The sequence below is a fragment of the Streptomyces sp. NPDC028907 genome, from assembly GCF_055564995.1.
This window is the reverse complement of the sequence record NZ_JBVHVE010000011.1, coordinates 114,070-169,336: the sequence shown is the minus strand read 5'-3', so window position 1 is coordinate 169,336 and position 55,267 is coordinate 114,070. Positions and strand designations below refer to the sequence as shown.

50 protein-coding genes and 2 pseudogenes (2 of these 52 running past the window's edge) are annotated in these 55,267 nt (G+C 71.5%); 24 read left to right on the top strand and 28 right to left on the bottom strand.

Going from position 1 to position 55,267, the window contains the following annotated elements; all coding sequences use genetic code 11:
- A protein-coding gene (locus ACZ4UU_RS30805; protein WP_471906653.1) for a SpoIIE family protein phosphatase crosses the window boundary here: on the top strand, positions 1-1,513 show its 3' portion. It extends 566 nt beyond the left edge of the window; only the last 1,513 of its 2,079 coding nucleotides appear in the window; its start codon lies beyond the left edge, outside the window; it ends in the stop codon at positions 1,511-1,513.
- Between the two features lie 148 nt (positions 1,514-1,661).
- Positions 1,662-2,423 (top strand): hypothetical protein, encoded by a 762-nt coding sequence (locus ACZ4UU_RS30800; protein ID WP_471906652.1) that lies wholly within the window; start codon positions 1,662-1,664, stop codon positions 2,421-2,423.
- Here ACZ4UU_RS30800 and ACZ4UU_RS30795 read toward each other — a convergent pair.
- Positions 2,420-3,253 carry a putative protein N(5)-glutamine methyltransferase gene (locus ACZ4UU_RS30795; protein WP_471906651.1) on the bottom strand — a complete coding sequence of 278 codons (834 nt, stop codon included), beginning with the start codon at positions 3,251-3,253 and terminating at the stop codon, positions 2,420-2,422. The two genes, ACZ4UU_RS30800 and ACZ4UU_RS30795, sit on opposite strands and share 4 nt — an antisense overlap.
- Before the next feature lie 281 nt (positions 3,254-3,534).
- On the opposite strand from ACZ4UU_RS30795, the gene ACZ4UU_RS30790 reads away from it, so the two are divergent.
- From ACZ4UU_RS30790 to ACZ4UU_RS30780, 3 genes are all read left to right on the top strand, one after another.
- Positions 3,535-4,140 carry a sulfite oxidase-like oxidoreductase gene (locus ACZ4UU_RS30790; protein WP_471906650.1) on the top strand — a complete coding sequence of 202 codons (606 nt, stop codon included), beginning with the start codon at positions 3,535-3,537 and terminating at the stop codon, positions 4,138-4,140.
- A 52-nt stretch (positions 4,141-4,192) separates the two neighbouring features.
- Complete coding sequence (locus ACZ4UU_RS30785; protein ID WP_471906819.1) at positions 4,193-4,948, top strand: ferredoxin reductase; 756 nt, start codon at positions 4,193-4,195, stop codon at positions 4,946-4,948.
- Between the two features lie 78 nt (positions 4,949-5,026).
- Positions 5,027-5,611: an Rv1733c family protein gene (locus ACZ4UU_RS30780; protein ID WP_471906649.1), complete on the top strand. Its 585-nt coding sequence runs from the start codon at positions 5,027-5,029 to the stop codon at positions 5,609-5,611.
- Positions 5,612-5,747: 136 nt separating this feature from the next.
- Here the strand turns inward: ACZ4UU_RS30780 and ACZ4UU_RS30775 are convergent, their stop codons facing one another.
- Positions 5,748-5,972, bottom strand: a complete 225-nt coding sequence (locus ACZ4UU_RS30775) for a hypothetical protein (protein WP_471906648.1) — start codon at positions 5,970-5,972, stop codon at positions 5,748-5,750.
- A gap of 126 nt (positions 5,973-6,098) precedes the next feature.
- Between ACZ4UU_RS30775 and ACZ4UU_RS30770 the strand changes: the two genes are divergently transcribed.
- From ACZ4UU_RS30770 to ACZ4UU_RS30760, 3 genes are all read left to right on the top strand, one after another.
- The gene (locus ACZ4UU_RS30770; RefSeq protein WP_471906647.1) at positions 6,099-7,067 is read left to right on the top strand and encodes an acetylxylan esterase; all 969 of its coding nucleotides are present in this window, start codon (positions 6,099-6,101) and stop codon (positions 7,065-7,067) included.
- Positions 7,068-7,179: 112 nt separating this feature from the next.
- Positions 7,180-8,346 (top strand): serine hydrolase domain-containing protein, encoded by a 1,167-nt coding sequence (locus ACZ4UU_RS30765; RefSeq protein WP_471906646.1) that lies wholly within the window; start codon positions 7,180-7,182, stop codon positions 8,344-8,346.
- A 131-nt stretch (positions 8,347-8,477) separates the two neighbouring features.
- Positions 8,478-9,221: a GntR family transcriptional regulator gene (locus ACZ4UU_RS30760; protein WP_471906645.1), complete on the top strand. Its 744-nt coding sequence runs from the start codon at positions 8,478-8,480 to the stop codon at positions 9,219-9,221.
- Here ACZ4UU_RS30760 and ACZ4UU_RS30755 read toward each other — a convergent pair.
- The 3 genes from ACZ4UU_RS30755 to ACZ4UU_RS30745 all read right to left on the bottom strand — a co-directional run bounded on the left by ACZ4UU_RS30755 (position 9,191) and on the right by ACZ4UU_RS30745 (position 10,992).
- Positions 9,191-9,448: a hypothetical protein gene (locus ACZ4UU_RS30755; protein ID WP_471906818.1), complete on the bottom strand. Its 258-nt coding sequence runs from the start codon at positions 9,446-9,448 to the stop codon at positions 9,191-9,193. The genes ACZ4UU_RS30760 and ACZ4UU_RS30755 overlap by 31 nt on opposite strands.
- A gap of 255 nt (positions 9,449-9,703) precedes the next feature.
- A complete protein-coding gene (locus ACZ4UU_RS30750) occupies positions 9,704-10,429 on the bottom strand; it encodes a class I SAM-dependent methyltransferase (RefSeq protein ID WP_471906644.1) in 726 nt (241 codons plus the stop codon).
- Positions 10,430-10,434: 5 nt separating this feature from the next.
- A complete protein-coding gene (locus ACZ4UU_RS30745; protein ID WP_471906643.1) occupies positions 10,435-10,992 on the bottom strand; it encodes a PadR family transcriptional regulator in 558 nt (185 codons plus the stop codon).
- 70 nt (positions 10,993-11,062) lie between these two features.
- On the opposite strand from ACZ4UU_RS30745, the gene ACZ4UU_RS30740 reads away from it, so the two are divergent.
- The 4 genes and pseudogenes from ACZ4UU_RS30740 to ACZ4UU_RS30725 form a co-directional block, all read left to right on the top strand.
- A complete protein-coding gene (locus tag ACZ4UU_RS30740) occupies positions 11,063-11,461 on the top strand; it encodes a nuclear transport factor 2 family protein (RefSeq protein ID WP_471906642.1) in 399 nt (132 codons plus the stop codon).
- Between the two features lie 88 nt (positions 11,462-11,549).
- Positions 11,550-12,377 carry a class I SAM-dependent methyltransferase gene (locus ACZ4UU_RS30735; RefSeq protein ID WP_471906641.1) on the top strand — a complete coding sequence of 276 codons (828 nt, stop codon included), beginning with the start codon at positions 11,550-11,552 and terminating at the stop codon, positions 12,375-12,377.
- Positions 12,378-12,621: 244 nt separating this feature from the next.
- Complete coding sequence (rho, locus tag ACZ4UU_RS30730) at positions 12,622-13,758, top strand: transcription termination factor Rho (RefSeq protein ID WP_471906640.1); 1,137 nt, start codon at positions 12,622-12,624, stop codon at positions 13,756-13,758.
- 93 nt (positions 13,759-13,851) lie between these two features.
- Positions 13,852-14,691: pseudogene (locus tag ACZ4UU_RS30725) on the top strand (D-alanyl-D-alanine carboxypeptidase family protein); the annotation flags it as partial.
- Positions 14,692-14,771: 80 nt separating this feature from the next.
- Here the strand turns inward: ACZ4UU_RS30725 and ACZ4UU_RS30720 are convergent.
- From ACZ4UU_RS30720 to ACZ4UU_RS30665, 12 genes are all read right to left on the bottom strand, one after another.
- Positions 14,772-16,124: a glycosyltransferase 87 family protein gene (locus tag ACZ4UU_RS30720; protein WP_471906639.1), complete on the bottom strand. Its 1,353-nt coding sequence runs from the start codon at positions 16,122-16,124 to the stop codon at positions 14,772-14,774.
- Positions 16,121-17,515 (bottom strand): polyprenol phosphomannose-dependent alpha 1,6 mannosyltransferase MptB, encoded by a 1,395-nt coding sequence (gene mptB, locus ACZ4UU_RS30715; RefSeq protein ID WP_471906638.1) that lies wholly within the window; start codon positions 17,513-17,515, stop codon positions 16,121-16,123. The genes ACZ4UU_RS30720 and mptB overlap by 4 nt, the downstream gene beginning before the upstream one ends.
- A 224-nt stretch (positions 17,516-17,739) precedes the next feature.
- Positions 17,740-18,681: a glutaminase gene (locus ACZ4UU_RS30710; protein WP_471906637.1), complete on the bottom strand. Its 942-nt coding sequence runs from the start codon at positions 18,679-18,681 to the stop codon at positions 17,740-17,742.
- Positions 18,682-18,737: 56 nt separating this feature from the next.
- The gene (gene aspA / locus ACZ4UU_RS30705) at positions 18,738-20,147 is read right to left on the bottom strand and encodes an aspartate ammonia-lyase (protein WP_471906636.1); all 1,410 of its coding nucleotides are present in this window, start codon (positions 20,145-20,147) and stop codon (positions 18,738-18,740) included.
- A gap of 117 nt (positions 20,148-20,264) precedes the next feature.
- Positions 20,265-21,281, bottom strand: a complete 1,017-nt coding sequence (locus ACZ4UU_RS30700; RefSeq protein WP_471906817.1) for an asparaginase — start codon at positions 21,279-21,281, stop codon at positions 20,265-20,267.
- Positions 21,282-21,331: 50 nt separating this feature from the next.
- On the bottom strand, positions 21,332-22,771 hold the full coding sequence (locus ACZ4UU_RS30695; protein ID WP_471906635.1) for an amino acid permease: 1,440 nt from the start codon (positions 22,769-22,771) through the stop codon (positions 21,332-21,334).
- On the bottom strand, positions 22,768-23,445 hold the full coding sequence (locus tag ACZ4UU_RS30690; protein ID WP_471906816.1) for a FadR/GntR family transcriptional regulator: 678 nt from the start codon (positions 23,443-23,445) through the stop codon (positions 22,768-22,770). Before ACZ4UU_RS30690 ends, ACZ4UU_RS30695 begins: the two co-directional genes overlap by 4 nt.
- Before the next feature lie 190 nt (positions 23,446-23,635).
- Positions 23,636-24,475 carry an undecaprenyl-diphosphate phosphatase gene (locus ACZ4UU_RS30685; RefSeq protein ID WP_471906634.1) on the bottom strand — a complete coding sequence of 280 codons (840 nt, stop codon included), beginning with the start codon at positions 24,473-24,475 and terminating at the stop codon, positions 23,636-23,638.
- An 88-nt stretch (positions 24,476-24,563) separates the two neighbouring features.
- Positions 24,564-24,938: a fluoride efflux transporter CrcB gene (gene crcB, locus ACZ4UU_RS30680; RefSeq protein ID WP_471906633.1), complete on the bottom strand. Its 375-nt coding sequence runs from the start codon at positions 24,936-24,938 to the stop codon at positions 24,564-24,566.
- Complete coding sequence (locus tag ACZ4UU_RS30675) at positions 24,935-25,339, bottom strand: DUF190 domain-containing protein (protein ID WP_471906632.1); 405 nt, start codon at positions 25,337-25,339, stop codon at positions 24,935-24,937. The genes crcB (ACZ4UU_RS30680) and ACZ4UU_RS30675 overlap by 4 nt, the downstream gene beginning before the upstream one ends.
- Complete coding sequence (gene crcB / locus ACZ4UU_RS30670) at positions 25,336-25,797, bottom strand: fluoride efflux transporter CrcB (RefSeq protein ID WP_471906631.1); 462 nt, start codon at positions 25,795-25,797, stop codon at positions 25,336-25,338. The genes ACZ4UU_RS30675 and crcB (ACZ4UU_RS30670) overlap by 4 nt, the downstream gene beginning before the upstream one ends.
- A gap of 77 nt (positions 25,798-25,874) precedes the next feature.
- The gene (locus tag ACZ4UU_RS30665; protein WP_471906630.1) at positions 25,875-26,837 is read right to left on the bottom strand and encodes an SMP-30/gluconolactonase/LRE family protein; all 963 of its coding nucleotides are present in this window, start codon (positions 26,835-26,837) and stop codon (positions 25,875-25,877) included.
- A gap of 313 nt (positions 26,838-27,150) precedes the next feature.
- Here ACZ4UU_RS30665 and ACZ4UU_RS30660 point away from each other — a divergent pair, with 313 nt between their 5' ends.
- Positions 27,151-27,891 (top strand): ribonuclease BN, encoded by a 741-nt coding sequence (locus tag ACZ4UU_RS30660; RefSeq protein WP_471906815.1) that lies wholly within the window; start codon positions 27,151-27,153, stop codon positions 27,889-27,891.
- Between the two features lie 75 nt (positions 27,892-27,966).
- Here the strand turns inward: ACZ4UU_RS30660 and ACZ4UU_RS30655 are convergent, their stop codons facing one another.
- The 3 genes from ACZ4UU_RS30655 to ACZ4UU_RS30645 all read right to left on the bottom strand — a co-directional run bounded on the left by ACZ4UU_RS30655 (position 27,967) and on the right by ACZ4UU_RS30645 (position 32,153).
- The gene (locus tag ACZ4UU_RS30655; protein WP_471906629.1) at positions 27,967-28,254 is read right to left on the bottom strand and encodes an ArsR family transcriptional regulator; all 288 of its coding nucleotides are present in this window, start codon (positions 28,252-28,254) and stop codon (positions 27,967-27,969) included.
- A gap of 196 nt (positions 28,255-28,450) precedes the next feature.
- On the bottom strand, positions 28,451-30,019 hold the full coding sequence (locus ACZ4UU_RS30650) for a glycoside hydrolase family 53 protein (protein ID WP_471906628.1): 1,569 nt from the start codon (positions 30,017-30,019) through the stop codon (positions 28,451-28,453).
- A 112-nt stretch (positions 30,020-30,131) separates the two neighbouring features.
- Positions 30,132-32,153, bottom strand: a complete 2,022-nt coding sequence (locus ACZ4UU_RS30645; protein ID WP_471906627.1) for a beta-galactosidase — start codon at positions 32,151-32,153, stop codon at positions 30,132-30,134.
- Positions 32,154-32,338: 185 nt separating this feature from the next.
- Here ACZ4UU_RS30645 and ACZ4UU_RS30640 point away from each other — a divergent pair, with 185 nt between their 5' ends.
- The 6 genes from ACZ4UU_RS30640 (at position 32,339) to ACZ4UU_RS30615 (ending at position 37,497) form a co-directional block, all read left to right on the top strand.
- Positions 32,339-33,667, top strand: a complete 1,329-nt coding sequence (locus ACZ4UU_RS30640; protein ID WP_471906626.1) for an ABC transporter substrate-binding protein — start codon at positions 32,339-32,341, stop codon at positions 33,665-33,667.
- Positions 33,664-34,587, top strand: coding sequence for a carbohydrate ABC transporter permease (locus ACZ4UU_RS30635; protein WP_471906625.1), 924 nt, complete (start codon positions 33,664-33,666; stop codon positions 34,585-34,587). Before ACZ4UU_RS30640 ends, ACZ4UU_RS30635 begins: the two co-directional genes overlap by 4 nt.
- Positions 34,584-35,492, top strand: a complete 909-nt coding sequence (locus tag ACZ4UU_RS30630) for a carbohydrate ABC transporter permease (protein WP_471906624.1) — start codon at positions 34,584-34,586, stop codon at positions 35,490-35,492. The genes ACZ4UU_RS30635 and ACZ4UU_RS30630 overlap by 4 nt, the downstream gene beginning before the upstream one ends.
- Positions 35,489-36,520 carry a LacI family DNA-binding transcriptional regulator gene (locus ACZ4UU_RS30625; RefSeq protein ID WP_471906623.1) on the top strand — a complete coding sequence of 344 codons (1,032 nt, stop codon included), beginning with the start codon at positions 35,489-35,491 and terminating at the stop codon, positions 36,518-36,520. Before ACZ4UU_RS30630 ends, ACZ4UU_RS30625 begins: the two co-directional genes overlap by 4 nt.
- Positions 36,521-36,680: 160 nt before the next feature.
- Positions 36,681-37,031, top strand: a complete 351-nt coding sequence (locus tag ACZ4UU_RS30620; protein WP_471906622.1) for a VOC family protein — start codon at positions 36,681-36,683, stop codon at positions 37,029-37,031.
- A 76-nt stretch (positions 37,032-37,107) separates the two neighbouring features.
- Positions 37,108-37,497 carry a MarR family winged helix-turn-helix transcriptional regulator gene (locus ACZ4UU_RS30615; RefSeq protein WP_471906621.1) on the top strand — a complete coding sequence of 130 codons (390 nt, stop codon included), beginning with the start codon at positions 37,108-37,110 and terminating at the stop codon, positions 37,495-37,497.
- A gap of 146 nt (positions 37,498-37,643) precedes the next feature.
- On the opposite strand, the gene ACZ4UU_RS30610 is transcribed toward ACZ4UU_RS30615, so the two are convergent.
- Positions 37,644-38,045, bottom strand: coding sequence for an SseB family protein (locus tag ACZ4UU_RS30610; protein WP_471906620.1), 402 nt, complete (start codon positions 38,043-38,045; stop codon positions 37,644-37,646).
- Between the two features lie 114 nt (positions 38,046-38,159).
- Positions 38,160-39,401: an acyl-CoA dehydrogenase family protein gene (locus ACZ4UU_RS30605; RefSeq protein WP_471906619.1), complete on the bottom strand. Its 1,242-nt coding sequence runs from the start codon at positions 39,399-39,401 to the stop codon at positions 38,160-38,162.
- 184 nt (positions 39,402-39,585) lie between these two features.
- Here ACZ4UU_RS30605 and ACZ4UU_RS30600 point away from each other — a divergent pair, with 184 nt between their 5' ends.
- From ACZ4UU_RS30600 to ACZ4UU_RS30590, 3 genes are all read left to right on the top strand, one after another.
- Positions 39,586-40,923, top strand: a complete 1,338-nt coding sequence (locus ACZ4UU_RS30600; protein ID WP_471906618.1) for a phosphoribosyltransferase family protein — start codon at positions 39,586-39,588, stop codon at positions 40,921-40,923.
- 114 nt (positions 40,924-41,037) lie between these two features.
- Positions 41,038-41,940 carry a peptidoglycan-binding domain-containing protein gene (locus tag ACZ4UU_RS30595; protein ID WP_471906617.1) on the top strand — a complete coding sequence of 301 codons (903 nt, stop codon included), beginning with the start codon at positions 41,038-41,040 and terminating at the stop codon, positions 41,938-41,940.
- A 106-nt stretch (positions 41,941-42,046) separates the two neighbouring features.
- On the top strand, positions 42,047-42,451 hold the full coding sequence (locus tag ACZ4UU_RS30590; protein WP_471906616.1) for a peptidase inhibitor family I36 protein: 405 nt from the start codon (positions 42,047-42,049) through the stop codon (positions 42,449-42,451).
- Positions 42,452-42,473: 22 nt separating this feature from the next.
- Here ACZ4UU_RS30590 and ACZ4UU_RS30585 read toward each other — a convergent pair whose 3' ends face one another.
- The 3 genes from ACZ4UU_RS30585 to ACZ4UU_RS30575 are packed head-to-tail and all read right to left on the bottom strand — an operon-like array spanning position 42,474 to position 45,264.
- The gene (locus ACZ4UU_RS30585) at positions 42,474-43,016 is read right to left on the bottom strand and encodes a cysteine hydrolase family protein (protein WP_471906615.1); all 543 of its coding nucleotides are present in this window, start codon (positions 43,014-43,016) and stop codon (positions 42,474-42,476) included.
- Complete coding sequence (locus ACZ4UU_RS30580) at positions 43,013-44,521, bottom strand: purine-cytosine permease family protein (protein ID WP_471906614.1); 1,509 nt, start codon at positions 44,519-44,521, stop codon at positions 43,013-43,015. The genes ACZ4UU_RS30585 and ACZ4UU_RS30580 overlap by 4 nt, the downstream gene beginning before the upstream one ends.
- 47 nt (positions 44,522-44,568) lie before the next feature.
- Positions 44,569-45,264, bottom strand: coding sequence for a type 1 glutamine amidotransferase domain-containing protein (locus ACZ4UU_RS30575; RefSeq protein WP_471906613.1), 696 nt, complete (start codon positions 45,262-45,264; stop codon positions 44,569-44,571).
- A 78-nt stretch (positions 45,265-45,342) separates the two neighbouring features.
- On the opposite strand from ACZ4UU_RS30575, the gene ACZ4UU_RS30570 reads away from it, so the two are divergent.
- Together ACZ4UU_RS30570 and ACZ4UU_RS30565 are read left to right on the top strand one after the other, a co-directional pair.
- Complete coding sequence (locus tag ACZ4UU_RS30570; RefSeq protein WP_471906612.1) at positions 45,343-46,320, top strand: LysR family transcriptional regulator; 978 nt, start codon at positions 45,343-45,345, stop codon at positions 46,318-46,320.
- Between the two features lie 60 nt (positions 46,321-46,380).
- A pseudogene (locus ACZ4UU_RS30565) lies at positions 46,381-46,638 on the top strand (lipase family protein); the annotation flags it as partial.
- Positions 46,639-46,896: 258 nt separating this feature from the next.
- On the opposite strand, the gene ACZ4UU_RS30560 reads toward ACZ4UU_RS30565, so the two are convergent.
- The 3 genes from ACZ4UU_RS30560 to ACZ4UU_RS30550 all read right to left on the bottom strand — a co-directional run.
- Positions 46,897-47,763 carry a hypothetical protein gene (locus ACZ4UU_RS30560; RefSeq protein ID WP_471906611.1) on the bottom strand — a complete coding sequence of 289 codons (867 nt, stop codon included), beginning with the start codon at positions 47,761-47,763 and terminating at the stop codon, positions 46,897-46,899.
- A gap of 65 nt (positions 47,764-47,828) precedes the next feature.
- Positions 47,829-50,513, bottom strand: coding sequence for a right-handed parallel beta-helix repeat-containing protein (locus ACZ4UU_RS30555; RefSeq protein WP_471906610.1), 2,685 nt, complete (start codon positions 50,511-50,513; stop codon positions 47,829-47,831).
- Positions 50,510-55,267, bottom strand: the 3' portion of a protein-coding gene (locus ACZ4UU_RS30550; protein ID WP_471906609.1) for a scabin-related ADP-ribosyltransferase. 5,100 nt of this gene lie beyond the right edge of the window; 4,758 of the gene's 9,858 nt are visible here — the last part of the coding sequence; its start codon lies beyond the right edge, outside the window; it ends in the stop codon at positions 50,510-50,512. Before ACZ4UU_RS30550 ends, ACZ4UU_RS30555 begins: the two co-directional genes overlap by 4 nt.

The following is a 55,267-nucleotide window of genomic DNA, read 5'->3' as shown; positions in this document are numbered from 1 at the left end:
GCTGCCGGACGTCGACGTCGACGTCGTCGAAGCGGCCCTGCGCGAGGTGCTGCGGACCGGTGAGCCGCTCATCAACCAGCGCATCACGGGCCGCACGCCGGCCGATCCGGACCGGGAGCACTTCTGGTCCATCTCGCTCTACCGGCTGGAGGACACGGCCGGCACGGTCCTCGGCGTCGCCGGCATGGCCGTCGACATCACCGAGCAGCATCAGGCCGCCGTGGAGGCCGAGACGGCCCGCCGGCGCCTGGCGCTCATCGCCGACGCCTCCGCCCGGATCGGCACCACCCTGGAGTTGGACCGCACGGCGCGCGAGCTGGCCGACGTGGCCGTGCCGGAGCTCGCCGACGTGGCGGCCGTGGATCTGCTGGAAGCCGTGGTGGACGGCAGACGCAGCAGCCTCGGACCCGCGGAATCGGCGGTGATCCGCGCCCTGGCCGTCCGTGCGGCACACGACACGGAGGCCCTCGACGCCGCCGACCAACCGGGACAGGTCGCCCGTTACGGCCCGGACCGCCTGGTCACCGAGTGCGTGCGCACCGCCGGTCCGGTGATGGTGACGCACGTCGAGGAGAAGGACCTGCCGCGCATCGCCCGCTCCCCCGAGGCCGCCGTCCAGCTGGGCCGCGCGGGCGTGCACTCCTACCTGGCCGTGCCGCTGATCGCGCGCGGCGAGGTGCTCGGCGCCCTCGACCTCAAACGCACCCGCAATCCGCTGCCGTTCAGTGAGGACGACCTGCTGCTCGCCCGTGAACTGGCGGCCCGCGCGGCCGTGCAGATCGACAATGCCCGCTGGTACCAGAACGCCCGCGACACCGCCCTCACCCTCCAGCGCAGCCTGCTGCCCAGCCATCCGGCGGTGACCGGCGGCCTGGAGGTCGCCTCCCGCTACCAGCCCGCGGGCGCCAGCGCAGAGGTCGGCGGCGACTGGTTCGACGTGATCCCGTTGGAGGACGGCAAGACCGCGCTGGTCGTCGGCGATGTGATGGGCAGCGGCATCGACGCCGCCACGACCATGGGCCGGCTGCGCACGGCGACGCACACGCTGGCCTCCCTCGACCTCGAACCGGCCCGGCTCCTGGAGCACCTCGACAAGATCACCCAGGGCCTCGACCACTCCATCGCCACCTGCGTCTACGCCATCCACGACCCTCGGCTGCGCCAGTGCCGGCTCGCCAACGCCGGACACCTGCCGCCCGTCCGCCTGCGCCCGGGCCATTCCCCGGAGCTGCTCGAACTGCCCACCGGGGTACCGCTGGGCGTCGGCGGAGTCCCGTTCTCCACGACGGCGATCGACCTCGAACCCGGTGACCGCCTCGTCTTCTACACCGACGGACTCGTCGAGACCCGCCAGCACCCGCTCGACGAACGCCTGGCCGCGCTGCTCGAACTCCTCGACGGCCCCGACCGCCCGCTGGAGGAGGTCTGCGACCTTCTGCTGCGCACTTTGCACCGGCCCGAGAACGCCGACGACGTGGCGCTGCTCATCGCCCGTGTGCTGACGCCCGGTTGACCGGCCCCGGCCGGTGGCTGGGTGGCGCGTGAGAACGCGGCGCCGGTTCTCACAGGAACTGATTACTCGTTCCTTATCGTCCGCAACCCACAATCACAGCAAGGCATGGCATGGGGATGCCGGGTGCTGTGACCGATGGGAGCGAGCGGTGACACACGATCCGGATCAGGCACGAGACGCCGACGGTGAGCCGGCCGGCACGGAGTTCGAGGTCCTCACGGGACCGGGCGGCCCGGCGCGGGAAGGGCCAAGGAGCGGGGGCGTACGCCAGCTGTGGCAGCGGCAGTCCGTCCGGGCCCGGGTGGTGACCGCGGCGGCCACGGTCGCCGTACTCGCCCTCGGCGGTACCGTCGCCTACGCCGCGACCTCGTCGGGCCCGGGCGAGGGGGCCTCGCCCTCGGCCGACGGGTCGGCGTCGGCATCCTCGTCGCCGGACCGGCCCGACGGACGGCACGGGCCCGGCATGCGGCTCGGCCTCGGCGGCGGCGTGCACGGGGAGACGACCGTGAAGGACCCGGACAGCGGCGAGTGGATCGTACGGATCTGGCAGCGCGGCACCGTCCAGAAGGTGGACGGCGACCAGGTCACCGTCAGGAGCGAGGACGGCGCCGAGTGGACGTGGACCGTCGGCTCGGAGGCCACCGTCCGTCATGACGGGAAGAAGGAATCCGGCGCCGGCGACCTCAAGAAGGGTGAGACCGCCTTCCTCGTGGGCACGCGGTCCGACGACGACACCAGGACAGCCTCCCGCGTGCTGTCGGGCACATGGAAGGAGCTGAAGGAGGACCGGAAGGAGCACCGGGGTCCCGGCGGCGACTGGCGGGACGAGTTCCGTGGACCGCGCCACTGGGAGGCACCGGACTCCCGCCCCTCGGAGAGCCCTTCGCTCAGCGGTGCGGCGGCCTCCTAGCCTCCGGCCGGGTCGAGGCCGACCACGACGTTCGCGTACAGCTCCTCGGAGACGATCAGGCGCGCCGACAGGCCGCTGCGGGTGAAGGCCTCCAGGGCCGTCGGCGCCTGGCGTTCGCTCGTCTCGACCAGGAGACAGCCGCCGGGCGCCAGCCAGCGGGGGGCCTCGGCGGCGACCCGGCGCAGGACGTCGAGGCCGTCCGGACCGCCGTCGAGGGCGACGCGCGGCTCGTGGTCACGGGCCTCCGCCGGCAGGAGCCCGACTTCGTCGCTGGGTACGTACGGCACGTTCGCCGCGAGGATGCCGACGCGGCCGCGCAGGCTGCCGGGCAGTGCCTCGAACAGGTCGCCCGTGTGCACCTGGCCGCCGAAGGGCGCCACGTTACGGCGGGCGCAGCGCACCGCGGCCGTGTCGATGTCGGCGGAGTGCAGTTCGACGCGACCGAGTGCGGCGGCCAGTGCGGCACCGACCGCGCCCGAGCCGCAGCACAGGTCCACGACCACCGAGGCGCCCGGGGCAAGGGCGAGGGCCTGCTCGACCAGGAACTCGGTACGGCGGCGGGGCACGAAGACGCCGGGCTCCACGGCGATGCGCAGCCCGCGGAACTCGGCCCAGCCGAGCACGAGTTCGAGGGGCAGTCCGGTGACGCGCCGGTCCACCATCGCGGCGAGTTCGTCCGGGGTGTCGGCGGCGGCCAGGATCAACCGGGCCTCGTCCTCGGCGAAGACACAGCCGGCGGCACGCAGCGCGGACACGACGGCGTCGGGCGTGAGTGGCGACGGGGAGGAGGAAGAGGCAGGGGAGGAAGACGGGGAGGAGAGAGGTGGCATGGAAACCGAGAGCCTTTCGGAAGCCGAAGGGTGCTCTCGCGGTCGCCTACCGGCGGTGGTCCGCGCCGACTCGAGGTGAGAGCACCCGACCTGACACAGCGGTAATGGGTCCCACCTCCTTGGACTCCAACACGATCGGGACGGCCCCGACCGGACGGCAACCCTACCCCAACCGGCCCGACTCGGGGCGGGTCGGTGGAGCGCGTACGGTTGAATGAGCAAACACCGATCACGCTCGACCCGCGGGCCGTCGACCATGGCGGCCTGGAGGCACCCCTCGTATGAACGTCACCCGAGGCTTCACCGGACGCCCACGCGTCCAGAACGCCGCGCTTCCGCCCGGTCAGTACGACGCGGGCGACGACTGGCCCGTGCTGTCAGCCGAGGTCACCCCCGAGCTGATGCCCGCCGAGTGGACCTTCCGCGTCGACGGCCTGGTGGAGGAGCCGCGCACCTGGAGCTGGGAGCAGGCCCACGAGCTGCCGGCGTCGGTGTACGAGGGCGACATCCACTGCGTGACGAGCTGGTCGAAGTTCGGGGTGCGGTTCGGGGGCGTCTCGCTGGACAGCTTCCTCGATGTGGTCCGGCCCCATGTGTCCGCCACACATGCCGTCGCCTACTCGCACACCGGGTACACCACCAACCTGCCGCTCGCCGACCTGACCGGCGGACGGGCCTGGATCGCCTGGGAGTACGACGGCGAGCCGCTCGCCGCGGAGCACGGCGGCCCGGCCCGGCTGCTGGTGCCGCACCTGTACTTCTGGAAGAGCGCCAAATGGATCGCGGGGCTGCGCGTCCTCGACCGCGACGAGCCGGGGTTCTGGGAGCAGAACGGCTACCACGCCCGGGGCAACCCCTGGGAGGAGCAGCGGTACTCCGGTGACTGACGTGACTGTGGCCGGCGTGACTGTGACTGACGTGACCGTGACCGAGGCGGCTGTGACCGAGACCTTCGCTCCCCCGACCCGTTTCGCCGTGCCCGGGCGGATCGCCGTCAGCAACCGCGCCGCCGCGCTGTGGCAGACCGCGACGATCACCGAGATCCGCCGCGAGACCCCGCACGCCGCCACCTTCCGGCTCGCGGTGCCGGCCTGGGCGGGCCATCTGCCGGGCCAGCACCTGATGCTGCGGCTGACCGCGCGGGACGGCTATGTGGCCCAGCGCCACTACTCGATCGCGTCCGCGCCGGACGACTCCGGGCACATCGAACTGACCTTGGACCATGTCGAGGGCGGTGAGGTGTCCGGCTGGTTCCACTCGGTGGCCGAGCCCGGTGACACGGTCGAGGTGCGCGGCCCGCTCAGCGGCTTCTTCGCCTGGCCCGGCGACCGGCCCGCGCTGCTCGTCGGCGCCGGCTCCGGTGTCGTACCGCTGATGTCGATGGTGCGCCACCACAGGGCCCGGGGCCTGGACGTGCCGCTGCGGCTGTTGGTGTCGGCGCGCAGCCCCGAGGAGCTGATCTACTCGCGGGAGTACGGCGCGGAGACGACGCCCGTGTTCACACGGAGTGCGCCGAAGGGTGTGGCTGTGGGACGTGTGGCCGCCGCACATGTGGCGCCACTCCTGGCCGAGGAGCCTCCCGGTGGGTGGGAGGCCTATGTGTGTGGCTCCAACGGCTTCGCCGAGCACGCGTCCCGGCTGCTGGTCGCGGCCGGTCAGCCCGTGGACCGTATCCGGATCGAGCGCTTCGGCTGACCGGCGGTCCGCAGCGAGGCCGCATGTCTGTCCGGGATCGTCAGGAACGATGTCCTGTGTACGGGGTACCTGGACGCCATGCGATACCTGGTGCGTGACCGACACCGGCGGCGCAGTTCGCTGCGGCGCCGGTCGGATGTCGTCGAGGCGTGGATGTTGGGGGTTGTGGCCGTCCTGATCCTCGTGATGGCGCCCCTGGTAGGGGTGTTCACGGCCTGGTGGGCCCATGACAGCGCCCGGGCGACGGCCCGGGAACAGCGCGCCGATCGCCGGCCGGTCCGGGCCGAGGTCGTCGGAAGGCACGCCGACACGCTCCCCATGGCACACGGCGGACGGCAGCCGTCCGCGCGGACGACGGTCCGCTGGGCGGAGCCGGACGGCACAGCGCGCACGGCCACGGCGCGCGTCCCGGCGGGCACGCGGAACGGCGAGACGATCGACGTGTGGCTGGACTCCCGCGGCCGGAGCGTGGCCCCGCCTCCGGACGGTGGGGCGGTCCTGCAGCACGCCGTCACCGTCGGGGTCTGCGCCACGGGCGGCACGGTCGGCGTGATCCTGCTCGGACACCTGGCCGTACGCCACACTGCGATGCGCCGCCGCCTGGCCGAATGGGAGCAGGAGTGGGCCGCGACGGAGCCGGAGTGGACGGGCCGTCGGGCATGACCTGGCACGGCCTGGCATGACCCGGGCCCATGGGTCGAGGTGGTGCAGCCGCCCATCAGCAGTTTCGGCCATGCCGACGTACGCCGACACGTGGGCGGCCTCCTCGTCGAGGCCCGCCCAGAGCGGGTAGAGGTGGTCAGCCAGTCGAACAGCGAGCCGTGTGGTGGTGCGTGTTGATCAGGCCCGGTGTGACGAGTCGTCCGGCCGCCGAGACCGTCGTGCGGGCCTCGGGCTCGCTCCCGGCCGTGCCGACGGCGGTGACCCGATCACCGGTGACGGCCAGCCAACCGCCCGGAATCTCCCTCCCTCCGTCCACGACGAGGAGTCCGGCGTCCCTGACCAGCAGATCCGTAGCCTTCACCGGGGAATCGACGACAGACGTGATGGCGTCATCGTAGGCGCTGGGCACAGGAAAGATCTGGCGAGTCGTCCGACCTCCCACGTACGGTGTGATCATTGGCAGTCCTCTTCGCAAAGGCGGTCCTTGATGGCCCTGTTCGACCTTCCGCTCGACGAACTGCGCGAGTACCGCAGCGAGTCCGTCGAGCCCGAGGACTTCGACTCGTTCTGGGGCAAGACCCTTGACGAGGCGCGCGGACACGACCTGGACGCCCGGTTCGAGCCGGTCGACACGGGGCTGTCCACGGTGCAGGTGTACGACGTGACGTTCGCCGGCTTCGCCGGTCACCCGGTGAAGGGCTGGCTGCGGCTGCCCACCGGGGCCACGGAGCCACTGCCGCTGGTGGTGGAGTTCATCGGATACGGCGGGGGACGCGGCCTGCCGCACGAGAACCTCCTGTGGGCCTCCTCGGGCCGGGCGCACTTCATGATGGACACGCGCGGTCAGGGCAGCGCCTGGGGCGCCGGTGGCGGGACACCGGACCCGGTGGGGTCCGCGCCCGCGTATCCCGGTTTCATGACGCGGGGCATCGACGCTCCCGAGAACTACTACTACCGCCGGGTGTTCACGGACGCGGTCCGTGCCGTCGAGGCCGCCCGCTCGCATCCGCTGACCGACGCCTCGCGCACGGTCGCGATCGGTGCGAGCCAGGGCGGCGGCATTACGATCGCCGTGGGCGGCCTGGTACCGGACCTGACGGCGATCGCGCCCGACGTGCCCTTCCTGTGCGACTACCCGCGCGCGGCGACTCTCACGGACCGTCACCCGTACCGCGAGATCGGCCTTTACCTCAAGACACACCGGGGCCGCACCTCGGACGCCCTGCACACCCTGTCCTACTTCGACGGCGTCCACTTCGCGTCCCGCGGCCGGGCGCCCGCCTTGTTCTCGGCGGCCCTGGAGGACCAGACCTGCCCGCCCTCCACCGTCTTCGCTGCCTTCAATGCCTGGGCCCACGACGAGAAGGCCATCGAGGTGTACGACTTCAACGACCACGAGGGCGGTGGCCCGTTCCACGAGGCGGCCAAGCTGGACTGGCTGCGCGCGCACGCCTGAGCCAGGTCGGCGTGTTCGGCTCCTTCCACCCAGTCCGACCAGTCGGTACGTTCAGGAATCCGGGCCGCGGCCTCGCGGCCCGGATTCCCGGCGGAGGACAAGGGGTGGGGCCATGACGGAGCACGAGCCGGCGGTGCACGGGCATTGCGATCCGCGGTTCGCGGCGGTGCGGACGGCGTTCGAGGCGAACTTCCGGGAGCGCGGGGAGCTGGGCGCGGCCGTCGCGGTCACGGTCGGCGGCGCGACAGTGGTGGACCTGTGGGGCGGGTGGGCGGACGCGGCGCGCAGCCGCCCGTGGCAGCGGGACACGCTGGTCAACGTGTGGTCGACGACCAAGGGCCCGACGGCCCTGTGCGCGCACGTCCTCGCCGACCGGGGGCTGCTCGACCTGGACGCCCCCGTGGCCGGGTACTGGCCGGAGTTCGCCGCGGCGGGCAAGGAGCAGATCCCGGTACGGCATCTGCTGTCGCACCGCGCCGGTCTGTCCGGTCTGCGGGAGCCGCACTCGTTCCAGCAGCTCTGCGACTGGGAGTTGACGACCCAGCGGCTCGCGGCGATGGAGCCGTGGTGGGCGCCGGGGACGCGGTCCGGGTATCACGCGTTCACGTACGGGTTCCTGGTCGGGGAGGTCGTGCGGCGGGTGTCGGGGCTGCTGCCCGGTGCCTTCCTGGAGCGGGAGGTGACCGGGCCGCTCGGGATCGACTTCGCGATCGGGTTGCCGCCCAAGGAGTCCGGGCGGGCCGCCGAGCTGGTGCAGCCGCCGGTCGCGTCGAGCAGTGAACAGAAGGCGATCTTCAGCCAGTTGGCGCCCGCCGCCCTGGCCGCGCTGGCCAACCCCGCGGTGGGGGCGGTACAGGCCAACTCCCCCGAGTGGCGGGCCGCCGAGATCCCCGCCGCGAACGGGCACGGCACCGCACGGGCCATCGCCGCGCTGTACGGGATCTTCGCGGGCCGCGGGACGTACGACGGCCACCGTGTCCTGTCACCCGAGGCCGCCGAGCGGGTCCGCGAGGGCCAGGGCAGCTGTCGCGATCTGGTGCTCGGGGCCGGGTTCGAGAACGAGACCGAGGCCGGGCTGGGCCTGTGGCTGAGCGGGGAGAACGGTTCGTACGGACCCAACCCGCGGGCTTTCGGACACGACGGCTTCGGCGGTTCGTGCGGGTTGGCCGATCCGGAGGCCGGGGTGTCGCTGGGCTACGCGATGAACCGGATGGGGCCTCATATCGCCGACGACCCGAGGAAGACGGCGCTGATCGACGCCGTGTACGGGGCTCTGTGAGCGCCGGTTCACGCGGGCCGTTTCGGCCGAAGTGACAGGCCGCCCTTCCCTTCTGGTTTAGACCAATGCTTGGATCTGGTGGCGCAACGAACCCGCACGGCTACCACACGTCACCAAACAGGAGGCGCGGCATGGTCCGCACCACCCCGCACGACCGCCCGCTCACCGAAGCGCAGCCGCTGTACTGGAGGATCGCCACCCAACTGCTCGGCGAGCTGCGCGACGGCACCATCCCGCCCGGTGAACGGCTCCCGGCGGAGCGCCGGCTGGCACTCCACTTCGGGGTCAGCCGGGAGACCGTACGGCAGGCCCTCGAGGTGCTGCGCCACAGCGGTCTGGTCAGCACCGACCGACGGGGCAGCCATGCCACCCTGTCCGGTCCGCCGGTCGAGATCCCCTCGACGCTCACCTTCCCGGTCGGCGCCCGGTCCACGGCCCCGGGCGCGGTGGACCGGGCGACGGTCGCCTGGGAGACTCCCCCGCCGGAGCATGCCGAGGCCCTGGGGCTGGCCCCGTACCGGCCGACCCTGGTGCACCGCTACGAGTCCGCGGGCGCCGACGGCCACGGCCGCCGTACGGCCGTCACGTCGTTCTCCGCGGTGGCGCTCGCCGAGGTGGCAGAGCTGGCCCGCTGTCGCGACCGCGCCGACGGCACCGGGGCGGCCGAGCTGCGCCGCGCCTACGACTGGATGCGCCGGGCGGGCCTCACGCTGCATCACCGCGACGCCATCACCCGGCTCCCGGGCGCACCTTCGGTACGGGTGACCCGGCGCGTGCACGATCAGTACGCCCGCCCCCTGGAGGTCACGGACCTCGTCATGGACGCCCAACAGGACGCTTTGGTCTACGAGTTCACGCTGCCGGCGGCGGGCTGAGAGCGCACGACCCTTGCCTGCCGGGCCAGTGCCGGCAACCGGCCGTCCGCCGACCAGACCGCGCTGTCGTCGACGGCCCAGCCGCCGCCCGCCTGCTCGGTACGGATCCGGACGAGGGCCCAGCCCTCGTGGACGCCGTCGTCGAAGGCGTCGGTGAAGTGGACGGTGAGTTGTGCGGTGGGTACCGGGCACGGGGTGCGCCAGCGGGCGTAGAGGGCGGACGGCAGGATGTCGGTGACGGGTGACGGCCGCCGGGGCGGCGAGGACGCGGCCCGTCCAGGAAGCGGATCCAGGCGGTCAGCTCGACCTTGTCACCTCCGGAGAGCGATCCGCGAGCCGGACAGTGCCGAGCCGTGGATGACCGGTACGCCGTTCTGGTGGCCGGTGAAGACGCCGCTCGCCGTGCGGCGGCCGACGACGGGAGCCGCGCCGGAGATGTGGAGCGGGTTGTCGTCGACCGGCGCGAGGTGGTGCCGACCCGCCTAGTCAGGACGGCGCGCCACCACCATCCGCACCCGTGGGCTCCCGTCCGCTCTCCGCCCGAACTCCGGCAGGGCCCCGAGTTCCACCCGGAAGCCGGCCCGTTCCAGCTCGGCACGGACGTCACCGAGCCGGAAGGCCCGGTAGTACATGACGAAGGGCGGGCGCCAAACCGCGTTGCGCACCCGCATCACCGCGTCGAAACCGAGCAGCATCCAGTACGCGGGGGACGTGGGCCGGGGCGGGGCCACGATCGGGAAGGCGAAGGTTCCACCGGGCCGCAGCACGGAGTGGACCTGGGCGAACAGGCCCGGCAGCTCACGGGGAAGGAAGTGGCCGAACGCCCCGAAGCTCACCACGAGGTCGAAGGCGGAGGTGAACGGCAGGGCGCGGGCGTCCGCGCGCACCCAGGCGACGCGGGCTCCCCCGGCCACCGCCTGACGCCGGGCGACATCGAGCATGCCGGCGCTGAAGTCGACCCCGGTGACGCTGCGCCGGCACACCTCGGTCAGCACCTCCACACCGGCGCCCGTCCCGCAGCACAGGTCGAGGCCGTCGTCGTACGGGCCGGTCCGGTCGAGTGCCGTCGCGACCGCGGTGAGTACCGACTCCGGTGTACGGAAGGGGGTGTGGTCGAACTTCGGGGCGAGCAGGTCGTATCCGCGCTCGACGGACGACAGGGCCTGCACGGCGAGTTCGCGCGGGGAGGGACCTTCGGGGCTGAACATCCGGGTCACCCCGCGGCGACGCGTTGCTTCAGGACGGCGAGCACCCGTTCGCACCAGCGCAGGTTCTCCTCCTCGAAGGAAATGCCGCGCAACAGCGTCAGATACGGTCCGACGCGGTCGGAGTCCCGCAGGAACTCGTCCTCGGTGCGTCCGTCGAGGAGTCGGTCACGTACTCGGGCGTAGCGGTCGAGTTTGCCGCGCGCCCACGTCATGCGCTCCTCGATCAGGGCCTGGGTGGTTTCGGGGTCCTCCATGGCCTGGAGCTTGATCAGCAGTTCGTCACGGACGGCCGTGGGCCGCCGGGGCGGCTCGGCGGCGAAGGTGCGCAGATCCTCCCGGCCGGTCTCGGTGAGGGTGAACATCCGCTTGTCGGGCCGGCGTTCCTGCCGCACGACCCGGGCCTCGACGAGGCCGTCCTGCGCGAGTCGTTCCAGCTCCCGGTAGAGCTGCTGCGGGGTCGCGGGCCAGAAGTTCGCGAACGACGCGTCGAAGACCTTCGAGAGCTCGTAGCCCGAGGCCTCGCCCTCCAGGAGGGCGGCGAGGACGGCGTACTTGAGGGACATGTGGACACGGTAACAGCAGGTGATTATTCTCATCGGCACCTACTCAATTAATTGACTACGAGGTGATCCGATGCACGCGTTCCGCGAGGCGGTCGAGGCAGGCGACTTCGACGCCGTGGAGGCCCTGCTGGCCGAGGACGTCGTCTTCACCAGCCCGGTCGTGTTCAAGCCGTACCCCGGCAAGGCCATCACGGCGGCCATCCTGCGCGGCGTGGTGCGAGTCTTCGAGGACTTCCGCTATGTGCGGGAGATCAACGACCCGGGTGGCCGCGACCACGCGCTGGTCTTCACCGCGCGCGTGGGCGACCGGGAGATCACCGGCTGCGACTTCCTCCGGGTGAACGAGGACGGGCTGATCGACGACTTCATGGTCATGGTCCGCCCGCTGTCCGGCGCGCAGGCGCTGGCCGAGGCGATGGGGGCGCAGTTCGAGCAGATCGCGAAGGAGGCGGAGGCGCGCTCGGCGTGACGGTCCCGTCCGGCCCCACCGATCGGGAATCCGCCCGTGTCCGGAAGTCCTGCCGCCGCGCGTGACCCGTTCACGGTTGGATGTCCTCATGAGCACCGACGAGCACGCGCGGATGATGTCGGCCAACCAGGCGAACTGGGACGCCCGCACGCCCGTCCATCTCGCGAGCCGCTTCTACGGCCTCGACCAGGACCTCGATCCCACGCGCTGGTTCGCCACCTTCGAATGGGACGACCTCGGTGAGCTTGTCGGTCGCGACGTGCTCCATCTCCAGTGCCACCTCGGCACCGAGACGATCGCCTTCGCGCGGCGCGGGGCGCGGGCCGTCGGCCTGGACTTCTCCGGGGCGTCGGTGGCCGCCGCGAACGGGATCGCCGAGAAGGCGGGGCTCGACGTCACCTATGTACAGGCCAATGTGTACGACGCCGTGCCGGCCCTGGAGGGGCGGCAGTTCGACGTGGTGTACACCGGCAAGGGCGCGCTGTGCTATCTGCCGGACCTCGACCGCTGGGCCGGGGTCGTGGCCCAACTCCTGCGGCCCGGGGGCCGGTTGTACATCGTCGAGTTCCATCCGCTGCTCAACTCCCTCGGCCCGAAACCCGGTGCGGGCGAGGGCCCTGAGCTGCTGCTGCGCCACGACTACCTGGGCGGCGACGGCGCCGTGCACCGGGACGCGACGCACACCTACACCGACGGTCCCGCCGTCGAGGGCGCCACGGACAGCTATGAGTGGATGCACGGAATAAGCGAGGTCGTCAACGCGTTGGTGGATGCGGGACTGACCATCCGGCGCCTCACGGAGAGCGACGAGCTGCCCTGGCCGCGCTGGCCGCAGATGGTGCGGACGCCGTCCGGCTGGTGGCGGCTTCCCGAGCCGCGCATCCCCTTGCTGTACGGTTTGCTCGCCACACGCTGAACCAGCGTGGTACCGTCCCCTTAGCACTTGTGTACGCCCGTCGTAGGCGCCGGTGCTGTTCCTCCTTCAGTTCGCCGGTGGGTGAACCGGCTTCACTTCATCATCTCGTGACCAGCGGCCCTGCCGTATCCGAGGTGCTGTTTCCCGCCGCACGAAGGCGCTCCGTCCGCCTTCCCGATGTCCGCGGCAACATCCCTCCCTTTCGCATGTCCCATGCCTTCCGTCCTTGAAAGGACCACCCCTCATGACCACGACACTCGAACACCCCCCGGTCCAGCAGCAGCCCCCGTCCCGAGCCGTCACCGGTGTCCTCGACATCGACGCGAACGGGAAGGGCCATCTGCGCGCCGAGAACCTGCTTCCGTCGCCCTCCGACCTGCCCGTCTCCCCCGCCCTGATCCGCCGTTACGGCCTGCGCAAAGGGGACCTCGTCGACGGTGTACACGGCGCCCAGCGCGCACTCGGCGAAGTGACCCTCGTCAACGGCCGCACCCCCGGCAAGAACCGCCGCGGCTTCGGCGAGCTGACGCCGCTTCACCCGCGTGAGCGGATCCGTCTCGAACACCCGGCGTCCGGCCTGACCGGGCGGGTCGCCGATCTGATCGCGCCCGTGGGCAAGGGCCAGCGGGGCCTGATCGTGGCCCCGCCCAAGACCGGCAAGACCGTGCTGCTCCAGCAGATCGCGGCGGCCGTCGCCGGCAACCACCCGGAGTGCCGGCTGATGGTGGTGCTGCTCGACGAACGCCCCGAGGAAGTCACCGACATGCGGCGCTCGGTGCGCGGCGAGGTGTACGCCTCGACCTTCGACCGGGCGCCCAAGCAGCACATCGCGCTCGCCGAGCTCGTCATCGAACGGGCCAAGCGGCTCGTGGAGGCGGGCGAGGACGTCGTCATCCTGCTCGACTCCCTGACCCGGCTGTGCCGGGCGCACAACAACGCGGCCGCTTCCAGTGGCCGCACCTTGAGCGGCGGCGTAGACGCTGCCGCGCTGCACGGACCGAAGCGGTTCTTCGGCGCCGCACGCCTGGCCGAGGAGGGCGGTTCGCTCACCATCCTCGCGACCGCCCTGGTGGAGACCGGTTCCCGGGCCGACGACTTCTACTTCGAGGAGCTCAAGAGCACCGGCAACATGGAGCTGCGGCTCAGCCGGGACCTCGCCTCCCGCCGTGTCTTCCCCGCCGTCGACATCAACCCCTCCGGCACCCGCCGCGAGGAACTCCTCCTGCCCACGGCCGAGTTGGCCGCCGTACGCGGTCTGCGCCGGGCGCTGCAGACCCGGGACGGCCAGTCCCACCTGGAGACCCTCCTGGAGCGGATGCGCGAGACGCCCGACAACGCCACGTTCCTGCGGCGGATCCAGCCCACGCTGCCCGGCGAATGACACACCCGGCAAGAATCGCCCGTACGGGTGCAGGCGCACCCCGACCGGCCCGGGCAGCGCGCTGTACGGCGGGACCCTTCCTACGTTGGCGGTATGAAGATCGGATTTACCACCCGGGCTCTTGTGTCCACCTGCGCGCTGTGCGCGGCTGGTCTGCTGGCGCTCGCGCCGGCCACCGCGGTCGCCCGCACCGGGCAGGACGCCGACCCGCCCGGCGGGCACCGGGCCGTGACACCGCAGCCCGCGCTGCTGTACCGGTCCGGCCCCCATGTGCGGCCCCACGCCGGGGCGCCCCGGCTCCCGCACCCCTCCGCGCTGTCGTGGCTGGTGGCCGACGCCGACTCCGGCGAGGTGCTCGCCGCGTACAACGCGCACCGCAGGCTGCCGCCCGCCAGCACCCTGAAGACGCTGTTCGCCCTCACCGTGCTGCCGACCCTGCCCGGCGGCATCCGGCACACGGTGCGCGAGGAGGAGCTCGCCGGGATCGGGCCCGGCAGCAGTCTGGTCGGGGTCGCCGAGGGGCACACGTACCGGATCGCCGATCTGTGGCGCGGCGTGTTCCTGAGCTCCGGCAACGACGCCGTGCGTGTGCTGGCCGCGCTGAACGGCGGCTGGCGGGCCACGGCCGCCCGTATGCAGACCAAGGCCCGTGCGCTGGGTGCGCTCGACACGCGCGTGCTGTCGCCGGACGGGTATGACACACCCGGTCAGGTGTCATCGGCGTACGACCTGGCGGTGTTCGGCCGGGCGGGGCTGCGCAACGCCGAGTTCGCGCGGTACTGCGGCACGGCAGCGGCCCGGTTCCCGGGCAGGGGCGGCGGCTGGTCGTACGAGATCCGGAACACCAACCGGCTGTTGACCGGCGCGGACGGCGTGGACCGGTATCCGGGCCTGATCGGCATCAAGAACGGCTACACCAGCCATGCGGGCAACACGCTGGTCGCCGCCGCCCGCCGGGGTGAGCGCACACTCGTCGTCACGGTGATGAACCCCCGCGCGGGCGGGTTCGCCGTCTACGAAGAGGCGGGCGAGCTGCTCGACTGGGGGTTCGGGGCGGCGGGGCGGGTCGAGCCGGTGGGGTCGCTGGACGCCTTGCGGGCCAAGCCGAGGCCCGGGCCGGCGACGTTGCCGGTGGTCGCCGCGGTGGAACCCGAAGGCCGGGTCGGCTGGCCGGAGGCCTTCGTGATCGTGGGCGCCGCCGGAATGGGTGCGGGTGCCGTGTCGCTGGTGACGCGCGGCAGGGTCGAGCCGTCGACGCCGGGCTGACCGACCGGCAGCCACAGCAGCAGGCCCAGCGTGATCCAGGTGTAGGTGTTGCTGCCGAGGAAGCCGTCGACGCCGGACGCGTCGTCGAACCACAGCCACACCACGCTGGTGCAGAGCACGGCGTACAGCGCGGCGGCGATCCGCGGGCGGTCGGCGCGGACCAGGACGGCGAAGGACGGCAGCAGCCAGACCAGATGGTGCACCCAGGTGATCGGGCTGACCAGGCAGGCGGTCAGCCCGGTCAGGGCGAACGCCGCCGTCCAGTCCCCCGCCACGGCCGCCCGGCGCGTGCGCGCCACCCAGACGCCCAGCACCAGCAGGACCACCACCGCCCAGACCGCGCGGCTGGAGACGTCCAAGCGGGCCAGGATGCCCTGCAACGACTGGTTGGAGACGTAGTCGAGGCGGCCCACGCGGGTGGTGTCCCACATCGCGTGCGTCCAGTAGAAGCGGGACGCGTCGGGCGCCACCCAGGCCGCCAGTGCCGTGGCGGCGGCGGCGACGGCAGTGGCCACGGCGGCCGCTCGCCGTCGCCGGGCCACCAGCAGCAGGCCGATGAACGCGGCCGGCGTCAGCTTGATCGCCGCCGCGAGACCGATACCCACTCCCGCCCAGCGCTCCCGGCCCGTCGACAGCAACCAGCAGTCGAGCAGCACGAGAGCCAGCAGCAGGATGTTCACCTGGCCGAAGCTGAAGGTGTCCCGCAGCGGTTCGAACAGGGCGAGCCCGCACACCGCCAGCGCACCGCCGTACCAGCCGTACCGCCGCCAGGCCGGCCCCGCCAGCACACGCAGCGCGAACGCCAGGGCCGCCAGGTTGAGCAGCAGCGCCACCGCGATCGCGACATGCAGATCGACCAGTGCCATGGGCAGCATGACGACGGCCGCGAACGGCGGGTAGGTGAAGCCGTACGTGGTGCCGGGCACCCGGTAGTCGTAGATACGGCCGCCGTGGTGGATCCAGCTGTCGACGGTGCCGTAGTAGACGCGCAGGTCGAACCAGTCGCGCAGCAGCGGCACGGTCGCGGTGAAGAGGGTCACGGCCGCGGCGAGGACCAGGACCAGGGCGAGCCGGCCGCGGCCGGTGCGGGGAAGTCTCATGCGGTGCGCTCCAACGCCGGGGTCTGCGCCGCGAGATGCGCCTGCCACAGGACGACCACGGCGAGTACGCCCCCGGAGACCGCCAGCACCAGCTGACCGGCGTCCGCGGCACCGCCGCTGGGCAGAACGGCCAGCGCGAGCACACCCGTCACGGCGGCCACCCGGTGCCGTACCGACGTACTGGGCGCAGCGGCGGCGATGAGGAACAGTCCCCACAGGGCGTACCAGGGGCGGATCGCCGGTCCGAACGCGGCCACGGCCGCCAGGCTCAGACCGAGCGCGTACACCGGGCGCGGACGCCAGCGCCACCATATGAGGAGCACCAGGACCGCCGTGAGCACGAGGCCGAAGACGTGCCACGCCGGTACGGCCAGCGGCGCCAGATCGCTGCCGACCCTGGCGAGCAGCGACTCGGTGGCACGGCCGAGGAGGCTGGTGAGCGCCCAGTTCTGCGGGGAGACCGGGGTGTCCAGGGCTCCTATCCAGCCGTATCCCGTGCCCGCGACGGCCGTCGCGGCGACCGTGGTGGCGGCGGACGCGGCCGCCGTGCTCAGGACGGCCCTCGCCGGGTGGTGGCCGGAGCGCATCCGGAGCAGGACGACCGCGGCGAGGCCCAGCGCGGCGGGTGCCTTGACCAGCGCGGCGAGCGTGACGAGTACGGCGCCCAGGACCGGCCACCGGCCGAGCGCCGCGACCAGGCCGGCGCCGAGCAGACCGAGCATGATCGCGTCGTTGTGCGCGCCCGCGACCAGGTGCAGCAGCACGAGCGGGTTGAGGGCGCCCAGCCACAGCGCGGCGGCCGGGTCGGCTCCGCTGTGCCGGGCGAGGCGCGGCAGCACGGCCGCCATCAGGGCGACGCCGAGCAGCGCTATGAGCCTCATGCCGAGGAGCCCGGCGGGGAGTTCACCGCGGGTCAGCGCGGACAGGGCCGAGGCGACGCCGAGGAACACCGGGCCGTACGGCGCGCCGGTGTGCCGCCACAGCGGGGCGACCTCGTCCGCGAGCGGGCCGCCGAGGTGGGCGGGACCGTACGCGTAGACGTCGATGTGGGCGTCGACCATGGCGCCTTGCGCCAGGTAGCTGTAGACGTCCCGGCTGAACAGCGGCGGCGCGATCAGCAGCGGGGTGGCCCACACGGCCAGCACCAGCAGCAGGTCGCGCGGCGCGGGCGGGTCGGCGCCGCGCACAAGGCGGCCGAGGAGCAGCCACGCCACTATCAGCAGGACGACACCGAAGTACACGCCGACCAGGCCCAGGGCGGCGTGCACCGAGCTCGGGGCCAGGAGTTCCCGGACCGGCAGGGCGCCGGCCGTCTCACCGCCCAGGGCGAGGAAGGCGGTGCCGGCCAGACCCAGGATCTGGCAGCGGCGGAGGTCGAGGGGGAAAGCCATGGCCAACACTCGGGCAGCGTGTCAACGCCGGGTGGCTTTGAGTTGACGCGGGGCCCTCCGGGGGTGAGCCGGAGTGTGACGTGCCGGTGATCTGATGCGAGGGCGTTGCGGACTGGGATCCGTCTGCCTGGTGCGGTTGTTCGCAGGGTGCGGGTCGGTGGGGCGTGTCGCGCAGTTCCCCGCGCCCCTTAACGGCATCACCGCCCCCATGTCGAACGGTTCCGTCAGAACACTGACAGGCCTGTCAGGGTTGTGAACCTGTCCAAGGCTGCCACTCCTGCTACCGAATTGCCCCGCTCGTCCAAGCCCGGACTCCACACGCACAGCGTGCAGCGGCCCGGTACGACTGCGATGATGCCGCCGCCCACGCCGCTCTTTCCGGGCAGGCCGACCCGGTAGGCGAAGTCGCCCGCCGCGTCGTAGGTGCCGCAGGTCAGCATGACCGCGTTGACCTGCTTGGCCTGGCTGCGGGTGAGGAGGCGGGTGCCGTCGGCGCGGACGCCGTGGCGGGCGAGGAAAGTGGTGGCGAGGGCGAGGTCGGCGCAGGAGGCCTTGATCGAGCACTGCCGGAAGTACTGGTCGAGCAGGGCCGGTACCGGGTTGTCGATGTTGCCGTAGGACGCCATGAAATGGGCGAGGGCGGCGTTGCGGTCGCCGTGTGTGGACTCGGAGGCGGCGACGTCCTTGTCGAAATCGAGGGTCGGGTTGCCGCTCTCGGCGCGGAGGAAGGCGAGGAGTTCGCCCGCAGCGTCTCCGGTACGGCTCTGGAGGCGGTCGGTGACGACGAGGGCGCCCGCGTTGATGAACGGGTTGCGGGGGATGCCGTTCTCGTACTCCAGCTGGACCAGGGAGTTGAAAGGGTTGCCGGAGGGCTCCCGGCCCACGTGTTCCCAGAGGGCGTCGCCCTCGCGGGCCAGGTCGAGCGCGAGGGTGAAGACCTTGGTGATGGACTGCGTGGAGAACGGCTCGCGCCAGTCCCCCACGCCGTACACCGTGCCGTCGAGTTCCGCGACGGCCATGCCGAAGCGGCGCGGGTCGCAGGCCGCGAGGGCCGGGATGTAGTCGGCGGGGCGGCCGCGGCCGGGGGTCCGCTCGATCTCCTCCGCGATGCGCTCCAGGATCGGCTGGAAGGTCAGTGACGACGTCGACGCTGCCATGATCACCATTGTGCCTTCCCGCCGCTCCCGGCGCGCATCCCGAGGTGAGGGGTTGTTCCGGCTGGTCAGGCCAGGGCCTGGCCGCTGCCCGCGACGATCTCCGGGCGGAGCAGGTCGGTGAGCGTGTCGGCGGGCAACAGGCCCTTCTCCAGGACGAGTTCGGCCACGCCCCGGCCGCTGACGAGGGCCTCCTTGGCGATGTCGGTGGCCGCCGTGTACCCGATGTGCGGGTTCAGGGCGGTCACCAGGCCGATGGAGTTCTCCACGCTCCGGCGCAGCGCCTCGGTGTTGGCGGTGATGCCGTCCACGCAGCGCTCGGCCAGGGTCAGACAGGCGGCCCGCAGATGGGTGATCGACTCCGAGAGGCTGTGCAGGATGATCGGCTCGAAGGCGTTGAGCTGGAGCTGTCCGGCCTCGGCGGCCATGGTGATGGCGACGTCGTTGCCGATCACCTCGAAGGCGACCTGGTTGACGACCTCGGGAATGACCGGGTTGACCTTGCCCGGCATGATCGACGAACCGGCCTGCACCGGCGGCAGGTTGATCTCACCCAGGCCCGCGCGCGGCCCGGACGACAGCAGCCGCAGGTCGTTGCAGCTCTTGGACAGCTTCACGGCGATCCGCTTGAGCACGCCGGACATCTGGACGAACGCCCCGCAGTCCTGGGTCGCCTCGACCAGGTTGGCGGCGGTGACCAGCTGGAGCCCGGTGATCTCGGCGAGGTGGCGGCGGGCCGACTCGGCATACCCGGCGGGCGCGTTCAGCCCCGTACCGATGGCCGTGGCGCCCAGGTTGATCTCATGGATCAACTCCACCGCCTCGGCCAGCCGGGACCGGTCCTCATCGATCATGACGGCGTACGCGGAGAACTCCTGGCCGAGGGTCATCGGCACCGCGTCCTGCAACTGCGTACGGCCCATCTTGAGCACGTCGCGGAACTCGACCGCCTTGCGGGCGAAGGAGTCCTGCAGCACGGACATCGCCTTGAGCAGCCCGCGCACCGCGAACACCGTCGCGACCTTGACGGCGGTCGGGTAGACGTCGTTCGTCGACTGCCCGAGGTTGACGTCCTCGTTGGGGTGCAGGTACGCGTACTGGCCCTTCTCATGGCCCAGCAGCTCCAACGCCCGGTTGGCGACGACCTCGTTGGCATTCATGTTCGTCGACGTGCCGGCGCCGCCCTGGATGACGTCGACCACGAACTGGTCGTGCAGCTTGCCGGACCGGATCTCACGGCAGGCGGCGACGATCGCGGCAGCCTTCTTCGGGTCCAGCAGACCGAGCTCCTCGTTGGCCAGAGCGGCGGCCTCCTTCACAGCGGCCAGGGCGTCGATCAGGTGCGGGTAGGCGGAGATCGGCGTCCCGGTGATCGGGAAGTTCTCCGTGGCCCGCAGGGTGTGAACACCCCAGTAGGCGTCGGCGGGGACGTCACGGTCGCCGAGCAAGTCGTGTTCGCTACGGGTGACGACGGTCATGAGGGAACGGTTCTTCTTTCTGAGAGGGTGAGGTGTAGCGCCCTTCAGGGGCGTGGGGGAACTGCGCGACGAGCCACAACCAGCCCGCAGCCGCCGTACTAGTGGTCCGGCACATCCTCAGGCGCAAGCCGAAACCACAACCGGCTCCAGCGAACGAACCGGCCGCACACACCCGACCGCCCGTCCGCCACCCAGAAGCGCCTCACCTTGGAACTCGGTGAGCAGCTCAGGATCAACCCCGGCCCACGCGAGCGCGGCCGCGGCGACCGGCACTCGCGCCCGGTTCGCCCCGTCCGCGATCTTCACGGCAACGGCCCGTCCATCCGGCAGCGCGGCGACCTGAACGCCCTCGAACCCGTCCTTGGCGAGCAGGCCCGGCACGGCCCGCATCAACGCCGCGACATCCCGCCCGCTGCCGGAGGCCATCTCCGCGTGCTTCCGCATCGCGTCGGCGACCCGGGCCTCGGGCGTACCCGGCACCGCGGTGGTGATCCGGGCGGCGGCGCGGGCGAGCCCGTGCAGGGAGACGGAGAACAGCGGCGCCCCGCAGCCGTCGACGGTCACCTGGGCGATGCGCTGCCCGGTGAGGTCCTCGACGATCTCGGCGATCGCCTGCTGAAGGGGGTGTCCCGGGTCGAGGTAGTCCTCCAGAGACCAGCCGTTGAGCCGGCAGGCGTACAGCATCGCCGCGTGCTTGCCGGAGCAGTTCTGGGCGAGCCGGGAGGGCAGGCGGCCCTCCCGGATCCAGGCGTCCCGGACGACCGGGTCGAACGGCATGTCCGGGACGTTGCGCAGGTGGTCCTCGGTGAGCGCGGCGAGTTCGAGGATGCGCCGGGTCCCGGCGAGGTGGCGTTCCTCGCCGGAGTGGCTGGCCGCGGTGAGCGAGAGCAGCTCACCGTCGAGCGGGAGCCCGGCCCGCACCATGGCGACGGCCTGGACGGGCTTGAGCGCCGAGCGCGGGTAGAAGGCGGCCTCGATGTCACCGAGTTGGAACTGCACCTCGCCGTCGGCGCCGAGGACGACGACGGAGCCGTAGTGGATGCCTTCGATCATTCCGCCGCGTATGAGGTGGGCGACGGGGGCGTGGAGGGGTTCGCGGACAAGGGGTGCGTCCGCTGTGGAACTGCTGTACATCACTGCCTGGTTGTCGTGGGTCGATGAGGGGTCGTCGACCGGCACGTGTGTCACGCGTCGGCCTTGCTTGCGGTGCGCGCGACACGGCGGCGGATGCCGTACCAGCCCGCGACCAGCGCCGCGACGATCAGGGGCAGGCACAGCACGGTGGTGCGGCCGGCGCCTCCGTCGGCGTACATGAGGACCAGGACGGAGGCCAGGAAGGCCAGCGTCACGACTTCGGTCCAGGGGGAGCCCGGCAGTCGGTAGCCGGGCCGGTCGAGCTCGCCCTTCTGGGTCTTCTGCCAGAAGAGCAGGTGACAGATCATGATCATGCCCCAGGTGGCGAGGATGCCGATCGCCGCGAAGTTCAGCACGATCTCGAACGCGTCCGCGGGGACGACGAAGTTGAGACCGACGCCGAGCACACAGATACCGCTGGTGAGCAGGATGCCGCCGTACGGGACCTGGCTGCGGCTCATCACCGAGGTGAACTGGGGGGCCGAGCCGGACATCGCCATGGAGCGCAGGATGCGGCCGGTGGAGTACAGGCCGGAGTTGAGCGAGGACATGGCCGCGGTCATCACGACGAGGTTCATGACGCCGCCGGCGGCCGGGATGCCGATGTTGGACAGCACGGTGACGAAGGGGCTCTCCCCCGCCTTGTACGACGACCACGGCAGCAGCATCGAGAGAAGGACGACGGAGCCGACGTAGAACAGGCCGACGCGCCACATGATGGAGTTGATCGCCTTCGGCATGATCTTCTCGGGGTTCTCGGTCTCACCGGCCGCGACGCCGACCAGCTCGACGGAGGCGTAGGCGAAGACGACACCCTGGACGATCAGCAGCATGGGCAGCAGGCCGTTGGGGAAGAGGCCGCCGTGGTCGGTGATCAGGGAGGGGCCGGGGGTGGTGCCGTCGACGGGGTGCTGGGTGACCAGCAGGAAGATGCCGATGCACATGAAGACGACGAGCGCGCCGACCTTGATGATCGCGAACCAGAACTCCAGTTCGCCGAAGATCTTCACCGAGATCAGGTTCACGGTCAGGACGACCGCGAGGGCTATCAGCGCGATCACCCACTGCGGGATGTCGGAGAACATGCCCCAGTAGTGGGTGTACGTGGCGACCGCGGTGATGTCGGCGATGCCGGTGGTGGCCCAGTTGAGGAAGTACATCCAGCCCGCGGTGTACGCGCCCTTCTCGCCCATGAACTCCCGGGCGTAGGACACGAAGGCGCCGGAGGACGGGCGGTACAGGACGAGTTCGCCGAGGGCGCGCACGACGAGGAACGCGAAGACTCCGCAGACCGCGTAGGCGATGAACAGGGACGGGCCGGCGTCGGCGAGTCGGCCGCCGGCGCCGAGGAACAGGCCGGTGCCGATGGCTCCGCCGATGGCGATCATGTTGACGTGCCGGGCCTTCAGCGACTTGCTGTAGCCGTGGTCTCCGGCGTCTACGTGACCGGCCGAGGGGCGCGTCTCTTCTTTGAGGTGCTGCTCGCTCACGCCTCGGGTCCGCCTTCCGTGGGGCTGTCCGTGCGCGCGGGGCGCACGATGTCGGTGAGGGTGGTCTCGACACGGTCCAGGTGATGCGCCATGGCATCGGTCGCGTCGAGTTCGGAACCGTCGATCAGCGCCTCGACGATGGCCCGGTGCTCGCGGTTGGACTGTTCGCGGCGGCCGCCCAGTTCGTTGAGGAACGCCGACTGACGCGCCAGTGCGTCGCGGATCTCCTCGATGACCCGGCGGAACACCGGGTTCTGGGCGGCCTCGGCCACGGCCAGGTGGAAGAGCGTGTCCATCGCGACCCACGCGGTGGTGTCCGTCTCCCGTTCCATCCGGTCGAGCAGATGGGCGAGGTGGTCGAGGTTCTCCGGGGTGCGGCGCAGGGCCGCGTACCCGGCGACCGGGATCTCGACGTGTCGGCGCACCTCCAGCAGATCGCTGGCCGCGTAGTCGCCGAAGGTGGGGTCCTCGACGGCGCTCGCGACGACGAAGGTGCCCTTGCCGGTCTTGGAGACGGTCAGGCCCATGGTCTGCAGGGCCCTGAGAGCCTCGCGCAGGACGGGGCGGCTGATCTCCAGGGTGCGGCAGAGCTCCGCCTCGGAGGGCAGCTTGTCGCCGATGGCGTACTCACCGCGCTCGATGGCGCTACGGAGGTGTGCCAGGACCGCTTCCATGGCGCTGATGCGTCGCGGGGGCTGTCCGGCTGTCCGGCTGTCTGACAGGTTCACGGGAGTGATACTCCGGGTGAGTCCCGGGTGGTGTCAAGGGAGCCGAAAGGAAAGATTCACCGGGTGTGACGCCTGAAAGCCGGCTTCACACCCGGCCGGGTCCCCGGACGGTGTCAGGTGGTCTGTCGGTCGCGGGTCAGCTGTTGATCACGCCCGCCCCCAGCAGCCCGAACAGCAGCAACCCGACCACGATCCGGTAGATCACGAACGCGTTGAAGGAGTGTTTGGCGACGAACTTCAGCAGCCAGGCGATGGAGGCGTAGGCGACGACGAAGGAGACCGCGGTCCCGACGGCCAGCGGCAGCGCGCCCGTGCCGGTCGTGCCGAGGGCGTCCTTCAGCTCGTAGACGCCGGCGCCGGTGAGGGCGGGGATGCCGAGGAAGAACGACAGGCGGGTGGCGGCGACCCGGTCCAGGTCGAGCATCAGCGCCGTGGACATCGTGGCGCCGGAGCGCGAGAAGCCCGGGAAGAGCAGGGCGAGGATCTGGGAGCTGCCGACGAGCATCGCGTCCTTGAAGGACGTGTCGTCCTCCCCGCGCTTGTGCCGGCCCATCTGGTCCGCCGCCCACATCACGCCGCTGCCGACGATCAGCGAACCCGCGACGACCCACAGCGAGGCGAGCGGCCCTTTGATCAGCGGCTTGGCGGCCAGGCCCACGACGATGATCGGGATCGTCGCGTAGATCACCCACCAGGCGAACTTGTAGTCGTGGTGGTACCGCTCCTCCTTGTCCCGCAGCCCGCGCAGCCACGCGGAGACGATCCGCACGATGTCCTTGAAGAAGTACACGAGCACGGCGGCGATGGCGCCGACCTGGATGACGGCCGAGAACCCGACGACCGCGTCGTCGTCGACGGGGATGCCCATGAGCCCCTCGGCGATCTTCAGATGCCCGGTCGAGGACACCGGCAGGAACTCGGTCACCCCCTCGACGGCTCCGAGGACGACGGCCTGACCGACGCTGATGACGCTCATGGGATCCAGTTCCGGGCGGGGGACAGTGGCGCGCACTGTCCTACCAGGTGCGGGTGTGATCCCCGCGCCGACTACGCCCTGCGGCGGCCTAGGACCACACCGCCTGGGCGAGGGACACCCCCACGAATGCCGCGCCGAGGCCCGCGGTCACGCTCCCCGCGATGTTGGCGACGGCGTAGAGCCCGGAGCCCGTCTCGGCCAGCCGGAGGGTCTCGTAGGAGAAGGTCGAGTACGTGGTCAGGGCCCCGCACAGACCGGTGCCGAGCAGCAGCTGGAGGTGGGAGCTCGCGGCGCCCTGGGCCGCCGCGCCGGTGACCAGGCCGAGGATCAGACAGCCGCTGACGTTGACCAGGAAGGTGCCCCACGGGAACACCGAGTCGTGCCGGGACTGCACCGCCCGGTCGGTGAGGTAACGCAGGGGCGCGCCGGCGACGGCGCCCGCGACGACCAGGAGCCAGTTCACGGTGCCTTCTTACCTTCCGTGTTCTTACCTCTGATGTCCGGTTCGTGTGGTTCGTACGGTGTGGCGCCGCGGCCGATGTACCGGATCACCTCGCAGTCGTCGAGGGTGACCAGGCCCTCGGTGACGAGTTCGTCGAGCTGCGGCAGGAAGGCCCTTACGCGCTCCTCGGTGTCGACGATCACGATCGCGACCGGCAGGTCCTCGCTCAGGGACAGCAGCCGTGAGGTGTGGATCAGGGAGGAGGCGCCGAAGCCCTCGATGCCGCGGAAGACGCTCGCCCCCGCGAGGCCGGCGGCGTGGGCGCGGTGCACGATCTCCGCGTACAGGGGCTTGTGGTGTCTGGTGTCGTGCTCGCCGACGAAGACGGTCAGGCGCAGTGCCCTGCCGGTCAGCCTGGTCATGGCTGCCTCGCTCTCAGGATGCGGCGGGTGGCCGTCGCCGCGAGCCAGACAGCCGTGAGCGCGGCGACGAGGGTGGCGGCCAGATAGGCCAGGCCCACGCGCGGGTGCCCGGCGTCCAGCTGCTTCTGGATGTCGACGGCGTACGTGGAGAAGGTCGTGAAACCGCCGAGCACGCCGGTCCCGAAGAAGGGGCGGACGAGGCGGTGGGCGGCCCACACCTCGGTGATGACCACCATGAACACGCCGATCACCGCGCAGCCCACGACGTTGATCCAGAACGTCGACCAGGGGAAGCCGCCCGGCCCTGCGGGCCACCACAGGGAGGCCGCGTAGCGGGCGGTGGCGCCGATGGCTCCGCCGAGCGCGACGACCGCGACGACGGGTGCCTGGGCCCGCCACGCGGGTTGCCGCGGCGCACGGACGGGGGCGCGCAGGCTCTCGGTGTCCGGGGCTGTCATGGTCGTACGTCTCCTGCCTGGCCGGCCTCACCGCACCTCGCGGGGTGATCGCGGCCGGTCAACAGCGTACGCCGGGCTCATTTCGGTGAGGGTGCCTCGCACACCGCGACGCCCCGCTCCCACAGACTGCCCAGGATCAGTCGGCCGCCGGTCTCGCACACGCTGGTGACCATCCGGAAGCGGGAGTGCCGACGGGCCAGGTGGTGCACGACCCGGCCGGTGTCGTCGACCGCGAGCACGCCGATCGTGCCCGTGGGGCGGAAGGGGGCGCGCACGGCGAGGCGTGCGGCGGTGCGGCGTACGGCGGGGGCGGCGCGGTGCAGGAGGTCCAGCGGGGGTACGCGCGGGCCGGCCAGCGCCACCCAGATCGGTCCGTCCGGAGCGCCGCGCCAGAGGTTGTCCGGCATGCCCGGCAGGTTCTCGGCCAAGGGCTCGCTCCGGCCGGCGCGGGGTCCGGTGAGCCAGTAGCGGGTGAGGCGGCACTCGCTCGTCTCGGCGACGACGAGGAAGGAGCCGTCGGCGCTCAGGGCGAGGCCGTTGGCGAACTGGAGGCCTTCCAGGAGGACTTCGGGGGTGTCACCGCCCGGGGCGAGGCGCAGGAGACGGCCCGTCGCCGTGTGCTCGACCAGGTCGCCGATCCAGTGGTCCAGGGGGTGGCGGCGGCTGCTCACGGTGAAGCAGACGCTGCCGTCGGGCAGGGCTACGGCATTGCTGCAGAACCGCAGCGGCTCCCCCGCCACCGAGTCGGCGAGGACGCGTACGGTGCCGTCGGCGAGGTCGACGCGGAGCAGCCCGCGTGCGGCGTCGCACACCAACAGGGCGTCGTCCGGCAGGAGTTCGAGACCGAGCGGTCGGCCGCCGGTCTCGGCGAGCACTTCGACCCGGGCCTCGGCGGAGTTCACCAGGCCGTCGAGGCGCAGGATCCGGCCGTCCTCGACGCCGGTCAGGACCCGGCCGCGCGCGTCCGCGACCACGTCCTCCGGGCCTCGGCCGCCGATCGCCACGTACCGGCGAGGGAGGAGCTCGGTCGGACGGTTCATGAAAAGCCTCTTCTCAGGGGTCGCGACAGGCGGTCCCGGCGGACACGCACCGTGGTGCGGACGTCACGGTGACGCGCGCCCGGGTACCCGGACCGTGCCGTGTCATCCACTCGGGTCCGGGAGCGATGTGTCACGGTTTACGAGGAACATCCCCTGGCCACTCGGTCAGGCGCGCACAACAGGCGAGAGAGGGTGGTCGTATGTCACGTCCGCCCCGGTCGTTTGCGGACCGCCGCCCCGGTGGAGGGGCCCGTGGCCTACGGCGGTCGCGTTGAACGTCCGGCGCTCCCTGCCGCACACGGCATGGCACCGGATGGGGCTCGCGGAGCTCTACCGGCGTGGCAAGGAGCTGGAGTTGCTGCACCGCGCCATGGGGTTCGCCGCGCTCTCCCTGGTCACGCTGGCTCCGCTGCTGATCGTGGTGGCGGCCGTCGATCCCCTCGGGCGCGGCGGGTTCGCCCTGTGGCTGGTGGACGGCATGGACCTGTCCGGAAGGTCGGCCCGCGCCCTCTCGCAGGTCTTCACTCCACCCCGCAAGGTGGTCAGCACGACCAGTGCGCTGGGCGTCGCCCTGCTCGCCGTGTTCGGTGTGGCCTTCGCCGCCAGTGTCCAGAACGGCTACGAGCGCATCTGGCGGCTGCCCGCCGGCCCCTGGCACCGGGTGTGGCGACAGACCGTCTGGCTGATCATGCTCATGACATACGTGTACGCGCAGGTGCAGACCCGGACTCTGCTGCACGGAACGCCCCGCATCCTGCTGAGCACGGCGGTGGGCGTGCTGTTCTTCTGGTGGGGGCCGCACTTCCTGCTCTGTGAGGTGCGCTGGCGGTATCTGCTGCCCGGCGCGATCGCCACCATGGCGGGACTGGTCGGGCTGCGCTGGTTCTCGTACCTGGTGTTCACCCCGCTGCTCGTCACGAACGCGATCAGCTACGGTCCGGTCGGGACCGTCCTGGTGGTGGAGTCCTGGCTGGTCGGGGTGGGGTTCGTGGTCTACGGCGGTGCGCTGGTGGGCCGGCTGCTGTGCGAGCGGTTCGGGGATGTGTCCGCGTAGACGTACGGCCAGGCGGGGCATCAGGGGGAAACCGAGTCCGTCCGGCGCCTGCGACACACGGCCCGGGCAGCGCCGCTACCAGCCCTTCTCGAACATGCGGGCGGCCTCGGCGATCCGCATGTCGTCGCGGCGGTAGTACAGGCGCCGCCGGATCCGCTTGGTGCGCAGCAGGCCGATGTTCACCAGGAGGCGGAGGTGGGTCTCGGCGACCTTGTGCGGCACGCCGAGCTTCGCGGCCACGGCGGACGCCGTGACGCCGTCCTCGGCCGGGTCGCCGCGCCGCTGCTTCGGGAAGTGCGTGCCCGGGTCCTTCAGCCATTCCAGGATGTCCAGGCGCGCTGCGCCGGCGGGAGTCCTCAGCATGCCGCCCCCTGCATCGGGTCGCGTCGTCACGTCCTCCCACTGTCCCGCAGCCGAAGCCGCCCTGTCCGGGACTCTTCGAGCCTTGTCCGGTACCGAACGGCCGTACGGAAAAAGGCGGTTGGGCCAGGACGCGGCGATGCCCGGTCGCAAGCGCGCGACCGGGCCCTTTGTCACCGGCTCGGCGGACTCGGCGGACTCACCGGTGGCTGAACCACGCCATCGACGAGAGCGCCTTGTCGTCGTAGCCGAACAGCGCCTGGTTCTCCCAGCCGTTGCCGGAGGCGGCGTCGGTCGGGTCCCAGCCGTTGCCGGAGACGGCGGTCCAGGTCGCCTCCCAGTAGAAGACGCCGAGGCCACGGCCGTTCGGGACGGCCTCCACGATGCTCGTCACGTCGTTCATCCAGCGGCGCTGCCCGGCCGTGTTCGCCGGGTAGCCCGAGACCAGCTCGCCCGTGGTGTTGATGATCTCCTCGTGCGAGTCCTCGCTGTCCAGCCGGAACGGGTAGGCCGTCTCGGCGACGAAGACCGGCTTGCCATAGCGGGAGGCCGCGTCGTCCAGGGTGGTCTGGAAGTCGTAGAGCGAGCCGTGCCAGTAGCCGTAGTAGGACAGGCCGATCGCGTCGAACTTCACGCCGCCCGCGACCGCGCTGTCGAACCACCAGCGGGTGCCGGACAGGTCACCGCCCTTGGCGAGGTGCAGGGCGACCGTGGTGGCGGAGTTGACGGCCTTGACGGCGTCGTAGCCCGAGTTGAGCAGGCCGGCGAGCTGCGACCAGTTGCTCGTGGAGCCCTCGCTCCAGAGCATGCCGCCATTGATCTCATTGCCCACCTGGACCATGTCGGCGGTGGTGCCCTGGGCCTTCAACGCGTTCAACACGTCGTACGTGTGGTTGTACACGTCGGTCCTGAGTTGACCGTACGAGTGCCCCGCCCAGGCGGCCGGCTTGCTCTGGGCGCCCGGGTCGGCCCAGATGTCCGAGTAGTGGAAGTCGACCAGCAGCTTCATGCCGGCCGCCTTGATCCGCTTGGCCATGGCGAGGACGCGCGGCTTGTTGTTGTAGCCGTCGGCCGGGTCGACCCAGACCTTCAGGCGCGCGTAGTTCATGCCGGCGTTCTTCAGGATGGTGACCGCGTCGCCGCTGGTACCGGATGCGGTCCGGTAGACGCCGCCCTTGGCCTCGCTCTTGGCGAGAGAGGAGATGTCGGCGCCGTGGATCGACGTGCCGCCCGTGCCGGACGCGAAGGTCAGGTCGTCGACGTTGATCCAGTTGCCGGCGTTGGCGTCACTGTTGACGCTGATCGTGCACTGGTTGTTGGTCACGTTGACCGGCACGACGATACGGATCCAGCCGCTCGCCGAGACCGGCAGGTCGGTGCGCTGCTCCGCGCCACCGCAGTTCTTCAGGGCTATGTACGCCGCGTTCTGGCCACCGCCGGAACGGACCCAGGCGGTGAGCTTGTAGTTGCCGTTGGTGAGCCCGGACAGGTACTGGTACGTCTCCACCTTGTAGGCGGAGGACGCCCAGTGGGTCAGGCGGTAACTCCCGCCGTGGCCGCCGGCCTCGGTGAAGGAGGCGGAGTTCCGCCCGGCCGCCGAGTACGTGGACCAGCCGGCCGGGGTCGCGGTGCCGGTGCCGTCGGACTCGAAACCGCCGTTGGTCAGCGTGCTCGCCGCCGAGGCGGTCTGCGCGGGCAGGGCGGTCAGGGCGAGTCCGGCTGCGAGCGGCAGCAGCAGGGCTCGGAGGGTGCGTCTGGGATGGAACATCGTCGTCCGTCGTCCCTTCGACGTGAGTGGGGTTGGGGAGTGACCTCACCTGGGGCGGTGAGAAGCCCCTCCGCCCGCGGCTCGTGGCACGCGCGGGCGGAGGGGAGTCGGCTCAGCCGTCGAGTCGGACGACCCGGACGGCTCCCGCGGGAACTTCGATACGGCCCGCGGCACGTTCACCGGTCAGCAACTCGGTGCCGGGCGAGTCCAGCGGCACCTTGACGTCCGACGCGGTGTGGTTGAGGGCGAACAGGTAGCTGCCCGACTCGCCGGCGCGGCGCACGACCTCGACGTCGCGAGGCAGGTCGGCACGCGGGGCGACCTGCGCGTCCTCGATCGCCCAGCCCAGCAGCGCGTCGAGGCCCTCGGCGCCGAGCCGGGTGGAGACGTACCAGGCGGTGCCCTCGCCGAGGCGGTGCCGGGTGACGGCCGGGTGGCCGGCGGTCAGGCCGTCGGCGTACGTCCAGACGGTCTCGGCGCCGCGCGGGACGACGAACTCGGTCCACACGTCGCCGCCGAGCTCGGAGCCGTCCGGGCCGGTGATGCGTACCAGCTGGTCCTGGAGCAGCGGCGCGAACTCCTCGACCGTCAGGCCGAGGACGTCCCGCAGCGGGCCGGGGTAGGCGCCCTCGTGCACGGCGTCGTGCTCGTCGACGATGCCGGAGAAGTACGACACGACGAGGGTGCCGCCGTTCTCGACGTACCGGCGCAGGTTGCGGCCGGCCGCCTCCGTCATCAGGTACAGCGCGGGCACGACGACAAGGGGATAGGCCGACAAGTCGGCTTCCGGGTGAGCGAAGTCGACGGTGAGGTGGCGGTCGTAGAGCACCTCGTAGAAGGCGTCGGCGCGCTCGCGCGGGTCGTGGTCCTCGCTGGGCCGCCAGTCGAGGTTCTGCGCCCACCAGGAGTGCCAGTCCCACAGCATCGCCACGTCGGCCTGCGTGCGGGTGCCGCGGACCGTGCTCAACGAGTCGAGGGTGGCGCCGAGTTGGACGACCTCGCGCCACACGCGGGTGTCGGTGCCGCCGTGCGGGACCATCGCGGAGTGGAACTTCTCGGCGCCGCGCCGGGACTGCCTCCACTGGAAGAACATGGCGCCCTCGGAGCCGCGCGCCACATGGGCGAGGGAGTTGCGGGCCATCTGGCCGGGCGCCTTGGCGGGGTTGCGGGCCTGCCAGTTGACGCCGGAGGTGGAGTGCTCCAGGAGGATCCAGGGCGCTCCCCCGGCGACCGAGCGGGTGAGGTCGGCGGCCATCGCGAGGTTGACGTGGGTGCGGCGGCCGTCGGTGATCAGGTAGTGGTCGTTGGTGACGATGTCGACCTCGCGGCCCCAGGCCCAGTAGTCGACGGAGTCGCACTGGCTGAGGGCCGTCATGAAGTTGGTCGTGACCGGGACGCCGGGCGAGAGGCGGTGCAGGATGTCCCGCTCCATACGGAAGTTCTCGCGCATGGTGGCGTCGGCGAACCGCTTGTAGTCCAGCGCCTGGGACGGGTTGACGGCCGTCGGGGTCGCGCGCGGCGGGTTGATCTGCTCGAAGTCGGCGTATCGCTGGCCCCAGAAGGCGGTGCCCCAGGCCTCGTTGAGCGCGTCGACGGTGCCGTGGGTGTCCGAGAGCCAGCGGCGGAAGTGCGCGGCGCAGGAGTCGCAGTAGCAGGCGGAGACGGGGACGCCGTACTCGTTGTGCACGTGCCACATCGCGAGCGCCGGGTGGTCGCCGTAGCGTTCGGCGAGCCGGGTGGTGATGCTCGCGGCGGCCGCGCGGTAGTCCGTGTTGCTGTGACAGATGGCGGCACGGGAGCCGAACTCGTGGCGCACGCCCTCCGCCGTCACGGGCAGCGCCTCGGGGTGGGCGCGGTAGAACCAGACCGGCGGGCAGACGGTGGGCGTGCCCAGGTCGACGCGGACGCCGTTCTCGTGCAGCAGGTCGAACAGGCGGTCCAGCCAGCCGAAGTCGTATACGCCGGGTGAGGGCTCCAGCAGGGCCCAGGAGAAGATCCCGACACTCACCATCGTGACGCCGGCCTCCCGCATCAGCCGGACGTCCTCCTGCCAGACGCTTTCCGGCCACTGCTCGGGGTTGTAGTCCCCGCCGAAGGCGAGCCTGGTGAGGCCCCTGGGCGTGGTCTCCGGCATGGATCTCTCCCGTTTGGTTTCGATCATTTGGGAACGTGCACACATCGGATCGGCGGTGCGAGCCCAACATAACCGCACAGCAACAACCATTGACAAGTGGCCGGGATGTTTCTCTACTGTGAACGCTCACAGAAGCATGGCGGGCCCTCGCAGCAGGCGGAGGCCCCAGGTCAGGGGAGAGATCCATGCCCATCACGAAGCGTCGGCGACTCGTTTTCAGAACCGCGGCCACCTGTGTCGCCGCCGCCCTCGGCGCCACCGCCCTCGCCGCCTGCGGCTCCGACGACGCCGGGGAGGACTCGTCGGGTCCGGTCTCGCTGACGTACTGGACCTGGACGCCGGGCATGGACAAGGTCGTCGACCTGTGGAACAAGGGCCCGGGCAAGAAGGACCAGATCACGGTCACGGTGAAGAAGCAGGCGTCCGGCGACACACTGGTCACCAAGATCCTCACCGCGCACAAGGCCGGCAAGGCCCCGGACCTGGTCCAGGCCGAGTACCAGGCGCTGCCGACGCTGGTCAGCAATGACGCGGTCGCGGACATAGCCGACCAGGTCGGCGACGCGAAGGGCAAGTTCGCCGAGGGGGTCTGGCAGCAGACCACGCTGGGCACGGACTCGGTCTACGCGGTCCCGCAGGACATCGGGCCGATGATGTTCTACTACCGCCAGGACCTCTTCAAGAAGTACGACCTGAAGGTCCCGAGCACCTGGGAGCAGTTCGCCGAGACCGCCCGTGCGCTGAAGAAGAAGTCACCCGACACGGACCTGACCACGTTCTCCGCCAACGACTCCGGCCTCTTCGCGGGTCTGGCCCAGCAGGCCGGCGCGAAGTGGTGGACGACCTCCGGTGACAGGTGGAAGGTCGGCATCGACGACGCCGCCTCGCAGAAGGTGGCGGGGTTCTGGGGCGACCTCGTCAAGGAGGGCGCCATCGACGACCAGCCGATGTACACGCCGGCTTGGAACAAGGCGCTCAACACGGGCAAGCAGATCGCGTGGGTCAGCGCCGTGTGGGCGCCGGGCACGCTGACCACGGCCGCGCCCGACACCAAGGGCAAGTGGGCCATGGCCCCGCTGCCGCAGTGGTCGCAGTCGGAGAACGTCACCGGCAGCTGGGGCGGTTCCTCCACCGCCGTGACGACGGACTCCAAGAACAAGGCGGCCGCCGCCAAGTTCGCCGCCTGGCTGAACACCGACGGCGACGCCCTCAACGCGCTGGCCAAGGAGGGCGGCATCTACCCGGCCTCCACGTCGGCCCAGCTCAGCGGCGCCTTCACCACGCCGCCGGACTACTTCTCCAACCAGCCCGACTTCTACAAGCAGGCCGCCGAGATCGCCGAGACCACGGCTGCGTCGGCCTGGGGCCCGAACGTGAACGTCGCCTACACGACCTTCAAGGACGCCTTCGGCAAGGCCGCAAAGGACAAGTCGGACTTCGTCGCCGCCCTGAGGACCATGCAGGACGACACGGTCGCCGACCTCGAGAAGCAGGGCTTCGAGGTCTCCGAGTGACCAGCACCAGCCGGAAGGCGTACGGGGTGAAGGGGGCCCCGTACGCCTTCCTCCTCCCCGCGACGCTCCTGTTCCTGCTCTTCTTCGCACTGCCCATCGGCTACGCGGTCTGGCTCAGCTTCCACAAGGTGAAGGTCTCCGGGCTCGGGCTCGGTTCGGGTGCCCGCAAGGAGGTCTGGGCCGGTCTGGAGAACTACACCGACGCCCTCACCGACAGCGAACTGGCCGGCGGCGCGCTGCGCGTCCTCGGCTACGGCTGCATCGTGGTGCCGGTGATGCTCGGGCTCGCCCTTCTCTTCGCCCTGATGCTCGACTCCGACAAGGTGCGGCTCGCGCCCTTCACCCGGCTCGCGATCTTCCTGCCGTACGCCATACCCGGGGTGGTGGCCGCGCTGCTGTGGGGCTTCCTGTACCTGCCGGACGTCAGCCCCTTCTACTACGTGCTGGAGAGGCTGAGTCTGCCGCAGCCGGACCTGCTGGACGGGGGGCCGCTGTATCTCGCCCTCTCCAACATCGCGGTCTGGGGCGGCACCGGCTTCAACATGATCGTCATCTACACCTCGCTCCAGGCGATACCGGCCGAGGTGTACGAGGCGGCCAAGCTGGACGGCGCCACGCCACTGCAGATCGCGCTGCGGATCAAGATCCCGATGGTGGCGCCCTCGCTGGTGCTGACCTTCTTCTTCTCGATCATCGCCACGCTCCAGGTGTTCAGCGAGCCGACCACGCTGAAGCCGCTCACCAACTCCGTGTCCACGACCTGGAGTCCGCTGATGAAGGTGTACCAGGACGCCTTCGGCAAGGGCGACATCTACGCGGCGGCCGCCCAGGCCACGATCATCGCCCTGGCGACGCTGCTGCTGTCCTTCGGCTTCCTGCGGGCCGCGAACCGTCGCAACAAGCAGGAGGCAGCGCGATGAGCTCCCTTGCCGTCGGCAAGGCCGACACGGCCGCCGGCACCACACCCGGCACCGCGCGGAGCCGCCCTCCGCTGCGCCGCCGGATCGCACTGGTCCCGACGATCACGCTGCTGCTGGGCGCGCTCTACTGCCTGCTCCCCGTGGCCTGGGTGGTGATCGCGGCGACCAAGTCCGGCAGCGAGCTGTTCTCCACCTTCACCTTCCTGCCGGGCACGGGCTTCGCCGACAACCTCTCGGACCTGAGCGCCTACCGCGACGGCGTGTACTGGCAGTGGATGGGCAACTCCGCCCTGTACGCCGGTCTCGGCGCGCTGCTGTCGACGGTCGTCTCGGCGTTCAGCGGCTACGCGCTGGCGATCTACCGCTTCCCCGGCCGCGAGACGCTCTTCAACGTGCTGCTGGCGGGTGTGCTGATGCCGCCGGTCATCCTCGCCATCCCCCAGTACCTGCTGCTGGCGAAGGTGGACCTGACGGACTCGTACCTGGGCGTGCTGCTGCCGCAGCTCCTCTCGCCGTACGGCGTCTACCTCTCGCGGATCTACGCGGCCGCCGCCGTCCCCGCCGACGTGGTGGAGGCCGGGCGCATGGACGGGGCGAGCGAGTGGCGGATCTTCTCGCGGGTCGCGCTGCCGATGATGGTGCCCGGCATGGTGACGGTGTTCCTGTTCCAGTTCGTGGCGATCTGGAACAACTTCCTGCTGCCGTACATCATGCTCAGCGACGACGAGAAGTTCCCGATCACGCTGGGCCTGTTCACGCTCCTCGAACAGGGCGCCAACACGCCCGCGCTGTACACCCTGGTGATCACCGGTGCCTTCCTCGCGGTCATTCCGCTGGTCGCGCTCTTCCTGGTCATCCAGCGGTTCTGGAGCCTGGATCTGCTCTCCGGGGCCGTAAAGTCATGACCATGAGCAACACGGGGGGCCGACGCAGGCCGCCGACGATCCACGACGTGGCGCGCGAGGCCGGAGTCTCACGGGGCACGGTCTCACGGGTGCTCAACGGCGGGCACTACGTCAGCCCGACCGCCCAGGAGGCGGTCAACGCGGCGATCCGCAAGACGGGTTACGTCGTCAACCGGCATGCCCGCTCGCTGATCACGGGGCGCTCGGACTCGATCGGCTTTCTGCTGACCGAGCCGCAGGAGCGGTTCTTCGAGGACCCCAACTTCAATGTCCTGCTGAGCGGGTGCACACAGGCGCTCGCGGCGCACGACATCCCGCTGCTGCTGATGCTGGCGGGCACGCGGGACGAACGACGGCGCATCACGCGGTACATCACGGCGGGTCACGTCGACGGGGTGCTGCTGGTGTCCAGTCACTCCGGGGACCCGGTGGCCGACGAACTGCGCGCGGCGGGGGTGCCCCTCGTCCAGTGCGGCAAGCCGATGGGGCTCGGCTCCAAGGTGAGTTACGTGGCGGCGGACGACCGGGACGGCGCCCGTGACATGGTGCGCCACCTGCTGTCCCTGGGCCGCCGCCGGATCGGCGTGGTGAGCGGCCCGCTGGACACTCCGGGCGGCGTCGACCGCCTCGCCGGCTACAAGGAGGTCCTCACGGAAGCGGGCGTCGGGATCGACGAGCGGCTCATCGTCTCCGGCGACTACAGCCGCGCCAGCGGTGAGGCGGGCACCGAGCGGCTGCTGGCGCAGGCCCCGGACGTGGACGCCCTGTTCGTGGCCTCCGACCTGATGGCGCAGGGCGCCCTGACCGCGCTGCACCGTGCGGGCCGCCGGGTGCCCGAGGACGTGTCCGTGGGCGGCTTCGACGACTCCAGCGCGGCGACGGAGGCCACCCCGGCCCTCACCACCGTTCGCCAGCCCTACGACCGCATCAGCGCCGAGATGGTGCGGTTGCTGCTCGCGCAGATCGGCGGTGAGGACCCGGCGGCGGTGATCCTGCCGACGGAGCTGGTGAAGCGGGATTCGACGTAGCGGCGCGTACGTGCCGCGAGGGCGCGCTCCACGGCGATCCGGCCGTGGGCGCGCCCTTGGCGTGCGACCGGTCAGGAATCGAGAAGCCCGCCACCGCTCCCCCGCCCTAGCGTGAAACCACCGACGACAACCGTCACACACTTCACGTCAGGAGTACGTCATGACCGCCGGAGTCAACACGATCATCTACCCCGTCAAGGACCTCGACCGGACGAAGGCCCTGTTCAGGGCCCTGCTGGGCACGGAGCCGTATGCGGACGAGCCGTACTACGTCGGCTTCAAGGACGCCGGACAGGACGTCGGCCTCGACCCCAACGGCCACGCGAAGGGCATGACCGGCCCGGTCCCCTACTGGCACGTCGACGACATCAGGACGACCCTCGCGGCCCTGCTGGAAGCGGGCGCCGAGACGCTCCAGGACGTGCACGACGTCGGTGGCGGCAGGCTCATCGCCTCGGTGAAGGACGGGGACGGCAACCTCGTGGGGCTGCTCCAGGACCCGACCGGCTGAGAACCCGCGCCGAGTCTGTTGCACAGGCACTAGTTGCACAGTCAATAAATGGCTGAATCGGTGCTACCGTGCCGGTATGGCAGTGAAGACGGCCGATGCCGGACTCGAGGACCGCTGGCGGGACATCCTCTCCGTACACGCGCGCACGATGACGGAGATCGACCGCGTACTGCACCCGCACGGACTCGGCGCGAGCGACTTCGAGGTGCTCGACATCCTCGCCTCGGCGACGCCGGAGGAGGGCGCGCAGTGCCGGGTGCAGAACCTGGTCGGACGGGTCCATCTCAGCCAGAGCGCGCTGTCCCGGCTCATCGGGCGGCTGGAGAAGGACGGCCTGGTGGAGCGCTCGGTCTGCGCGGAGGACCGGCGCGGTGTCTACGTCGCCCTCACCCGCAAGGGCCGTGATCTGCACGCCGAGGTCCTGCCGCTCCAGCGCGCCGTGCTGGCCCGGATGCTCAACGGCTGACGCCGGGCGTCCCGAGCACGAACTCGGCCCCGTCCGGCAGCACTTCGACACCCGCCTCGGCCGCCCGTGCGCAAGCCGTCGAGGCGGGGTCGAGCAGGGGTTCGTGTCGGCCAGGCGGGTGTGGATCCGACGGGCGTGCGGGTGGTCTAAGGCCGGGCCAGCAGCGTCCGTACCCCCTCCGACGTCAGGGTCAGCGGGTGCGAGGAGCCGGCGTCTATGGTCAGCGCCAGATCGTCGGCCGGCCACTGCGAGGCGAGGGCGCCCAGCGGGACCAGGCGGTAGCGGGAGACGAAGGGCAGCAGCTCGGCCATCGCGGGCTCGGAGGTGAAGACGGGGACGACGGGCTCCCCGCCCGGGCGTTCGATGACCGGCAGCGCCACGGCGCCGGGGTCGGTGGCGTCCTGTTCGGTGACGTCGTCGGGCACGGGGACGAGGACGTCGCTGCTGGCGAGCGTGTCCATCGCCGCCATGTCCTCGCTGTTCCCGGCCAGCGCGTCCAGCGCACGCCGGGCCGGCGTGGCGGTGTTGTCGTTCGCTGGTGTCTCCATGGCAGATCCCCTGGTAGCGGCGTTCGTGCGGTCCTGCTCGCGTACCCGATCCGGAGCGGGGCATTCCTGTGGCGGTCCAGGGGATCTCAGCGGCTCTGGGGGGCTCTGCGCGGCTCAGGGGATCAACGGAATGTGCTCGGACGGCAGCCCCATGCGGTCGCAGCCGACCCGGCGGGCCAGGGGCTCGGCCATGCTGGGGCCGACGTGCGTCCAGTACGTGGCCGCGTCCCGGAAGTAGCGCTGCATCCGCTCGCCGTCGCGGGCGTGCCGGGAACCGGCGGTGCGGAAGAGGGTGCCCTGGAGGACGTCCCAGGTCATGCGGCCGGCGTTCAGGAACGTCAGGGCGAGGCGGTTGTCCTCGGCGAGGGTGAAGGGGGCGACGCCGGTGACGTTGCGACGGCAGGTCTCCATCCATTCCTCGGCGGTGCCGCGCAGTGCCGCCTCGGCCGTGTGGATCACGCCGAGGGCCTCCCCCAGGTGCCGCTGGTAGTCGTGGAGGTCGCCGCGGGTGCGGTCGGGTTCGAGGAGGAGCGGGCGGTCGGCGACGACCCTGGCGTACTCGTCGGCGGCGGCGTACGCGGTGCCGATCATGATGGCGGCCAGCTCGCCGTGGAAGAAGCTCGGTGCCCGCCCGGCGTACAGCGGGTTGCCGTGCAGCGCGGAGCCGACGCTGCCGCCCTCGACGGGCAGGTCGAGCAGGCTCGCCTCGCAGGTGAGGTACGCGGGGATGCGGGCCTGTTCCAGGTGGATGCTGTTGGAGCCGCTGCCGCGCAGGCCGAGGACGCCGTGCCAGTCGTCGAGCACCGTCCACACCGAGCGCGGGGCCACGAAGAGCACCGGCGGTCCGGGCGGGGCGCCGGGGTGGTCGGGGGCGCGCAGGGTCTGGCCGACGTAGTGGGTGGAGTAGGGGGCGCCCGAGGAGTACGGCCAGGTGCCGTCGAGGACGACATGGCCGTCGCCGTCGGGCTGTGCGACACCGATGGGCGCGACCGTGGACGCGGCGCGGAAGTCGCCGTCGGCCCCGAAGATCTCGTCCTGTGCCTTCTCGCCGAAGAGCGTGGCGACCTGGAGGACGTGGGCGGCGGTGAGCGACAGGGCCCAGCCGGTGGAGGGGCAGCCGCGAGCGATCTCGGTGACGACCCGGTAGAAGGTGGGCAGGCCGAACTCGTAGCCGCCGTACCGGCGCGGCTGGAGGATCCGGTAGAAGCCGGCCCGCAGGAAGTCGTCGTGGGTGTCCTTGGGGTAGTGCGTCAGCCGTTCGGTCTCCGGCTGGCGTTCGAGCAGCGCGGGCCGCAGGTTCACGGCGCGTTCGACGATGCCGGTTTCGGTCAGTCCGGGCTCGGGAGCGGCGATCACGTTGCCTCCTGACGTGTGGGGCCGTCCGTTGGTGCCGTGCTGCGTGACGCGTCACGAGTGATTGAACACGGCAACCATGGGTGGGGTACCGACCGGATATCGCCAAGTGCCGGGGCCGCGGCGAACAGTCGTAGCCTGAAGGGGAAGGGACAGGCTCCCGTCCTCGTGGGCGCGGGAGGCGTGTATGCGTTACGACGACCGCAGGGCCGCGGGTCGGCTGCTGGCCGAGGGGCTGGCGCAGCTGCGCGGCCAGGATGTGGTGGTGCTGGGGCTGCCCCGGGGCGGGGTGCCGGTGGCGGCCGAGGTGGCGCGGTGGCTGGCAGCCCCGCTGGATGTGCTGGTGGTGCGCAAGCTGGGGGTGCCGCGGCAGCCGGAGTGGGGATTCGGGGCGATCGGCGAGGGCGGGGTCCGCGTTCTCAACCGGGACGTGGTCGCGGAGGCCGGGCTGGAAGCGGCGGAGCAGGAGGCCGTCGAGGCGGCCGAGCGGGCCGAGCTGGACCGGCGGGTGCGGAGCTACCGGCAGGGGCGGCCGGCGTCGCCGGTCGCCGGGCGCACGGTGGTCGTGGTGGACGACGGGATCGCCACCGGCGCAACGGCCGAGGCGGCCTGTCGGGTCGTACGAGGTCAGGGCGCGGCCCGGATCGTGCTGGCCGTGCCCGTCGGACCGGCTCACAGCGTGGCCCGGCTGGCGCGGGTGGCCGACGAGGTGGTGTGCCCGCGGACGCCGGAGGTGCTCGGCTCGGTGGGGGCCTGGTACCGGCACTTCGCCCAGGTCTCGGACGAGGAGGTGACATCCCTGCTCGCGACGGGCGCCCGGCCTCTGTCCCACTCCCCCGGCGCGGCCGAGGCCCCGAATCGCGAGGTGCAGATCCCGGCCGCCGGAGCCCGGTTGGGGGCGCGTCTGGTCGTGCCGGACGGGGCGCCGGCCGCAGTGGCGTTCGCGCACGGCAGTGGCAGCGGCCGGCACAGCCCGCGCAACCGGTACGTCGCGTCCGCCCTCAACCGCGCAGGCCTCGCCACCCTGCTGCTCGACCTGCTCACCGACGACGAGGCGCACGACCGGCACAACGTCTTCGACATCTTCCTGCTGGCCCGCCGGCTGCACGCCGCGTCGCTGTGGCTGCGCCGTGAAACCGGGCTGCCCGTCGCCTACTTCGGTGCCAGTACGGGAGCCGCCGCCGCGCTGGAGGCGGCCGCGCTGTCCGGCTCCGAGATCCGCTCGGTCGTCTCCCGCGGCGGCCGACCGGACCTGGCGACTCCGGCCGCGCTGACCCGGCTTCGGGCACCGACGCTGCTCATCGTCGGCAGCCGGGACACCCAGGTCCTCAGCCTCAACCGGCTCGCCGCCGACCGGATGCACTGCGAGCACCGCATCGCCGTCGTCCCCGGCGCCACCCACCTCTTCGAGGAGCCCGGGACCCTGACCACGGTCGCCGAACTGGCCCGCGACTGGTTCACCGCCCACGTCGAGCGCCCGACCACCACGGGAACTCCGGGTACGCCACCGCGCCGGTCGGCGTGAGGCGGCTTGTTCCGCACGGTCCGCAGGCCCCGCTTCCACCAACATCGAGGGGCATGGAGATTATGTGTGGAGCATATGCCTACACTCTGGATCCGGCACGGAGAGGGACCTTAAGTGAGTCGACCGAACGGCCCCGTCTGCCCGGAGTGCGGTACGCCCCGGGCCGCGGACGGGACTCCCGCCTGCTCCTGCGCCCGCCGTGCGTCCGAGGCCCGTCGCGACGCACGCACGGCGGAGGCCGCGGCCGCGGACGATTTCGATCCGGTACGGATACGACCGTTCGTGGAGCTCGGTGACGACGTCGGTGCGATCCGGCCGCCCGGGGATGAAGTCCCGCAGGAGCCAAGGGACTTGGCGGACACGGACGACGCCCCCACACCCCCGGCGGCGGCAGAGCCGACCCCCGCCCCCGACCCGGACGGCGCCCATGAGGAACCCCGGCACAGGCGCCGCGCTCTCCTCATCACCGGCGCGGGAGCCACCCTGGCCGTCGTGCTGACGGGCGCCTTCCTGGGCGGGGTGTTCCGCTACGACGGCCCCTCGCGGGACCGGGCGGCCTCCGACGACGTACGGGCACCCGTCCCGGACGCCGCCACCGAGGACGGCACGTCACCCGAGGGACAGTCAGCGGCTACGGCCTCCGCATCACCGTCCCAGAGCCCGACCCCCTCCCCCAGCGCATCCCTTTCCGACAGCCCCGCCCCGCCGACCGCCCCCACCGCCACCGCACCGCCCTCCAGCCCCGGCACGACCACCGGCCCCGCCCCCGCCCCGACCGACGCGGAGGGGCAGCCGCCGGTCCTCAGCCGCGGCGACCGGGGCCCGGAAGTCACCGAACTCCAGCTCCGGCTGCGCCAGACCGGCCTCTACGGAGGCGGCATCGACGGCGACTTCGACCGTGAGGTCGAGAGCGCGGTACGCACCTACCAGCTCACCCGGGTCATCCTCGGCGACGAGTCCGGCGTGTACGGCGCGGCGACTCGTACGTCGCTCGAATCGGAGACGTCGGAGCCGTGACGCCTTCGGCCTCCGGGCCGGTTCATTGGCGCTGAATCGTCTGTGGCGCGGGCGCGTGTGCGGCTACGGTGGCGCTCTCCATAATGCGAGCGCACAGGGGGACAAGATGCGGAAGCGACGGTTCACAGGGCTCTGTGCCGCACTGGGACTCACGGCGGCCGCGGTAGCCGCATCCACACCCACCGCCCAGGCGGCTCCGGCGACCGTGCGGACGGGCGTGTCGATCAGTTCGTACTCGGACTGCCCGCGCGGCTGGTTCTGCGCCTATGAGCACCAGGACGGACTGGGCAGGATGGCGCGTTTCCAGAAGGGCGCCGCCGACCTTCGCGACTTCAATCTGAACGACCAGATCTCGTCCGTGTTCAACAACTTGGGAAACGGCCAGACGTTCTGCACGTTCCTGGACATCAATTTCAACGGCGCCACGTGGCTGGTGGGCAACTGGCGTGGAAACACCGCCCAGTACCACCGGGACGAGAACATCAGCTCCCTCGCCCTGGGCTGCTTCTAGCGGACACCGCACCAGCCGGGCGTCACCCCTCCAGCAGCTCGGCGACCGTCGTCACCCGGATCAACGGTCGGTACAGGTCCAGCACATGCAGTGCCTTGGCGTGCGAGTCGTCGTCCGCGCCCGCGCAGGCATCGGCGGGGACCAGGACCTCGATGCCCGCGTCGGCGGCCGCCAGGGCGGTGGAGAGGACGCAGCAGTCGGTGCTGACGCCGGTGAGGACCAGGCGGCCCTCCGCGGTGGCGGGTCGGGCCAGTTCCGGGGTCCATTTGCCGAACGTGGGGGCGTCCAGCACATGCCGGGCGTGATCCGCGAACTCGTCCGCCAGTTCCCAGAGTTGGGCGTCGGGGAGTTGCAGGGCGAAGGGGTGCTGCGCGTAGTACGCCTGCCAGGCGCCTTCGGGTGTGCGGGGGGCCACGAAGCGGGTGAACGTGACCCGGTCCCCGAAGGCCGGCAGGAGGCGTCGTACGCCTGCCGCCGCTTCGGTGAATCGTGGGGCGGCCCATGGGCTGTCGGGGTCGGCGAAGACGCGTTGCATGTCGATGACGGCGAGCCACCCGGTCGTCATGGCGTCGCCCCTTCGGTCGCCGCCGGGCTCCGTGGGCTCGGTGCCTGCGCCTCCTGTGCGCGGACGCGTCCGCGCCGCAGCAGGGTGCCGACGAAGCCGAGCGCGAGGGCCGCCGCGACGCCGAGGTTGGCGTACGCCCAGGCGCCGGACCTGCCGCCCAGGCCGAGAGGGCCGAGGAGATAGCCCTGCCAGTCCAGCCAGTTCGCCGTCGAGTTGGTGACCAGACCCCAGCCGAACGCGGTGGCCGTGAGGGTCAGGAGCAGCGGGGTGAGCGGTACGTCGCCGTAGCGGCCGGACGGCCGGTAGAGGTCGGGCTCGTCGTAGTCGCGGCGGCGCAGGGCCACGTCGGCGAGCATGATGCCGCACCAGGCGGCGATGGGGACGCCGAGGGTGGTGAGGAAGCCCATGAACGGGCCGAGGAAGTCGTCGGCGACGAACACGATGTAGACGGAGCCAGCGATCATCAGGACGCCGTCCAGCAGCGCGGCCACGTAGCGGGGGACGCGCAGGCCCGCCGAGAGCAGGGCGAGGCCGGAGGAGTAGATGTCGAGGACGGCGCCGCCGACGAGGCCGAGGACGGCGACGACGGCGAAGGGGACCAGGAACCAGGTCGGCAGGATCGTCGTCAGCGCGCCGATCGGGTCGGCGGCGACGGCCTCGTTGAGGTCGGTGGCGGAAGCGGCCAGCAGGAGCCCGAAGACCAGCAGGAGCAGCGGGGCCAGGGAGGCGCCGAAGGCGGTCCAGCCGATGACGCCCCGGCTCGACGCGGTGCGCGGCAGGTAGCGGGAGTAGTCGGCGGCCGCGTTGACCCAGCCGAGGCCGAAGCCGGTCATCATGAACACGAGCGCCCCGATGAACTCCTGCGCGGAGCCCGCCGGTACGGCACTGACGGTGGACCAGTGGACGTGGTCGGCGACCAGGGCGACGTAGACGATCGTGAGGGCGCCCGTGACCACGGTGATCACGGTCTGCAGCCGCATGATCAGGTCGAAGCCCATCACGCCGACGACGACGGTCAGCGCCCCGACCAGGACGAGCGCGGCCACCTTGGTCCCGGTGCCGCCGCCCCAGCCGAGCCGCCCGAACACGGTCGCCGTGGCCATGGTGGCCAGGGCGCACAGCACCGTCTCCCAGCCGACGGTGAGGACCCAGGAGATCACCGACGGCAGCCGGTTGCCGCGCACCCCGTACGCGGCGCGGCCGAGCACCATCGTCGGCGCGGAGCCCCGCTTTCCGGCCACGGCGACGAACCCGCACAGCAGGAACGAGAAGACGATGCCGAGGACGCCCGCGACGAGCGCCTGCCAGAAGGAGATCCCGAAGCCGAGCGCGAAGGATCCGTAACTCAGGCCCAGGATCGACACGTTGGCGCCGAACCACGGCCAGAACAGGGTGCGCGGCGTGCCCTTGCGCTCGGTGTCGGCGATCACGTCGAGGCCGTGGGTCTCCACCCGGAGCTTTCGGCCCGGTGGGCGGTCGTCGCGTGGGTCCGGCGGTGTGATCATCCCGGCATCGTCGCACCGCCGCCCCCGCCGGGGAAGACGGCGGCCGCTCAGCCCAGCTTCTTCAGCAGCTCGGTGGCGAGCGGGGCGGCGGAGGCGGGGTTCTGGCCGGTGACCAGGTTGCCGTCCACGACGATGTGCGGGACCCACGGCTCGCCCACCTGCACCTGCACGCCGGCTTCGGTGAGCCGGTCCTGGAGCAGCCACTTGGCACGGTCGGCGAAGCCGGACTGGGTCTCCTCGGCGTTGGTGAACGCGGCCACCCGGGAGCCGGCGAAGGCGTTGGTGCCGTCGGCCTTGGTCGCGGCGAGCAGGGCCGCGGGGCCGTGGCAGACGATGCCCAGGAGCTTGCCGGACTGCAGGGCGTCGGTGAGCAGCTTTCCGGAGTCGGCGTTGACGGCCAGGTCCTCCATCGGTCCGTGGCCGCCGGGGTAGAAGACGGCGGCGTAGTCGTCGAGGTTCACGTCCGTCAGACGGACCGGCTGCCGCAGCTCGCTCATCGCGGCGAGTACGGCGGCCACGCGGTCCGCGTTCTCCTGGCCGTCGTTGAACTCGGGCGCGAGGCTGCCCTGGTCGACGGGCGGCACGACGCCGCCCGGGGTGGCCACGACGACCTCGTGACCGGCGGCCTTGAACGCCTCGTACGGGGCGACGGCCTCCTCGGCCCAGAAGCCGGTGGGGTGCTTGGTGCCGTCGGCCAGCGTCCAGTGGTCGGCGCCGGTCAGCACGAACAGGATCTTCGACATGGGGTGCTCTTTCGGGAGGCGGGGTGGTGTCCCGACCGTACGTGCGCCCTGCCATTGGAATCCAATAGGCTCACGCATATGAGACATAGGGAATCCAATGAGGTGACGGAGGGGGGCGAGGCGGAGAGAACCCCGCTGGGCGGTGCGGCGCAGGTCGACCTGAATCTGCTGCGTACCTTCCTCGCCGTGTACCGCACGGGCTCCTTCACCGCCGCCGCCCGTCTGCTGGGGCTGTCCCAGCCGACGGTCACCACCCAGATCCGCGCGCTGGAGCGACAGCTGGACCGCGAGCTGTTCCAGCGGCTGGCACGCGGCGTCGCCCCGGCCCCCTACGCGGACGAGCTCGCCGCCAGGATCGTCGAGCCGCTGGACGCCCTCGTCGGCGTCACGGGACGGCCGGGCGGCCCAGCCGAGGTCCACCCGGCGGAGCCGGTGCATCTCGCCGGTCCGGCCGAACTGCTCACCCACCGTGTCATGCCCACCCTCGCTCCCCTGGTCGACCGGGGCGTACGGCTACGGATCACGCCCGGCCTGACCGAGCCGCTGCTGGAGGAGCTGCGGGCGGGCCACTACGACCTGGTGCTCGCGACCTACCGGCCGCGCGGTCGCGCCCTGGCCTCGGCGCCGCTGGCGGACGAGGAGTTCGTGCTGGTCACGGCCCCTTCCTGGGCGGAGCGCATCGGCGGACCGGCGCGGATCGCCGCCGACGGACCGGCCGCCCTGCACGGAGTGCCGCTGGTGGCCTACGCCGAGGACGTGCCGATCGTGCGCCGGTACTGGCGTCATGTCTTCGGCAGGCGTCTGGTGCGGCACCCGGCGGTGACCATGCCCGACCTGAACGCGGTGAAGGCCGCGGTGGCGGGCGGGACGGGGTTCAGCGTGCTCCCCCGCTACCTGTGCTCCGCCGAGCTGGCCTCGGGCGCGCTGGTCCTGCTGCACGATCCGGACGATCCGCCCATCAACACCGGTTTCCTGGTCCAGCGGCCCGGCTCGTCCGGAAACCCCCATGTCGCCCTGGTCCGGGACCACTTGCTGGCGACGGCCCGGGACTGGTGACGTCCGAGGCTACGTCGGCACTCATGTACTCCCTGGCCCACCCCACGGCCGTGCCCTCCGATGCCAACGACTTCGCCTGCCGCGCCGACGCCGCGCATCCGCGTCCCGTGGTGCTCGTGCACGGCACCATGGAGAACCGCCGACAACTGGGCGGCCCTGGCCCCGCTGCTCGCCGAAGCCGGGTACTGCGTCTTCGCCCTCAACCACGGCGCCGACTCCGGCGCCCTGCTGGGCACCGGTGACATAGCCGCCTCCGCCCGGCGGTTGACGGACTTCGTCGACCCGGTCCGAGGCGCGACGGGCGCCGCGAAGGTCGACCTGGTCGGGCACTCGCAGGGCGGCATGATGCCGCGCCACTACATCAGGAACCTCGGCGGGGCGGCGAAGGTGGAGGTCGTCACCCCGTACACCTCGGCCTGTCTCGACGCCGCCCCGAACGTCACCAACCTCAAGCTCCAGGACCTCTGCCCCGCCGAGTTCACCGGCCACGTCGACATCAGCTACAACAACGTGGCCACGCGCCTCGTGCTCGACGCCCTCGACCCGGCGCATGCCCGGCGCCCGGTCTGCGTCCGCTCAGAAACCGCCCTTGCGGAACTCGGTGACCGAGGCCGTGGAGGTGGCGCTCACGTTGTAGCGGTCGCCGCCGGCGTCGCGGGTGCCCTGGTCGTGGTTGAACTGGAACTTGAGGACATAGGTGCCGGGGTCCAGGGTGACGCCGGCGTTCAGCGTCACCACGTAGTCCAGCTCGCCGCTGGAACCTCCGGTGTGCACGGTCACCTTGTCGCCCAGGGAGGTCCAGGTGCCCGTGCTGGCGACGCCTCCGGTCTGGATGATCTTGACGACCACCTTGAGGCTGCTGAGGGCCTTGGTGGACTTCACGGTGACGACGCTCTGGTCCCAGTAGCCGTTGTCGTCCGTCGAGTCCACGCTCCCGTCGGCCCAGAGGTACTCCGTCGGCTCCTGCTGCGTGGTGCCGGTGGTCCGCGAGGCGGAGTCCCGCGTACCGCCCGAGTCGGTGCTCGTGTCGCCGGCCGTACCGGAACCGCCCGAGGCGGAACCGCCGGAGCCGCCGCTCCCGGATCCGCCGGGCTGCGGGAGATAGACGACGTCGGGGCCGTCGTCGGAGTGCCTCTCGGCAGGGGTGGCCGAGGTCGGGGGCACGGTCGGCTTGGGCGGGGCGGACGCGTCCGGGTCCTTCTTCGCCGTGTCCTTCTTCTCGGCCGCGGTGACCACCTGGTCGGAGTCGCCGCCGCTCCAGTCGATGCGGGACACCACGGCCGTGGTCCCGGTGACGACCAGGACCACGGCGACGGAGCCTCCGACGGCCTTCCAGACCCTGCGGCCGGGCAGGAAGCCACGCAGGGGGGTGCGGGCCTTGCGGGCGAACACGTCGGCGAAGGCGCCGTCCGAGCGGTCGGGTCGACGGGGGGTCTGCGGCATGGGGCGGGTCCTTGGAAGAGACGGGAGAAGGGCTGCTTACGAGGGCTGCGGAGCCGGGCGGCGTGCTACGGGAGGTCGTCCGGGGTGAGGGTCATCAGGTCGGACTCGGAGATGTCGGGCAGTTCGGCGACGCGATACGCCTGACGTTCCGTCATCGCCTGGAAGAGCTGGCGGGCCGCGCGTCCGTTGCCGAACCCGCGTTCCCGGGGCAGCGTGTCGAAATGGGCGGTCAGGGCGTCGCGGGCGGCGGCCGTGAGTTCGTACTGGTGCTGTGCCGCCTGGTGCTCGACGATGCTGACCAGTTCCGCGGAGCCGTAGTCCTCGAAGAGGAGGGTGCGGTTGAAGCGTGAGGCCAGGCCGGGGTTGGAACGGACGAACACCTCCATCTCCCGGGGGTATCCGGCCACGATGACGACCACGTCGTCGCGGTGGTCCTCCATCAGCTTCAGCAGCGTGGCGATGGCCTCCTGGCCGAAGTCGTTGGTGCCGGCGTACTGGGTGAGGCTGTAGGCCTCGTCGATGAAGAGGACGCCGCCGCGGGCCTGTTCGAAGACGCGGGTGGTCTTCGGGCCGGTGTGGCCGACGTACTCGCCGACGAGGCCGGCGCGGTCTGCCTCGACCAGGTGGCCGCGGTCGAGCAGGCCGACGGCGGCGAGGATACGGCCGTAGAGGCGGGCGATGGTGGTCTTGCCGGTGCCGGGGTTTCCGGTGAAGACGAGGTGGCGGCTGAGCGGGGGTGCCGCCAGGCCCATCTCCTCCCGGCGGCGGACCGTCTGCATCAGCTTGACCAGGGACGACACGTCGTTCTTGACCCGGTCGAGGCCCGCCAGTCCGTCGAGTTCGACGAGCAGGTCCTCCAGGGTGTCCTCGGCCGGCGCGTCGGTCTCCCGTGCGGTGCTCGCGGCGGCCGTGTCCCCGCCCCCGGTGGACGTCAGGGCCTCCCTGGCGCCGGTCGGCAGGGCCGCGTTGGTGACGTTCCGGGAGACGCAGTCGTCGAACACCGGGCGGGCGCCCTTCTCCGCCGCCACGTCCTCCTCGGCGTCCCGCACCAGACAGCCGCGCAGCACGGGCGCGCTGCCGGCCGCCAGGTGGAGGGCCGGGAACGCCGGACCGTCGGTGCCGGGCGCCGCGAAGACGCACTCCTCGAAGGTGCCGCGCGCCTTCTCGCCGACGAACAGGTTGTTCTTCCCGGTCCGGGTCACGGTGACGGAGCGGACGCGGGGCTCGGCCGAGGGGCCGAGGACCAGTCCGGAGCCGGTGGCGTCGCGGACCGTGCAGTCCTCGATGCTGGGGGTGGCGCGTTCGCCGACCACCAGGCCGGCGGTGCCGGTGCCGCTGATCCGGCAGTCCCGCAGAACGGCCGAGGTGCCGGCGCCGCAGGTGATGCCGGCGCGTTCGGCCTCCGTGACGTCGCACTCCTCCAGGACGACCGTGCCGGTGGACTCGGCGTTGATGCCGTTGCGGCCCCGCAGGACGGAAAGCCCGCGTACCCGGGCCGCCGCTTCGGCGTCGACCTGGAGCCCGGACAGGCCGCAGTCGCTGATCCGGACGCTCTCGACGGTGAGGTCGGCCCGGTCGGTGGCCCGGACACCGTACTCGGGCGTGGAGCCGATACGGCAGGAGGTCAGCGAGAGCCGGGCGTCGTCGCAGGCGTGCACGGCGCTGAAGCCGCAGTCCGTGACGTCGGTGGACGCCAGGCTGACCTGCGAACGGTCCCCGGCCAGCAGGCCGTTGGCGCGGCTGCCGTGCACCGTGGTGCCCTCGGCGGACAGGCGGGCGTTGCCGCGGGCCACCAGACAGGAGCCCTGCGGGCGGTCCACCTGGCAGTCGACCAGTACGGCCGTGCTGTCGTCGTCGGCGCGCACGCCGGGCCCTGAGCCACCCCGTATCCGGACGCCCCGCAGCAGGACGTCACCGGTGCCGGAGACGGCGACGCCGTCCGTGCCGGTGCGCAGCACCTGGCAGTCGGCGAGCACCACGCCTCCCTCCGCGGTCTCGGGGCGCTCGTCCTCCCCGTCCGGACGGCGGGAGCTGCCCAGCACCCGCACGCCCTCCGCGCCCGTCTCCTCCAGCCGGCAGTCCAGCGCGGCCACCGAGGCCTCGTCCTCCACCAGCAGCCCGCTGCGGCCGGGGCCGGTGATCCGGCACTCGCGGAGCACCGCCGCGGCACGGCCCCGTACGCGGACCCCGGATCCGGTGACATCGCGGACCGTCAGCCCGACGAGCTCCGCCGCCGTGGCGGAGCCGAGGACGGCTCCCGTGCCGTCGACGTCCTCGACCACCGTGTCGCTCACTTCGGTCCGGCCCGTGGTGTTCGCGTGCATCCCGGCCAGGGCGGCCCCGGAGACCCGGCAGCCGCGCAGGGTGAGCGACGCTTCGCCGCCCGCCTCGACACGGCCTCCCGTGATCTCGCAGCCGTCAAGTTCCAGGCCGCCGCCGGTCACCAGCACGGCGGGCAGTGCCGGGTCCTGGCCGATCAGCGCGAGCCCGTGGACGCGGACGCCGGGGGCGGCGACGTCCAGGACCGGACGGCCGGGGTCCGCCGCCAGCAGGCGTACGGCGAGGTCCGGCCCCTCCTCCGGCAGCAGGGTCACCGCACGGTCCAGGACCAGCGCCTCGACGTAGGAGCCGGGGGCGATATGGATCTCGTCGCCGTCGGCGGCGGCGCGTACCGCGGAGGCGATGCTGCGATGGGCCCCGCGGCCCTTGGGTGCGACCCGGTGCACGGTGGCGGTGGCGGTGGCGGTCACGGGAGCTCCGTTCCCTCGGTGAGTGCGGCGGGCTGGTCGGCCGGGGGCTGCGGGGCCGCCGCCGGTGTGGTGGTGGGTGTGGACGGGAAGGCGCGGTTCGGATTGACGTTCGCGCCGTTGGCTCCGGTGAGGAGGGAGTTGATGACGCCCGCGGTGAAGGCTTCGCCGGTCTGCCAGACGTAGTCGCCGGGGCCGAGCCGGTGGAAGACCCGTGAGCCCGCGGTGGCGTGCCAGGCGTACCTGGTGAGTCCGCTGGTGACGCCGGTGAGCGCCGAACCCGCCGCACCCCAGGCGCCCGCCTCGAGGGCGTCGAGGCCGGTGCGCTTCTCGCCGTTGACGCCGAACACCGCCGCGTTGACGGTGTTGTTGACGAAGCCGGTGAGCACGCCGACGCCCAGGTTGCTGAAGAAGTCGTAGGTGCCCGACCGCCAGCGGGTGGGGTTCTCGTAGGCGGACCACTCGCCGGGCCAGTCGTCCTTGGATGCCTGCGGGTGGCGGTTGAAGTCCATGCCCTGGTCGAGGTTGGTCAGGCCGTTCTTGAGGTAGCCGACCCGTGTGGTGTCGTAGATCGCGTTGACGCCGGTGCGGATGGCGCCGCCGATCGCGGCGTTGAGCAGGGCCCGCTCGAAGGCCTGCGTCGGGTCGAAGCGGGTGTTGTTGATCTCGGCGGCGACCGCGGACACGGCATAGCTCGTGCCGAACTCGATCAGATAGCCCATGGTGAAGTCCGTGAGCACCTTGCGCACCTGGTGGCGCCACATCGGCATGGCGCGCGAGGAGCCGTCCTCGACGCCGGTCCAGATCTCGTGGAACACATCGCGGAACTCACGGTTCAGACCGCGCAGTTCGGTGGTGTAACCGCGGAAGTCGACCTCGCGGCCGATCAGCCGCCAGCTGCGGTGCCCGTCCAGGCCCACCTGTCCGCCGACCTGGGGCAGGCTGCTGATCTCCGGCAGCTTGGCGACGTCGAAGGACGACCAGCGACCGAAGGCGTCGGTCTCCCAGACGCGCCCGGTGATGGTGCGCTGCGCCACCAGTCGGCTGTCCTGGTACTCCCGCCACTGCCCCCACAGCGACTCCGACTCCCGGTACCGGCCGGGCACGCCTTCCACGGGGTCGCGGCGGTGGCGCACCGTGCCCATGTCCCACTCCCGCCAGACCTCCCGGTCGACGGTCACGGACACCGGCGGCTCGAAGTGCCGTCTGGAGCGGGAGAGCAGTTCGGTCAGCGTGGACTCGCCGGAGGCCGGCACGGACGTCACGGGCGGCGCGGGGGCGTCCACCGTGTACGCGTACTCGCGGACGCGGCCGCCCGCTCGCCGCCGTACGATCTCGTCGCCTATCCGGTCGTTCCAGCGGCCCTTGGCGAGGTCCGTGTAGTCGCGGACGCCCTGTGAGTGGACGGTGCCGTCGGCGCCGTTCTTCTGCCAGGTCCAGGTTCCGTCGTCGCGCCGGGTGGCGTCGATCCAGACGCTGCCGTCGTCGGTGGCGGTGCGCTCCCGCAGCGGATCGAGCTTGCCGTTGTCGAGCCGCTTGAAGTCGACGAACGAGTCGTCCCAGACCGGGGAGTACAGCGTGCCGCGGCCCTGCTTGCGTACGCCCTGGGTCACGTTCCCCTCGGAGTCGGTGGCCTTCCAGGTCCAGGTGCGGTGGCGGGGGTTGCCGTGCGCCTCGACGTGGAGGTCGCCCCAGTGGTCGCGGCGGCCCGTGATCTGCAGCTGGGTGTTCTTGTCCACCCATACGCCGGAGGCGTCGTCGGCGCCGATGCCGCGCGCCGGGTTCTCGGCGAGGTATTCGCGAACGCCCGTGCCCTGGGAGCGCATCGAGAGCACCTCGTCGCCGGCGGCGTTGCGGAACACGTCCTCGAAGTGGCCGTCCGCGGTGAGGTGGCGGGTGCCGGTGACGCCGCTCGTCGTGTCCCGCCAGGGCAGTTCGTACGCGGTGGCGGAACCGTTCCATTTCGGGGCCGGGGCCCACTGCTTGGGGTCGGTGAGGCTGCGGCCCACCTCGACGACGTCGCCGTTCTCCAGCTTGCGGGTCTCGCGGACGAGCCGGCCGAACTCGTCGATGTCCTGCCAGCTGTGACCGCCGTGCGCGACGAGCCTGACCCCGCGCAGCCGGCTGCCGTCCGCCGCGGTCTCGGTCCACTTGGACACCTGGAACTGGGAGTCGCCGGTGGCGAAGTTCCGGAAGAAGTCCTGGAACCGGCTGCGGCCCGCGCCCGAGTTCCACGAGGCCGCCGGGAGGCGCTGGTCGGAGATCCGGACGACGTGGATGGTGCCGCCGTCCGCCAGTTGTTCGGAGAGCTCCTCGATGATGTCGATCGGCTTGTTGTTCGGTCCGAGGGCCGTGTGCAGGGCGGGGTCCACGCGCATGCCCGCGGGGGCCGGCCCGGACAGCACGGGGTGTTCCGTGTACAGGCGGGAACCGTGATAGCCGTCCAACGGCCAGATGTTGCCGCGCTTTTGGGCGACGGCCGTCAGTCCGGTGGCCGGGTCGTGGAAGGTGTCCGTGAATCCGATGTGGTTCCAGGACCAGTCGCGGGTGCCGGCGAGCACCTCGGTGCCCTCGGTGTTGAACCGGGTCCAGGTCCATTCGCCGGTCGCGTTCCTCTCGGCCCTGATCAGGCCGCCGTCGAGGGCCTTGGTGTACGTCCGGACGTCGAGGACGTCCATGGGGGCCCAGCGGTGGGAGAGGGTGTCGTGGATGGTCCTGCGGTCGTTGTCGAAGATGCGCTCCCCGGAACGGACCTTGGTCCCTGCCTTGTCGAACTCGGTCCACCTGGCCCGGCCGACGCGGTCGAGGTCGATGTGGAGGAGGTTGCCGTTGCCGAGGACCTCGCGTTCGAAGAGGGTCACGTTGCCGTCCCCGGTCAGCTTGAACTGGCCGGTGGCGGACTTCTCCACCTTCGCCTTCGCGTAGCGGCCGGTGAGGGGGTTGCCCGTGGAGTCGAGGCGTGCGGCCTCTGAGGTGACATGGTCGATCCGCCAGTACTGGCCGTTCGGCCGTCCGCCCTTGATGTGTACGGCGACCGTCTCCTCCAGCACCTTGACGCCGTGGGCGTCGAGCACCGTCCGCTCCAGCGGCTGAACCCCTTCGCCGGTGGAGGTGAGGGCGATACGGCCGTCGTCGAGCCGCTCCGCGCGCAGGGTCGGGGACGGGTTGCCTGTCGTGTCGAGCACGCGCGGCACACCGTCGGGGGCCCCGGCGTCGAAGCGGAGCAGGCCGCGGTCACCGGTGAGTCGGACGTCCCGCAGGGCGAGCGTGCCCTCGGGCCCGTAGTGCCACTTGGTGGTGCCCGCGGCGTCGGTGACGGTGAAGCCGCCGCGCAGCTCCGTGGGGAGGTTCGGGTCGAGACGCGTGATCGTGAACGTGTCGTCGGCCGGGCGGGCGCCCACGAACTGGAAGGCGTCCGGGGTCCAGCCGCCCTCGCCCGCGCGGCCGGTGAGTCCGAGCTTCAGCCCGTCGAGGTCGCCGGGGCCGCCCCTGAGGAACACCTCCTGGTAGAGGAGTGAGCGGTTCGGGCCGAAGCCGGTGGTCAGGTCCGTCGGTGTGTGCGTGACGATGAAGTGGCTGCCGCCGGGGCCACCGCCCCGGGTCGGGGTGACGGTGAAGTCGCCGACGACGCGGCTGCCGCCGCCCCGCATGTCCTCCAGCCGCGTCGCCAGCGGCAGGTTCAGGTACTCGCGCAGGGCGCTGACGGCGCCCTGTCTGATTCCCTCGTGGGCCTGCGCTGTCATCTGCCGCAGCTGGTCGTGGAGGAGGTCGGGGTTCAGCCCGAACCGGTTCAGCGAGTCGGCGGCGTCGCCGGCGAGCTGCTGTACGCGCAGGAGATCCAGGTTCTGGAGGGCGTGCGCGTTCGGTGTGCCATGCAGGAAGTCCACGGCTCCCGCGATGCCGGACAGGTCCGTCGGCACGCCCTCGGGCGCGGTCCGCAGGGCCGAAGCCTCGTCGAGGGTGCGGGCGTAGATCTCCGAGATGTCGGTGAGGCCCTCCTCCAGGAGGTCGTCGCCAGGACCGGAGTGCGACGGGAAGCTGTCGTCCAGCGACTCGACGAGCCTGGTGGGCGGGAGGTCGCCCGCGCCCTCGGTGAACCGCAGGAGGCCCGAGCCGTCCCGGGCGGGCAGGTCACGGAAGACGAGGGCCCCGCTGCGGTCGAAGTGGAACCGGCTGCCGGTGACGGTGTCGGTGAGAGTGAAGCCACGGGGCAGCCGCGTGGCGAGCGGTCCCTCGGTGGCGGTGAGTCGCATGGATCGGATGGAACCGGCCGGACCGTTCTCGATGACCTCCATCGTTCCCTCGGCGACGTCGAGGTGCACCGAGATCCGCAGGTCGGGAGGGAGCCCCTCGCCGGCCAACACGAACTCGCGGCCCACCAGGGAGCCGTCGGGGGCGAAAGTCCACGTGGTGTTGCGGGCCGGGTCGGTGACGGCGAACCTGCCACCCGCGACCCGCTCGACCGTGAGATCGGCACCGCGCGGTGTGCCGTCGCCTGCCGGGGCGCGGTCGAGGAGTTCGAAGCGGAAGGATCCCGGTGCCGTGTCGGTGGAGGGGACGCGGACTGCCCGGATTTCGAGGCCGGCGAGGTCCTCAGCACCGGACAGCTCGATCCCGGGCAGGCGTTCCAGCGCCTCCTCGAAGTGCCGGTCCAGAACCTGCCGGACCACCCGGTCGTCGATGTCCGGCATGCTCTCCGGGCCCCGCAGGTCGGACAGGCGCAGGGCGGCGGATTCGTCCACGCCGGGCAGGCGCAG

Excerpts from the sequence above, each read along its gene's own strand:
- ACZ4UU_RS30795 (WP_471906651.1), bottom strand. The coding sequence starts at position 3,253 with ATGCCACCTCTCTCCTCCCCGTCTTCCTCCCCTGCCTCTTCCTCCTCC.
- ACZ4UU_RS30790 (WP_471906650.1), top strand. The coding sequence starts at position 3,535 with ATGAACGTCACCCGAGGCTTCACCGGACGCCCACGCGTCCAGAACGCC.
- ACZ4UU_RS30780 (WP_471906649.1), top strand. The coding sequence starts at position 5,027 with ATGCGATACCTGGTGCGTGACCGACACCGGCGGCGCAGTTCGCTGCGG.
- ACZ4UU_RS30770 (WP_471906647.1), top strand. The coding sequence starts at position 6,099 with ATGGCCCTGTTCGACCTTCCGCTCGACGAACTGCGCGAGTACCGCAGC.
- ACZ4UU_RS30765 (WP_471906646.1), top strand. The coding sequence starts at position 7,180 with ATGACGGAGCACGAGCCGGCGGTGCACGGGCATTGCGATCCGCGGTTC.
- ACZ4UU_RS30760 (WP_471906645.1), top strand. The coding sequence starts at position 8,478 with ATGGTCCGCACCACCCCGCACGACCGCCCGCTCACCGAAGCGCAGCCG.
- ACZ4UU_RS30750 (WP_471906644.1), bottom strand. The coding sequence starts at position 10,429 with ATGTTCAGCCCCGAAGGTCCCTCCCCGCGCGAACTCGCCGTGCAGGCC.
- ACZ4UU_RS30745 (WP_471906643.1), bottom strand. The coding sequence starts at position 10,992 with ATGTCCCTCAAGTACGCCGTCCTCGCCGCCCTCCTGGAGGGCGAGGCC.
- ACZ4UU_RS30740 (WP_471906642.1), top strand. The coding sequence starts at position 11,063 with ATGCACGCGTTCCGCGAGGCGGTCGAGGCAGGCGACTTCGACGCCGTG.
- ACZ4UU_RS30735 (WP_471906641.1), top strand. The coding sequence starts at position 11,550 with ATGAGCACCGACGAGCACGCGCGGATGATGTCGGCCAACCAGGCGAAC.
- rho (WP_471906640.1), top strand. The coding sequence starts at position 12,622 with ATGACCACGACACTCGAACACCCCCCGGTCCAGCAGCAGCCCCCGTCC.
- ACZ4UU_RS30720 (WP_471906639.1), bottom strand. The coding sequence starts at position 16,124 with ATGAGACTTCCCCGCACCGGCCGCGGCCGGCTCGCCCTGGTCCTGGTC.
- mptB (WP_471906638.1), bottom strand. The coding sequence starts at position 17,515 with ATGGCTTTCCCCCTCGACCTCCGCCGCTGCCAGATCCTGGGTCTGGCC.
- ACZ4UU_RS30710 (WP_471906637.1), bottom strand. The coding sequence starts at position 18,681 with ATGGTGATCATGGCAGCGTCGACGTCGTCACTGACCTTCCAGCCGATC.
- aspA (WP_471906636.1), bottom strand. The coding sequence starts at position 20,147 with ATGACCGTCGTCACCCGTAGCGAACACGACTTGCTCGGCGACCGTGAC.
- ACZ4UU_RS30700 (WP_471906817.1), bottom strand. The coding sequence starts at position 21,281 with ATGTACAGCAGTTCCACAGCGGACGCACCCCTTGTCCGCGAACCCCTC.
- ACZ4UU_RS30690 (WP_471906816.1), bottom strand. The coding sequence starts at position 23,445 with ATGGAAGCGGTCCTGGCACACCTCCGTAGCGCCATCGAGCGCGGTGAG.
- ACZ4UU_RS30685 (WP_471906634.1), bottom strand. The coding sequence starts at position 24,475 with ATGAGCGTCATCAGCGTCGGTCAGGCCGTCGTCCTCGGAGCCGTCGAG.
- ACZ4UU_RS30675 (WP_471906632.1), bottom strand. The coding sequence starts at position 25,339 with ATGACCAGGCTGACCGGCAGGGCACTGCGCCTGACCGTCTTCGTCGGC.
- crcB (WP_471906631.1), bottom strand. The coding sequence starts at position 25,797 with ATGACAGCCCCGGACACCGAGAGCCTGCGCGCCCCCGTCCGTGCGCCG.
- ACZ4UU_RS30665 (WP_471906630.1), bottom strand. The coding sequence starts at position 26,837 with ATGAACCGTCCGACCGAGCTCCTCCCTCGCCGGTACGTGGCGATCGGC.
- ACZ4UU_RS30660 (WP_471906815.1), top strand. The coding sequence starts at position 27,151 with ATGGGGCTCGCGGAGCTCTACCGGCGTGGCAAGGAGCTGGAGTTGCTG.
- ACZ4UU_RS30655 (WP_471906629.1), bottom strand. The coding sequence starts at position 28,254 with ATGCTGAGGACTCCCGCCGGCGCAGCGCGCCTGGACATCCTGGAATGG.
- ACZ4UU_RS30650 (WP_471906628.1), bottom strand. The coding sequence starts at position 30,019 with ATGTTCCATCCCAGACGCACCCTCCGAGCCCTGCTGCTGCCGCTCGCA.
- ACZ4UU_RS30645 (WP_471906627.1), bottom strand. The coding sequence starts at position 32,153 with ATGCCGGAGACCACGCCCAGGGGCCTCACCAGGCTCGCCTTCGGCGGG.
- ACZ4UU_RS30640 (WP_471906626.1), top strand. The coding sequence starts at position 32,339 with ATGCCCATCACGAAGCGTCGGCGACTCGTTTTCAGAACCGCGGCCACC.
- ACZ4UU_RS30630 (WP_471906624.1), top strand. The coding sequence starts at position 34,584 with ATGAGCTCCCTTGCCGTCGGCAAGGCCGACACGGCCGCCGGCACCACA.
- ACZ4UU_RS30625 (WP_471906623.1), top strand. The coding sequence starts at position 35,489 with ATGACCATGAGCAACACGGGGGGCCGACGCAGGCCGCCGACGATCCAC.
- ACZ4UU_RS30620 (WP_471906622.1), top strand. The coding sequence starts at position 36,681 with ATGACCGCCGGAGTCAACACGATCATCTACCCCGTCAAGGACCTCGAC.
- ACZ4UU_RS30615 (WP_471906621.1), top strand. The coding sequence starts at position 37,108 with ATGGCAGTGAAGACGGCCGATGCCGGACTCGAGGACCGCTGGCGGGAC.
- ACZ4UU_RS30610 (WP_471906620.1), bottom strand. The coding sequence starts at position 38,045 with ATGGAGACACCAGCGAACGACAACACCGCCACGCCGGCCCGGCGTGCG.
- ACZ4UU_RS30600 (WP_471906618.1), top strand. The coding sequence starts at position 39,586 with ATGCGTTACGACGACCGCAGGGCCGCGGGTCGGCTGCTGGCCGAGGGG.
- ACZ4UU_RS30590 (WP_471906616.1), top strand. The coding sequence starts at position 42,047 with ATGCGGAAGCGACGGTTCACAGGGCTCTGTGCCGCACTGGGACTCACG.
- ACZ4UU_RS30585 (WP_471906615.1), bottom strand. The coding sequence starts at position 43,016 with ATGACGACCGGGTGGCTCGCCGTCATCGACATGCAACGCGTCTTCGCC.
- ACZ4UU_RS30580 (WP_471906614.1), bottom strand. The coding sequence starts at position 44,521 with ATGATCACACCGCCGGACCCACGCGACGACCGCCCACCGGGCCGAAAG.
- ACZ4UU_RS30575 (WP_471906613.1), bottom strand. The coding sequence starts at position 45,264 with ATGTCGAAGATCCTGTTCGTGCTGACCGGCGCCGACCACTGGACGCTG.
- ACZ4UU_RS30570 (WP_471906612.1), top strand. The coding sequence starts at position 45,343 with ATGAGACATAGGGAATCCAATGAGGTGACGGAGGGGGGCGAGGCGGAG.
- ACZ4UU_RS30560 (WP_471906611.1), bottom strand. The coding sequence starts at position 47,763 with ATGCCGCAGACCCCCCGTCGACCCGACCGCTCGGACGGCGCCTTCGCC.